The sequence below is a fragment of the Streptomyces hazeniae genome, assembly GCF_031845485.1.
Classification (GTDB): domain Bacteria; phylum Actinomycetota; class Actinomycetes; order Streptomycetales; family Streptomycetaceae; genus Streptomyces; species Streptomyces hazeniae.
In genome coordinates, this window is record NZ_JAVREQ010000004.1 from 113,129 (window position 1) to 170,799 (window position 57,671).

A 57,671-nucleotide genomic window follows, 5' to 3' on the forward strand; every position below is an offset into this window, starting at 1 on the left:
GGCGAGGTCGGTCAGAGCCCGGCCCTTGTCCATCCCGGGCGGGCGCAGTTCCAGCACCATCCGCCCCGGTTCGACGGTCAGTCCGTGCCGTGCGGCGAGCGCCGCCATCGGCTCGCGCAGCCGCGCGAAGGCGACGGCCGGCTCGGCGGCGCGGCGGGTGTGGACGGCGACCGCCCCGCCCTTGTCCTCGACGTGCACGCCGTCGGTCCCGGGGACGGCGGCGAGGGCGCGGGGCAGTTCCTCCCGCACGGCCTCGACTCCGGGGTGCGGGGGCGGCGCCTCGACGGCGCCGGTCGCGGCGTCCCAGCGCTCGGCGCCGTAGGCGCCGAGCACCACCATGCGGTGCAGGTCCGGCACGCCGGCGAGGCCGCCGTACTCGACGGCGGTCGCGGCCGGGCGGCCGGTGACGACGGCGACCGTGGCGAGGTGGGGCGCGAGCCGGGCCAGGGCCGGGACGGCGTCCGGGTGCGCCCGTGCCCGCTCCGGGTCCGGCACGATCGGGGCGAGCACGCCGTCGAAGTCCAGGGCGAGCAGGGCCCGTCCGGGCTGCTCGAAGAGCTTCTCCAGACCACGGCGCCCGGCGGGGGTCAGGGGCGCCGGGCATCGCCGGGTGAAGGACGGGGGGAGAGAACCGAGGTCGCTGCCCATGGGCCCGACCCTACCCACGCGTCGGCCCTGCGCGGGCCGACTTCCGGCCGACACACCGCCCACCCGCATGACGCCATCGCCTCCCGCCGCAGCGGGTACCCCGTAACGGGCGGCCGGACCCGGCGCCGGGCATCCGGTGGCCGGCGGCGAGGGCACCCACACGTCGGTGACCGGCGACCGGGGCGGTCGCCCAGCGGTGCGTCCGGTGTCGCCGAACGCCACGCCGGACCACGGCCCGGGCGGTCGTCGCCCCGGGGCGCGGGGGGACCGGCAGCCCGTTCGCGGGGCGGCGCGCAGCATGCCGCCGTGCCGCCGACCTCGCGGGCTCTCCCGGCTCGCACGCGCCACCGCCGACGCGCGCAGCGCTGCGGAGGGGGCCGTTCGCAGGCCGACGGGCCGGCCGTCGGTGCGACCCGCCGGGGCGGTCAGCGGTGGGCGCGGTGGGCTTCGCGGAGGCGGCGGAGGCGGTTGACGGTCACCGGGTCGTGTTCCAGCGCGCGCGGGTCGTCCAGGAGCGCGTTGAGCAACTGGTAGTACCGGGTCGGGGACATGTCGAGCCGTTCCCGTATGGCGCGTTCCTTCTCGCCCGGACCGGACCAGCCGCGCCGTTCGACGGCGAGCACCGCCCTGTCCCGCTCGGACAGACCGCCCCCGTCATCCGACTCCGCATCCGGATCCCTGTCCGCGTGCGCACTCATGCGACAAACCTACTCGCGCCGGGAACCCCGGACCTCCCTACACGTCGATAAAGATCGCGCAAGTGGACTAGACCTCTCACGGGTCGACGCGGGAGACTGTCCCCGTGAGTCCATACGTCATCGCCCTCGATGTGGGCGGCACCAGGATGAAGGGTGCGCTGCTGGGGCCGGACGCCGGGCGGACGCCGCTGTACGAGGCCCGCCGCGGCACACCGCGCGAGAGCGGCCCGGAGGCGGTCGTCGGCGCCGTTCTCGACTTCGTCGCCGAGTTGCGCGCGGAGGGCGTCGCCCGGCTCGGCGCCGAGCCGCGGGGCGCGGGCGTCGTCGTACCCGGCATCGTCGACGAGACCGGCGGCACGGCGGTCTTCGCGGCGAACCTGGGCTGGCGGGACGTGCCCCTGCGGGACCGGCTGCGTGAACGGCTCGGCACACCGCACGTGGCGCTCGGCCACGACATGCGGGCCGGCGGGCTCGCCGAGGCCCGCATCGGCGCGGGCTCGGGGGTGGACCGGTTCCTGTTCGTCGCGCTCGGCACGGGGATCGCCGGCGCCGTCGGCATCGACGGACGCATCGAACCCGGGGCCCACGGCGGCGCCGGGGAGATCGGCCACGTCGTGCTGCGCCCGGACGGCCCGCCCTGCGGCTGCGGGCGGCGCGGCTGCATGGAGACCCTGGCGTCGGCGTCCGCCGTGGGCCGCGCGTGGGCGGAAGCGAGCGGTGTCGCGACGGCGACGGCGGCGGACGCCGCTGCCGCGGTCGCGGCCGGCGACCCGCGCGCCGCACAGGTGTGGCGGGACGCCGTCGCCGCGCTGGCGGACGGCCTCGTCGTCGCGGTGACGCTGCTCGACCCGCGGACGCTGGTGATCGGCGGCGGACTCGCGGAGGCCGGCGCCACCCTGTTCGACCCGCTGCGGGCCGCGGTCACCGAACGGCTGACCTTCCAGCACGTGCCCTCGATCGTCCCGGCGGCCCTGGGTGACGCCGCCGGCTGCCTGGGCGCGGGACTCCTCGCCTGGGATCTTCTCTCCGCGGAGGTTGTGAGCCGATGACGGCGCAGACACGACGAACGGTCCTGACCGGGGCCCGGGTGGTCCTGCCGGACGGGGTGGCGGACGGCGGCCGGGTGACGGTCCGGGGTCGCACCATCGCCGCCGTCGCCACCCGCCCCGGCGAGGCGGTGCCGCCGGTCACCGCCGCCACCGCGGACGACGAGGTGGACACCCACGAGCTGACCGGCCACTGGCTGGTGCCGGGCTTCGTCGACATGCACGTGCACGGCGGCGGCGGCGCCTCCTTCTCCGCGGGCACGCCCCAGGAGGCGCTGACGGTCGTCGGGACGCACCGCCGGCACGGCACGACCACCATGGTCGCGTCCACCGTGACCGGCGACCTGGACGATCTCGCGCGGCAGGCGGGCGCGCTGAGCGAACTGGTGCAGCAGGGCGACCTGGCGGGCGTGCACTTCGAGGGCCCGTTCATCGCCCGCAACCGGTGCGGCGCGCACCAGCCGGAACTGCTGCGCGACCCGGACCCGGCGGTCGTGCGGAAGCTGCTGGACGCCGCGCACGGCACCGCCCGGATGCTGACCCTCGCCCCGGAACTGCCCGGCGGGCTGGACTCGGTGCGGCTGCTCGTCGAGCACGGCGTCGTGGCCGCCGTCGGGCACACCGACGCGACGTACGACGCCACCCGGGAGGCGATCGACGCCGGTGCCACCGTGGCCACGCACCTCTACAACGCGATGCCCGCGCTGGCACACCGCGCGCCCGGTCCGGTGGCGGCGCTGCTGGAGGACGAACGGGTCACCGTCGAGCTGATCGACGACGGCACGCACCTGCACCCGGCCGCACTCGGCGTGGCGTTCCGCGCGGCCGGGCCGGGCCGGGTGGCGTTCGTGACGGACGCGATGGGCGCGGCCGGGATGGGCGACGGCGTGTACCCGCTGGGCCCGCTGGAGGTCGAGGTGCGCGACGGCGTGGCCCGGCTGGTGGAGGGCGGCTCCATCGCGGGCTCGACGCTGACCATGGATCAGGCGTTCCGCCGCGCGGTCACGGTGGACGGGCTTCCCGTGGCCGATGTGGTGCGGGCGCTGAGCGCCAACCCGGCGCGCCTGCTGGGCGTGTTCGACCGGGTCGGCTCGCTGGAGGCCGGGAAGGACGCGGATCTGGTGGTGCTGGACGCGGACTTCGCGCTGACCGCCGTGATGCGGAAGGGCGAGTGGCTGGTTCCGCCGCCGGCAGGGTGACCGCGGGTAAGGCGACGGGTCCGGGGTCTGTGCTCGGCCGCCACGCGATGGCATGATCACCCCCGCACATCAGGTTTTCGTACTACGACGAGGGAACGGCGCACGTGTACTCAGGGGGTGGATCCACGTGATCCTGACGGTAACGCTCAACACCGCCCTGGACGTCGGCTACCGGGTTCCCCGCCTCGAACGGCACGGCACGCACCGCGTGAGCGAGGTGCGGGTCAGACCCGGCGGGAAGGGGCTGAACGTCGCCCGCGTGCTCGCCGCGCTCGGCCACGACGTGGTGGTCACCGGCTTCGCCGGCGGCCGTACCGGCGAGGAGGTGCGGACCCTGCTCGCCCGCCGGGCGGAGAACGCCTCGGCCGCACCGGACGCCGGCTCGCTCACGGACGCCCTGGTCGCCGTCGGCGGCGAGACCCGCCGCACGGTCGCCGTGATCGACGACGCCACCGGCGACACCACCCAGCTCAACGAGCCCGGCCCGCACGTCGCCCCGGAGGAGTGGACGGCGTTCCTGACCGCGTACCGGGACCTGCTCGCGGCCGGCGGCGGCCGGTGCCGGGCCGTCGCGCTGTGCGGCAGCCTGCCGCCGGGCGTACCGGTCGGCGCCTACGGGACGCTGGTGCGGGAGGCGAGGACCGCGGGCGTGCCGGTGCTGCTGGACACCAGCGGCGAGCCGCTGCGGCGCGGGCTGGCCGCCCGTCCGGACGTCGTCAAGCCCAACGTCGCGGAACTGGCGGGCATCACCGGCACCAACGAGCCGCTGCGGGCGGCGCGCGAGGCGCGTCGCCGGGGCGCGCGGGAGGTCGCGGCGTCGCTCGGCCCGGACGGGATGCTGGCCCTCACCGAGGACGGCGTCTGGCGGGCCGCCCCGGCGCGCCGGCTGGCCGGGAACCCGGCGGGCGCCGGGGACTCGGCGGTCGCCGGACTGCTGTCCGGTCTGGTCGAGGGCCTCTCCTGGCCGGACCGGCTGGTGCGCGCGGTGGCCCTGTCGGCGGCCACCGTCGCGGCCCCGGCCGCCGGGGAGTTCGACGCCCCGGTCTACGCCGAGATGCTGCCCCGGGTCGAGGTCACCGAGCGGACGGCGGCGGCGTGACGGCCCAGGGGGCGTGTGGACCGGGGGCATGTGGACCGGGGGCGTGTGAACGTGGCGGGGCTCGGCCCGGTCAGCCCTTCCAGCCGGGCTTCAGCCAGATCTGGTCGAGGGCGAACGCGCACGTGTTGCCCTGCTCGCAGGACACCGTGATGTCGTTCCTCCCCTCCTTGAGGACCACGTAGGAGTAGCTCGTGGTCCAGCCCTTCTCCCAGTCGCCCTTCTTGGCGTTGGCGAAGTTCTTCATGCTCAGCGGCCTGTCGTGCGGGTCGCCGTTGACCACGAGGGTGGAGTCCGCGTCCCGGCCGGGGACGGAGTAGCGGACCATCACGGTGTACTTGCCCGCCTTCGGCACCTCGGGGCTCCAGGTCGCGCTGTCGCCGGCGTTGGGCATCGTCACGTACGACCCGTTGCGGCTCTGGGCGCCGGGGACCGTGTTCGCCGCGGTGGCCTTGCCGTCCAGCGTCAGCGCGGCGGCGTCCTCGGTGGGAAGGTCGAGCGGCTTGTCCTTCTGCCCCTCGTCCTTGCCGCCGGTGTCCTGCTCCTCGCCGCCGGCGCCCGCGGTCGGGGTGGTGCCGGCCTGCGGGTTGCCGGTGCCGCCGCTGTCGTCGCTGTTGAAGAGCATGGCGGTACCGATGCCGATGACCACGGCGGCGACCACGGCCACGGCCACGATCAGCAGTCCGTTGCGGTTGCCGCCGGATCCGCGGCCGCCACGGCCCCGGCCGGACGGGCCGCCCTTGGAACCGTCCCCCTGCCGGCGGACCGCGGCGCGGCCGCCGGGCATCGTCTCCGGCGCGGCATAGTGGGCGCTGGGGCTGCCGGTGCCGTGCTGCTGGAACGCGGTGGCCTGACCGCCCTGCCGGCCGCCGTAGGTCTGCTGCCCGCCGTAGGTCTGCTGCCCGCCGTAGGTCTGCTGCCCGCCGTAGGTCTGCTGTCCGCCGTACTGGCGTTCGCCGACCGCGCGGACCTGGTTGTACGAACGCCGGGGGACACCGGGCTGCGGTGCCGTCGCCGCACGCCCCTCCGCGCCGCCGCCTTCCTGGCGGTACAGATAGGCGAACGGATCGTCGCCCTCCGGCGCACCCGTGCCCTGGTTCTCGGCGGTCATCCCCTGTCACTCCCTCTGCGTCAGGTATCCGGCCGAGCCTACATCCCGGGGGTGGGCCCGACGCCAACGCGGAAGTGATCACCCGTCGGACATCGGGCGAAGTCCCAGCTCACCGCGCGTCCTGTGCCCCCCGGCCGTCGGGGCACGTCTCAACCCTCGGGACACGGACGACGACACGCGGTGCGGACGCCGCCGGTCGTCGCGCGGCGACCCGTCAGCCCGCGCGGCGGCGGCCGCCGCCGGACCGGGAGCGCTTCTCCACGTACATGCGCTGATCCGCGGACTGGAGGACCTCCTCGGCCGTCATGCCGCAGGCCGCCCAGCCGATGCCGAAGCTCGCCCCGACCCGGACCGCGCGGCCGTCGACGCGGATGGGCGGGATGATGGCGTTGCGCAGCCGCACCGCCAGGTCCTGGGCCTCGGCGGGGCCGACGCCGTCCGCCAGCACCACGAACTCGTCGCCGCCCAGGCGGGCCACGGTGTCGTTGTCGCGGACGCCCGCGGAGAGCCGGCGGGCGACCTCGATCAGCACCGCGTCGCCGCAGTGGTGGCCGAACCGGTCGTTGATCGACTTGAACCCGTCGAGGTCGCAGAAGAGGACGGCGAGTCCCTTCTCCCCGTCGTGGTGCGGCGGCACCGCGTGGTCGTGGTGCGCGGCGTAGCCGTCGAAGGCGGGGATTCCGGAGGCCGGGGTGTCGTACGGCCCTTCGAAGGCCTCCAGCGCCCCCAGGCCCGCCGCGGTCGCCGCGGCGGGGTCGGTCAGCGGCGCGACGGTCGGGTCGGCCGCCGGGCGGGGCGCCTGGGTGAGCACCGGCCCGATGCCGCCTTCGGCACCGCCGGGTGCACCGGCCGTGCCGGCGCACAGCCGTGCGCCGAGCCGTGCGCGCAGTTCGGCGCTGTTGGGCAGGCCGGTGAGGGAGTCGTGGCTGGCGCGGTGGGCGAGCTGGATCTCGTGCCGCTTGCGCTCCTCGATGTCCTCGACGTGCGTCAGCAGGAATCGGGGCCCGTCGGCCGCGTCGGCGACGACGGAGTTGCGCAGCGAGACCCAGACGTAGCTGCCGTCCCGCCGGGCCAGGCGCAGCTCGGCGCGGCCGCCCTCGGCGGAGGTGCGCAGCAGCGTGCCGATGTCCTCGGGGTGGACGAGGTCGGAGAAGGAGTAGCGGCGCATGGCGGCGGCCGGGCGGCCCAGCAGCCGACACAGCGCGTCGTTGGCGCGCATCAGGCGGCCGTGCTGGTCGCCGCCCATCTCGGCGACGGCCATGCCGCTCGGCGCGTACTCGAACGCCTGGCGGAAGCTCTCCTCGCTGGCCCGGAGTGCCTGCTGCTCGCGTTCGAGGCGGACCAGGGCGCGCTGCATGTTGGCGCGCAGCCGGGCGTTGGAGAGGGCGATGGCGGCCTGGGTGGTGTAGAGCTGGAGGGCTTCCAGGGTCCAGGTGCCGGGGCGGCGGCCGTTGCGCGGCTTGTCCAGGGACATCACGCCGAGCAGTTCGCTGCCGGAGGTGTGGAGCGGGGCGAAGAGGCGGTCGCTGGGCTGCCAGCGGTCGGTGTCGTCGCTGACCGGCGCGGGCGTGTGCCATTGGGGGACGTCGTCGTTGTCGAGTATCCAGCCCTCGTGGCAGGGGATGAAGCGCAGCGACCCGGACGGCTCGCCCATCGCGAGGCGCCGTTCCCAGGAGGCGCGGGAGCCCACCCGGCCGGCCATGGCCGTCTCGGCGGCCTCGCTGCCGGCCACGGCGGCGACCACCAGGTCGCCGTCGGGGCGGACGAAGTTGACGGCACAGAGTTCGAAGCCCAGTCCCTCGACGACGCCGTCGGCGATGGTCTGGAGGGTGTCGGCCATGCTGCGTGCGGTGTTGAGCTTCGCCACCGCCTGGTGCAGGGCCCGCAGACTGGCGAGGCGGACGTAGGGCTCCGACTCTGTCTCCATCGCCTCCCCCTGAGCTTCGGCGTGAACGTCGGCTCCGCGAGCGTTCCGCGCGCCTCCCGGCGCGCGTTCCCGTGCACGTGCACGTGCAGGTGACCACTGAATCACAGTCAGCACCACAGCCGGTACACAGGGTCAACATTAAATCGCTTCTGTGACTCAAGTCACTGGGCGGGGCGCGAAAGGGGCGCACAACCCGCGCGAAAACGGCGCGGACAGGACACCGAACCGGCACGGACCGGACGTCGGTCGTCCGTTTCCCGCCGTCACCAGGACCGGAGGCCCGGCGTCGGGGACGTCGGGCCGGACCTAGGTCCTGCCTGGTTCCCAAGTCCGATGCGGGGGCGGCGCGACGCCGGATACCGTCTTCTGACGTGTCCCGAGCATTCCAGCAGCAGACGACGAAGACGCCCGTACCCCATCCTGAAGGGGTGAGCGAGGAGGAGTTCAAGGCCGTCATGGCCCGGCTGGCGGCCGGCGTGGTCCTGGTGTCGGCCCACGACCCGGACGACGGGCCCCGCGGCGAGGACGTCGGCATGACCGCGACCGCCTTCCTGTCCGTCTCGCTGGAACCCCCGCTCGTCATGGTCAGCGTGCGGGACGGTTCACGCATGGACGAGGTGCTGGAGCGGCAGCCGCGCTGGGCGGCGTGCCTGCTCACCGAGGGGCAGCGGCACATCGCCGGCCGGTTCGCGATGAAGGGGCGCCTCAGCGACCGGCTGCTCTTCCAGGAGCTGCCGCACGACCGCGGCGAAGCCAGCGGCGCACCCCTGCTGCGCGAGGCGCTGGCCGTCGTGGAGTGCCACACCGAGCAGCGGGTGCGGGCGGGCGACCACAACCTGGTCATCGCCCGCGTCCTCACCTCGTCCGTCCGGCACGGCGAGAGCACCGGCCCGCTCACCTACTTCCGCGGCCGGTACCGCACGCTCTCCTGACTCTTTCCTTCTCGTCCGCCCTCGTCCGGCCTCAGTCCAGGACACGCACCCCCAGCTGGGCCGCGAACGCCGGAGCCAGGTCCATCAGCTGCCCGGTGCCGATCACGGCGCCGGAGAGCCGGTCGACGCCGCCCGCGAAGCCGAGTTCGGCGGCGTCCCGCAGGTCCACGTCGCGCAGCCGGGCGGCGGACAGGTCCGCACCGCGCAGGGCGCAGTCGCGGAAGGACACCCGCTCCAGACGCGCCCCGCCGAAGTCCGGCTCGACCAGGACGCAGCCCTCGAAGGTCACGTCCACGAGCGTGGCCTGCCGCAGGTTGAGGACGTCGAGCTTGCCGCCGCGGACGTGCACCCGGGTCAGCCGGGCGCCGTGCAGCTGGGCGCCGCCGAGCCGGGCGCCGGTCAGCTCGACGTCCCGCAGCTCCGCGTCCGCGAGGTCGGTGCCGACGCCGGTGACGCCCTCCAGGGCGGAGTCGATCAAGCGGGCACGCTTCAGCCGGGTCCCGGTCAGGTCGCACTGCCGCAGCGCGCAGTCCAGGAAGGTGCTGCCGCCGCCGTCCGCGTGCGACAGGTCGAGGCCGGTGAGGGACTCGGTGTCGTGGTCGCCGTCCGGCTCCAGGCCCGGCCCCTCGTACGGGGTGAGGTCGGGCAGCGAGAGCTGCGGAAGCTGCGGCCGGGGTACGGAAGGTCGCGTGCTCGCCATCCCGCCATCGTGCACCGGGCCTCTGACAACGCCACCGCCCGTGGCGTACGGCGCGTGCGACACGGACCGGCTCCGGCGGCTCCGGCGGCGCGTCCGCTACGGCTCCTCGGTGCCGTCGGGCAGCCGCTGGCCGGTCCAGATGGTCTTGCCGCACGGCGTGTAGCGGCTGCCCCAGCGCTCGGTGAGCTGGTGGATCAGGAACAGGCCTCGGCCGCCCTCGTCGGTGGGGCGGGCGCGGCGCAGATGCGGATGGGTCTGCGTCGGGTCGGAGACCTCACAGATCAGCGTCTCGTCCTTGATCAGCCGCAGTGTCACCGGCCCGCCGGCGTACCGGATGGCGTTGGTGACCAGCTCGCTGGCGATGAGCTCGGTGGTGAAGACCAGGTCGTCCAGCCCCCAGGAGGCGAGCTGGGCGGCGACGACCTCGCGCGCCTGTCCGACGATCGCCGGGTCGGCGGGGAAGCGCCATTCGGCGGTGTGGTCGGCGGGCAGTCGCCGCGGCCAGGCGACGAGCAGGGTGGTGTCCGCGTCGGGCGCCTTCGGGACCAGGCTGCTGAGCGTCTCGCGAACGACGTCGGCGGGCGAGGAGTGCGTCCGTGCGGCCTCCCCGAGGGCGTCGCACAGACGCGGCGCGGGCGAGTGGTCCTCCCGTGCGGGCGGCAGGTTGCCGGAGTAGAAGGCGAGCCGGCTGCCGGGTTCGAGGGCCAGCTCGAACGGTTCGTACGGTTCGCCGCCCTCCCCCAGCGGCGGTCCCGGTTCGCACGTCGCCAGCGCGCAGTCCCCGTCCGGGGAGATCACGGCGGGCGGCGGGTGCCCCGCGGACGCCATCGTGCAGTGCCCGGTGACCGGGTCGTAGACCGCGTAGAGGCAGGTGGAGCCCTTGATGCGGCCGGCCGGACCGCAGGTCGAGGCGACGTCCGCGGAGAGGCGTTCGACCAGGTCGTCCAGGTGGGCGAGGAGTTCGTCGGGCGGAAGGTCGAGGTCGGACAGCGTCTGCACGGCCGTACGCAGCCGCCCGGTGGCCGCCGTGGCCTCCAGGCCGTGGCCGACCGAGTCGCCCACGACGAAGGCGACGCGCGCGGAGGACAGCGGGATGACGTCGAACCAGGTGCCGCCGACGCCCGCCGTGGTGGCCGCGGGAAGGCAGCTGCCGGCGGCCTCGGCGGCGCTCACCTCGACCAGCGAGGGCGGCAGCAGGCTGCGGCGCAGCGCCTCGGCGGTACGCCGTTCCTGGGTGTAGCGGCGGGCGTTGTCCACGGCGAGCGCGGCCCGGCTGACGACCTCCTCGGCGAGGTCGGCGTCGCGCCGGTCGAAAGGGGCGGAGCCCTTCCGGCGCCACAGGTGCGCCGAGCCCAGCACCAGGCCGCGGGCGTGCAGCGGCACCCACATGTAGGACGCGGCGCCCTCGGCGAGGAAGAGCCGCCGCCGGTGGTCGTCGTCCGACCAGGCGTCCCGTATCTCGTCCAGGTCGGGCACCTGCACGGCACGCTCCCGCAGGTACTCGGTCTCCAGCGTGCGGGTGAGGGCCGTCTCGCCCGGCTGGTACAGCTCGGGGGGCCACTCCCCCTCGGCGGTCGCCACGCCCACCCGCGTGAACGGCGCGCCGCGCGCGATGTCGCCCGGCTCCTCGCCGACCAGCACCACCTCGGTGAAGTCGACGGCGGCGAGGTCGGCGAACTCCGGCACGAGGAAGTCGGCGAGTTCCTCGGCGCAGCGGGTCAGGTCCAGGGAGGTGCCGATGCGCTTGGCGGCCTCGCTGACCATGGCCAGCCGCTCCCGGTCGCGGTGCGCGTCGGTGATGTCGATGACCGAGGTGAGCACGCCTCGGCCGGCGCCGTCGAGGTCGAGCAGCGGGAGCGCGGAGAGCGACACGACGCGGTCGTCGTCCGGCCGGCCCAGGCAGCGCGCGCGGTGCGGCACGCCCATGACGGGCTCGCCGGTCTCGGCGACCCGGCTGAGTGTGGCGACCACCCGGGCCGCGTCCTCCGCCTCCAGGAACGACTCGGGGTGCCGGGGCTCCGGCCGGGCGTCCCGCCCGCTTCCGTCGGGGTCCCCGCGGCCGACGGCGACGGGGCGGAAGCAGTCGTGGCCGAGGTTGGTGCGGGTGACGCGCAGCAGGGCGTCGTGGACGGCCAGGCCGACGCGTGACTGCGAGAACAGGGCGCGCACCAGCGCGTCCTCCTCGAGGAGACGTTCCTGCCGGTTCCGTTCGGCGGCCCGCCGGTCCGCGACGCGCCTCGGACCCCGCCCCCGGTCGCCGTCGTCGTCCACGCCGGGCCGTTCCTCGCCGCCTCGCGGGCGCCGGTCGTCCCCGGAGGCCGGGGCGGGCACGGGATGGCCGCCCGGTTCGTCGTCGGAGTCGCGTGACATGCCGCCGTCACGCCCGTCGGCGGAACGCGCCACGCCGAGGATCTCCGCGGCGTGCTCGAGGGACGGGGACCGCGGTTCGGGGGGATTCATACGGCATGTCCTGTCTGTGGCGACACCACCGGGCGGGAGGTGCTGCGACGACACCTGGCCGGCGCCACGATAAGACTCATAGGGGGAAATGTCTCACCTCCACCGTAGCTCCGCACCACCCCGAACGGAACCGGCGAGTAACAAACCCCGGGCACGCCCACGCAGCGTCGCCGGCCGCCTACAGACGGGGAAAGCGCGCCCGCAGGCTCCACACCTCGGGGTTCGCATCCAGCCCCTCGTGCATGTCGACGAGGTCGGCCAGCAGGTCGTGCAGGAAGTCGCGGGCCTCGCGCCGCAGCTCCGTGTACCCGAGGACGAGCGGCGGCTCGTGCGGAGCGGACCAGTCCGCGATGACCTCCACCGTGCCGAAACGGCGCTCGAAACGCAGCCGGTCGACGCTCTCGGTGAAGTCGATCTCGGCCCGCTGCGGGCCGGGCGAGCGTCCGCCGAGGGGGTCGCGGTCCAGCCGCTCGGCGATGTCGCAGAGCGCCCAGGCGAAGTCCAGCACCGGCAGCCATCCCCAGGCCGTGCACACCTCGCGGTCCGTGTCGACGTCCGCGAGGTACACGTCGCCGCAGAAGAGGTCGTGCCGCAGCGCGGTCCGGTCGGCGGTGCGGTAGTCGGTCTGCGGCGGATCGGGGAAGCGGGAGGAGAGGGCGTAGCCGATGTCGAGCACGCCCCGATGCTGTCACGGGCCCGTTGCGCGGCCGTCGGGCGGTGGCGCGGGCGCGCGACGGCGGTCGACGCGTCGCTCGCCGGGCGCGCTCCCGCCGGTGCGCGCTGCGGCTCAGGCGCCGCGCGGGTCAGGCGCCGCGCGGGTCAGGCTCCGTGCGGGTCAGGCTCCGTGCGCAGTGCGATCAGCGCGATGTCGTCGCTGGTGCCGGGGTTGTGGCGGTCGACCAGCTCGTCGCAGAAGTCCTCCAACGGTGCCGTCACCAGCGTCTCGGCGCGCTCCCGCAGGCGTTCCAGGCTGGTGTCGATGTCCTCTCCGGGCCGCTCGACCAGGCCGTCGGTGTAGAGCAGCAGGGTGCAGTCGGGGCCCAGCCGCTCCAGGGCGTTGCCGCGGGGGATCTCCGGGGAGATGCCGCCGAGCAGCGGGCCGTGCGACGCCTCCAGGAAACGTGAGCTGCCGTCGGCCTCGACGACCAGTGGCGGCGGATGGCCGGCGACGGCGTAGTTGAGCCGCCAGTGGCCGTCGCCCATCGGCTCGACGCGGCAGAACACGCAGGTCGCGGTGGTCTCTTCGGGGCCGAGGCACTGCGCGGCCAGGTCGAGCCGGCGCACGATGTCGCCGGGCGGCTCGGTGCGGTCGACCGCCAGCCCGCGCAGCATGTTGCGCATCCGGCTCATGGTGACGGCGGCGGCCAGGTCGTGGCCGGCGACGTCGCCGATCACCAGGCTGGCCACGCCGTCCGGCAGCAGGAAGGAGTCGTACCAGTCGCCGCCCACCTCGGCGGTGGTGGCGCTGGCGCGGTAGCGCGCGCTGATCTGGAGTCCGGGCACGTGCGGCGGCGCGGTCAGCAGACTGTGCTGCAGCGCGTTGGCGACCCGTCGGGTGCGGTGCAGTTCCAGGGCGTTGCGCAGCGGTCCGTGGGCGTGCTCCAGGATGTCGCGGATCAGCTCGGTGTCCTGGTCGGAGATGGCCTCCCGCGCGCCGCAGACGAACGCCGAGACCACCGCGGCGACCGTGCCGTCCACCAGCACGGGCACCAGGACGCCGCTGTGCGCCTGGGCCTTGACGATCCACGGCGCGAGCGCGGGCGGGGCGAACCCGGGCGGCGCCTGGCCGGGCGGAAACGTCGCCCGGGCGGGCACCCGGGCCAGCGCGGCGTGGGTGAAGGCACTGTGGACGTGCGGGTCGACGTGCTCGTCGCGCAACGGCGGCAGCCGCGCCTCCAAGCCACGCCGGGCGGTGGCGGCCACCCGCTGTACGGTCAGGGTCTCGGCCTTCGAGCCTTCGCCCGGCCAGTCGGGCAGCAGGTAGATGCCGCACTGGTCGGCGAGCGCGGGCACCACGACGTGGCTGAGCGCGGCGAAGGACTCCTCCGCGCTCGCGGCGTCGCCGACCACGGCGGCGGCCCGGGCGAGCAGCGCGGCACGGCGCTCCTCCAGCCACTCCTCCTCGATGTCGGAGCACCCGGCCACCCACTCCACGAGCGTCCCGTCGTCCCGCAACGGCACGGCACCGATGCGGCAGTGCCGGTAGGAGCCGTCCCGGTACCGCAGCCGGTAGACGTGCTCGAAGCGTTCGGGAACGTCGCGTACGGCGTCGCGCCACGCCTTCTCCAGGGCGGGCCGGTCCTCCGGGTGCGCGGTGTCCAGCCAGCCGTCGCCGATCAGCTCGGCCCGCGTACGGCCGGTCACGTGCTCCCAGCCGGACAGCTCCAGCGCCCGGCCGGCCGGGTCGGCCACCAGGGTCTTCTGCTCGCTGGCCCCGACCAGCCGCTGGAACCGGTGGAGGATGCGCCGCTGCGCCTCGATCTGGCCGGTGACCTCGGTGGAGACCACCAGCACGCCGCGCAGGCCGTCCGGTGCGACCGCTGGGGAGAGGCTGCAGGTGAACAGCTTCTCGGTGGACCCCTCTCCGGGAACGTGCAGCACCACCGGGAGGGCGGTGAAGACGTACGGCTCGCCGGTGCGCTGGACGGTGTCCATGCGGCTCAGGAACTCGTCGCCGGCCAGGTCGGGGCAGGCCCGGGCGAAGGGGGTGCCGAGCGGTGCGTCGCCGAACAGCCCGCGGTGGCGGGGGTTGGCGTAGGCGAGGCGGTGGTCGGCGTCCCAGGTCGCGGCGACCGTGAACGGCGCGGCGTCGAACGCCTGCGCGGGCAGCCCCGGGGGAGGCGCGGTACGCCTGCCGCGCGGCCCGGCGGAGGAGGTCACGAGGTGTCACCCCCTACCGGTGCGGCGAATGCCTCGGGCTGTCAGGTCTCACCTGGCCATTGTCGCTCCGCCGCCCGCCCCGGTCCACGCGGCGGCGGCACCCGGACGAGCCGGTCCGGCGGACGGGGGTGCGTGAGGTTGCCCCGCACGACGCCGGCCCGGTCTCCCTGCGGGGAGGCCGGGCCGGCGGGGCGGTGCCGTCGGGCCGCCGGGGCCCCGAGGGCGGTGCGCGCGATCAGACGTTGACGCCGAAGTCCTGCGCGATGCCGACGAGACCGGAGGCGTAGCCCTGGCCCACGGCGCGGAACTTCCACTCGGCGCCGTTGCGGTACAGCTCGCCGAAGACCATCGCGGTCTCGGTCGCCGCGTCCTCGCTGAGGTCGTAGCGCGCGATCTCGGTGCCGCCGGCCTGGTTGACGACACGGATGAACGCGTTGCGCACCTGGCCGAAGTTCTGGCTGCGGGACTCCGCGTCGTAGATCGAGACCGGGAAGACGATCTTGTCGATCTCGCCGGGCAGCGCGGCCAGGTTGACGTTGATCTGCTCGTCGTCCCCCTCGCCCTGACCGGTGACGTTGTCGCCCGAGTGCACGATCGACTGGTCCGGGGTGGCGCGGTTGTTGAAGAAGACGAAGTGCTGGTCGGAGTGGACCCGTCCGGCCCCGTTCACCGCGATGGCGCTGGCGTCGAGGTCGAAGTCCGTGCCCGTGGTGGTACGGACGTCCCAGCCGAGGCCGACCGTGACGGCGGTGAGGCCGGGCGCCTCCTTGGTGAGTGAGACGTTGCCGCCCTTGGACAGGCTTACAGCCATGGGGTTGCCCTTTCGTTGCGAATCTCTCGGGTCCGTACCCTTCACCACCCACAACGCCACCGGGCCGGGCCCGGGTTCCCACGGCGGTGCGAAAACGCCGTGACGGCGGACGGCAGGACGCGCGACGATGGGACGCATGTCCGGTCCCCATGTCATCCGCGGCTCCGTCCCGCTCCCGGAGTCCGAGCTCCGCTGGCGTTTCAGCAGGTCCTCGGGGCCGGGCGGGCAGCACGTCAACACCAGTGACAGCAGCGTCGAACTGCGTTTCGACCTCGCCGCCACCGAGGCGCTGCCCCAGGTGTGGAAGACGCGCGCCCTGGAGCAGCTGGCGGGCCGCCTGGTGGCCGGTGTCCTGGTCGTACGCGCGAGCGAGCACCGCTCGCAGTGGCGGAACCGCGAGACGGCCGCCGTACGGATGGCCGCGCTGCTCGCCGAGGCCACCGCGCCGCCGCCCCGGCCGCGGCGGAAGAAGCGGATACCGCGCGGCGTCAACGAGCGGCGGCTGCGGCAGAAGAAGCAGCGCGGCGACCTGAAGCGCGGGCGCTCCGGGCGCGACTGGGGGTAGCCCCGGTGACGACCGCGCTGCCCCCGGGACCCACCGCACCCGCGCGGTGACGGGAGCTCAGCGCAGGGCGTGCCGGCCGCGGCGGCGCGGCCGGTCGGCCCGCCGGGCGGCCCTGCGTCCGGCGTCGGGGCGCTGCCCGGAGCCGTCGCCGTTCCCGCTGCCGTTCCGGTCACCGTCTCCCGGGCCGCGGCCCTTCCCGGAGGAGCGCCGGGCCCGCAGGTACTCGATCACGATCGGCAGCACCGACAGCAGCACGATGCCGATCAGGATCGCCTCGATGTGCTGGTGCACGAAGTCGACCTGGCCCAGCGCGGCACCGAGCAGTGTGACGCCAGCGCCCCACAGGACGCCGCCGAGGACGTTGAAGGTGACGAACGAGCGGTAGTTCATCCGGCTCACGCCCGCCACGATCGGCGTGAACGTCCGCACGATCGGCACGAAGCGGGCCAGCACCAGCGACTTGGGGCCGTACTTCTCGAAGAAGTCGTGCGCCTTCTCGACGTTCTCCTGTTTGAAGAACCGCGAGTCCGGGCGTTTGAAGAGCGCCGGACCGACCTTGCGGCCGAAGAGGTAGCCGACCTGGTCGCCGAGGACCGCGGCGATCACGACCAGGCTGCACACCAGCCACAGCGGGTAGTGCAGGTACTGGCCCGTCGCCACCAGCAGACCGGTGGTGAACAGCAGCGAGTCGCCCGGCAGGAAGAAGCCGAAGAAGAGCCCCGACTCGGCGAAGACGATGACGAGGATGCCGATCAGCCCGAAGGTCTGGATCAGGTAGTCCGGATCCAGCCAGCTCGGCCCGAGCGCGAGATTCGTCACGGAAGCGGCTCCTCGTCATGCGGAAGACGGGCGGAAGGCGGACGACGCGACGTCAAGAAGGACCAGGCCCGCACGCCGGGCTCTGGTCCTGCACGAAGCCCTGCCGACGCGGCGCCGGGCTCGGGGTGTACGTCTGCCGCCTCAGTCTACCGCCTGGGCCGACACCTGCGGCCTGGGCCGACACCCCCTCAGGCGCCGACATGCAGGCGCCTGCGGCCGGTCCTAGCATCGGAAGAGGTTCACGATCCAAGGGGGCGGTTTCCTTGATCGGGACACCGCGGACGGGCGCCCTGATGGCCGGGCTCGTGCTGCTGGCCGTCCCGCTCACGGTCGCCTACCTGCTCTTCCCCGCCCGCCACACCAGCCTGTGGGCCGCCATCGGGTTGCTCGGGGTCGCCGCGATGCTGGTCGGCGTCCGCCGCAACCGGCCCGCCCCCGCCTGGCCGTGGGCGGTCCTGGCGGCCGCCTCGCTCGCCTTCACCGCGGGCGACACCACCTACAACGTGCTGGAGAACCTCTACAACCAGCCCAACCCGTTCCCCTCCCCCGCCGACGCCTTCTACCTGCTCACCTACCCCCTGTACGCCGTCGGGCTGTACGCGTTCATCCGGTACCGCGGGCCGGGGCGGGACCTGGCCAACCTCCTCGACGCGCTGATCCTCACGCTCGCCCTCGCGCTCTTCTCCTGGCGCTTCCTCATCGACCCTCTCGCCAGCGCCGAGGACACGCCCCTCCTCGACAAACTGATCTCCATCGCCTACCCGCTCGGCGACGTGCTGGTCCTCGCGCTGCTGTTGCGGCTGCTCGTGCCCGGCGGCGCCCGGTCCCGGGCGGTGCAACTGCTGGTGCTGGGCTCACTGGGCCTGCTGGTCTCCGACGTGCTGTACGGCTACCTGCAGCTCCAGGGCACCTGGCAGGTCGGCTCGCCCAAGGACCTGGGCTGGGTGGTCTTCTTCCTCGCCTGGGGCCTGGCCGCACTGCACCCGTCCATGGTCGAACTGACCGAACCCATGCCGCCCCCCACCCCCGGCATCCCCCACCGCCGCCTCGCGCTGCTGGGCGCCGCCTGCCTGGTCGCCCCGGGCATGCTGGCGTACGAGGCCAGTGCCGGCCGCCCCGGGGATGCCGCGGTGCTCGCCGCGTTCGCCGGCGTGATGTTCCTGCTGGTGCTGGCGCGGCTGGGCGGCGTCATGGCCGACCACCGGCGCGCCGTCGGCCGGGAACGCGGCCTGCGCGTCGCGGCCGGCTCGCTGGTCTCGGCGATCAGCCCGCGGGAGGTCGCGGCCTGCGTGGACGTGGCCGCCACCGCCCTCTTCGGCCGCGGAGTCCGGCACGCCACGCTGCTGCTGGTGTCCGACCCGGACGGCGATCTCCAGGCCATGCCCACCACGGGGCGCCCCTGGGTCCGGCAGGTCGAGGAACACCCCGAGGAGCCGGAGGGCCGTCTCTCCGCACTCGCCTCCGGCAAGCGCCTCGTCTCCGTCGAGGCGCTGGGGCCCGCCCTCGCCGCCGACCTGGGAGAGTCGGAGAAGGTGCTGCTCTGCCCGCTCACCGCCGAGGGGCCGCGCGGCCGCCCGTTGCTGGGCATGCTCCTCGTCGCCGCCTCCGAGCGCAGGCTCCTCGGCCTGTGGGGCGCCCTGGAGAGCCTGTCCTCGCAGGTCGCGCTCGCCCTCGAACGGGTGGGCCTGAGCCGGGAGATCAGCCGCCGCAACAGCGAGGCGTACTTCCGCACCCTGGTGCACAACACCTCGGACGTGATCCTCATCGTCAACGACGACGACACCGTGCGCTACGCCAGCCCTTCCGCGGACGGCATGTTCGGCACCACCCACCTCCCGGGAACGCCCCTCGACCGGCTCCTCCACCCCGACGACCGGGCGGCCGTGCTGGAACGCCTGGCCCGCATCCGGGCGGGCGGCAGCGGCGACACCCGCGGCGACTGGCGCGTGGTGCGGGAGGACGGGGATCCTCTCGACGTCGAGGTGCGCTGCTCCAACCTGCGCCACGAGAACACGGTGAACGCCCTGGTCCTGACCCTGCGCGACGTCACCGAGCAGCGGAAGCTCGAACGGGAGCTGACCCACCGCGCGTTCCACGACCCGCTGACCGGGCTGCCCAACCGCGTCCTGCTGCTGGAACGCATCGAGCGTGCGCTGCTGCGCGGGCGCCGGGACGCCACCCTCACCGGCGTGCTCTTCATCGACCTGGACGACTTCAAGGTCGTCAACGACACCATGGGCCACTCGCTGGGCGACGAGCTGCTGACGGCCGTGGCCCGCCGGCTCACCTCCACGGTGCGCCGCAGCGACACCGCGGCCCGGCTGGGCGGTGACGAGTTCGCCGTGCTCATCGAGGGTTCCAAGCGGCCCGAGGACACGGAGCGGCTGGCCGGGCAGGTCGTGCAGGCCCTGTCCCAACCGTTCCGGCTCACCAGCGGGACGGTCAACGCGTCCGCGTCCGTGGGCATCGCCACGTCCGAGGACAGCGCGGACAGTGAGGAGTTGCTCGGCCACGCCGACCTGGCCCTGTACGCGGCGAAGACCACGGGCAAGCGGCAGTGGCGGCACTACCGCCGCGAGCTGCACTCGGGGCTGCGGGAGCGGCACGAACTCCAGGCCGGGCTCGACAGCGCCATCGCCCGGGAGGCGTTCGCGCTGCGCTACCAGCCCATCGTGCAGATCTCCTCCGGCGACCTGGTCGGCTTCGAGGCTCTCGTCCGGTGGCCGCACGAGCGGCGCGGCCTGGTGGCGCCGGACGAGTTCATCACCCTGGCGGAGGAGACCGGCCACATCATGCCGCTGGGCGCCTGGGTGCTGGCGCGGGCGGCCTCGGACGTGGCCCGCTGGCAGCAGGTACGCCCCCTCGCCGAGCCGCTGTACGTCAACGTCAACGTCTCCGCACGGCAGTTCCGCGACGAGGCGTTCCTCGGGCAGGTGCGCCAGGTGCTGGACACCTCGGGGCTGGCGCCGCGTTCGCTGATCCTGGAGCTGACCGAGAGCGCCTTCATGCGCCGCGACGACCAGGTCCGCACCACGATGTCGACGCTCAAGGACCTCGGCGTGTCCATCGCCATCGACGACTTCGGCACCGGCTTCTCCTCGCTGAGCTACCTGCGGGACTTCCCCATCGACATGCTCAAGGTCGACAAGTCCTTCATCGACCACCTCACCACCGACGCCCAGCAGGTCGCGCTCGTCGAGGGCATCGTGCGGATCGCGGACGTGCTCGGCCTCCAGGTCGTCGCCGAGGGCATCGAGGAGCGCGGCCAGCGCGACCTGCTGGCCGCGATGGGCTGCCACTTCGGCCAGGGCTACCTGTACGCCCACCCGATGACCTCGCAGGAGGGCGAACGGCTGCTCCTCGACGGCGCGCAGCAGCACCGCCCGCAGGCCCCGAGCACCACCGCCCGGCACACCCAGCAGCGGCCCGAGGGGTGGGCGATCCGCCGCGACCCGCGCTGGGGCGACCTGTCGAAGCTGTGGCACTCCAGCCGCATGGTCGACGCGGTGATCGACGAGGTGGACGGACGCCGCATCCGCTGCGGGAACCACTGGCTGACCGACTTCGCGTCCTGCAACTACCTCGGCTTCGACCTCGACCCCGAGATCATCGAGGCCATCGGGCCGCAGGTGAGGCGCTGGGGCACCCACCCGAGCTGGTCCCGGCTGATCGGCAACCCGAACCTCTACCCGCGCATCGAGGAGCGGCTGGCCGGCCTGCTCGGCGCCCCGGACGCCCTGGTGCTGCCGACCATCAGCCTGATCCACCAGTCGGTGATCCCCGTCCTCGCGGGCGAGGGCCATGTGTTCGTGGAGGCCAAGGCGCACCGCACGGTCTACGACGGGTGCGTGGTGGCGCGCGGCCACGGAGCGAGCGTGCAGCGCTTCCACGCCGACCGGCCCGACCAGCTCGACGCCCTGCTGCACGCCGTGCCCGCCGGCTCGTCCCGGCTGGTCTGCCTGGACGGCGTCAACAGCATGACGGGCAACTGCCCCGACCTGGGCGCCCTCGCCCGCGTCTGCCGGGAGCACGGCGCGCTGCTGTACGTCGACGACGCGCACGGCTTCGGCGTGATCGGTGAGCGCCGGCCGGACGAGACCTCGCCGTACGGGTGCCGGGGCAACAGCATCATCCGGCACATCGGGGAGAGCTACGAGGGGATCGTGCTGGTCGGCGGGTTCTCCAAGGCGTACTCGTCGCTACTGGCGTTCCTCGCCCTGCCGACCTGGCTCAAGGAGCACCTGAAGGTGGCCGCCGCGCCCTACCTGTACTCCGGCCCGTCGCCGACCGCCTCACTGGCGACCGTACTGGCCGGGATGGACGTCAACGACCGCCGGGGCGACGCGCTGCGCGGCGACCTGTACCGGCGGACGGCGGCGGTCCTGCACCACCTGAGGGAGCTGGACGTCGGCACGCCGAACACCGACGGACTGCCCATCATCGAGATCCCGCTCGGGGACGCGGCCGACCTGGACGAGGTGAGCGGCTTCCTGTGGGACCGCGGCGTCTACGTGACGCTCGCCGCGTACCCGTTGGTGCCGCGGGACCAGGTGGGTTTCCGAGTGCAGATCACCGCGAGCAACACCGAGGAGCAGATCGAGGAACTCAACGCGACGCTGACCGATCTCGCCCGCCGCTTCCCGCTGCGTCCCGCGGACGACGCGGGCGGGGCGGGCACCGGGCCCCGTGCGGCGGCCGGCGGTACGGGGAGGCGACGGTGACCACCCACCCGGCACACGGCCCGGCACACGGCCCGGCGCGCGACCGCCGCCCGGCCGGAGTCGCGCCGGCCGGGGTGCCGCCGCCGTGGCGCAACGCCGAGGCGGACTGGGACCGTTGGCCGGTCGGCGACTACCTGGCGGAGAACTACCGCGAGATCCACGACGCCGACGCGGCCGTCCTCCGCCACCACGCGGCCGTGTACCGCCGCATCCCGCCGGGCAGCGTCGCGCTCTCCCTGGAGCTGGGCTGCGGACCGAACCTGTATCCGCTGATGCAGGCCGCCGCGGTCAGCCGGCGCATCGACGCGCTGGAACCCGGCGCGGCCGCGCGCGCCTACCTGGCCCGGCAGCTGGCGGGCCTGCAGGACTCCAGCTGGCAGGAGTTCTACGCGCTGTGCCGCAGCCTCGATCCCGCCCTGCCCGGCACGCTGACCGAGGCGCTGTCCCGGGTGCGGCTGGTGCCGGGCGGCGCCGCCGCCGTACGCGCCGGCGCGTACGGTCTGGCGTCGATGCACTTCGTCGCGGAGAGCGTCACCGAGGACGGCGACGAGTTCGCCGCGCTGTGCCGCGCCTTCGTCCACGCGGTGTGCCCGGGCGGGCAGTTGCTGGCGGCGTTCATGGAGAACATGCCGACCTACCGGATCGGCGTCGACTCGCGCTGGCCGGCGTTCCCGGCCGACGCGGACACCGTGCGCGCGGTGTTCGCGCCGCTCACCGAGGACCTGCGGCTGACCCGCGTCGCCAAGGACGCCGGCCTTCCCGACTACGGCGACACCGGCATGCTGCTGCTGCACGCCCGGCGCGCCCGCTGAGGGCACCGGACCGGCACGCACGGTCCCTCAACGCCCCCCGCCGAGCCGGGCCCGCACGGCGCGGACCGCGTCGGCGTGCTTCGCGCGCAGCCCGGCGAACCGCGTGCCGCGTTCCACCCGGCCCTCCCCCAGCAGCACGTCCGCCGACTTCACCTGCTCCTCGTGTCCCTCGCCGCAGCCCCGGCCGAGCTCGATGCGGTCGATGCCGCGACCCGCCGCCCCCTCGGCGAGCATCAGGTACATCAGCAGCCCCGGCGCGTACCGGGCGAACGCCGCGTCGTAGGCGGGGAAACGGTTCACCAGCACCCGCCGGGACCGCAGCCCGAAGGTGCACGCGATCAACCGCCCGTTCGCGTACAGGGCCGACACCAGACCGGAGCAGCCCTCGGCCCGGGTGTCGTGGAGGTCGGACACCAGCGCGCGGACCGCCGGCCGGGCGAAGGGGTCGGGCCTGCTGACGGTCCGGCACCGTGCGGAATGCCAGCGCATCAGCGTGTCCAGCACGTCGGGCGCGCGTTCGTCGAACACGAAACGCAGGTCGCCCGCCTCGCGCGCCAACCGGCTCTCGCAGGCCCGCAGTTCGCGCAGCTCGCCGGGCGCACGCCGCCACAACAGGTCGGTGTAGGCGGCGTAGCCGTCGTCGACGCGGATCATCGGACTGGGCACCCGCCGCACCGTGCCCGTCGCGAACGGCCCCTGGCCGTCCGTCAGATGGTCGTACTCCCACGCCTGGAGGCGGCAGGCGCGCAGCAGCGTCCCGGGGTCGAGGACCAGGCCGGAGGCGTGAACGAGCCCCTGGCAGCGGGAGACGCCCGCCCCGATCGGCCGCCCCAGCCCGGCGGTCCGGCGTTCGAAGGGGAAGAACGCCACCGGCCCCCGGCGCCCGTCGGTGAGCACCGCCACCCGTGCCGACCGGCGCACCCGGCCCACCGCGACGGCGAACTCCGGTGCCAGATAGGGGTTGGCGAGCTGCGGTTCGCTGCGCTGCATGGTCTGCCACGACGCCTGCGCGGCGGAGCCGAGCTCTGCGGGCCTGACCACTTCGATGTTCACGCCGCACCGCCCCGCAGCGCTCGAGCCGGGCCACGACGGGCGCGGGCGTTGAGATCGTCCACCGCGTCCGATCGGTCGGACCCGTCCGCCCCGTCCGTACGCCTGCCGCGTCCGCGGGCCGTGCCCGGCGCACGGCGGCCACGGCGACGGCGGGCTCGCGAGGAGGCCGACCGGACGGCGGCGGGACGAGCGGGAGGGCGCCGTACGAACCGGTCCGACGCCCGGCGGGCGGGGTGTGTGCGCGCACAGGGCGGGCTCGGACCCCCCGCGTCGGGTGGCGAACGTCGCCCCGCGGCAGGCCAGTCGGTGGCGCGTCGCAGCGGGTGCGGCGCGCAGGTCTCGCGCATGGACTGCGCCGACGAGGACGGCACGGAATCTCCCGAGCGTTGCTGAATTGCTGATTGCTGAGGCGAACGCTCCCCGTACTTCCAGGTGTACTGCCGGCCACGGGCGCCGTCAACTCGCCGCCGAAGATCACGCGCGTAGAATGACAGGTGTGCCCGGATTGATCGAGGACTACGCCCTCGTCGGAGATCTGGAGACCGCGGCCCTCGTCGGCAGGGACGGGTCGGTGGACTGGCTGTGCGCCCCGCGTTTCGACTCCCCGGCCTGCTTCGCCGCCCTGGTGGGCGGACAGGAGAACGGACACTGGCGGCTCGCCCCGGCAGGCGCCGGGCGCTGCAACCGCAGGTCCTACCGCGGTGACACGCTGGTACTGGAATCGGTGTGGGAGACCGTGTCCGGCACCGTCCGGCTGACCGACTTCATGCCGCCGCGGATGCGAAGCCCCTACCTGGTGCGGGTGGTGGAGGGCGTTTCCGGGCGGGTCGCGATGCACGGCGAGCTGCGGCCGCGCTTCCACTACGGGCGCATCGTGCCGTGGATGCTGCCCGGCAACGGTACGGGCCGGCAGGCGCGGGCGGCCTCCGCGGTGGCGACGGCCCCCGGGATGACCGCGTTCGCCGGCCCGGACGCGCTGCGGCTGACGGGTGAGCCGCCGCCCGAGGTGGACGTGGCGGCGGGCTGCGCGCGGATGGATTTCACGGTCTCCGCGGGCGAGCGGCGCGCCGTCGTCCTCAGCTGGAGCCCGTCCTACGACCCGGTGCCCGCGGATCTCGACACCCGCGCCGCGCTGGCCGCCACTCTGGGCTTCTGGGAGACCTGGTCGCGGCAGTGCTGCTACCGGGGGCCCTGGCGGGAGGCCGTCGTCCGTTCCGTGATCACGCTCAAGGCGCTCACGTACGCGCCGACCGGCGGCATGCTGGCCGCCGCGACCACCTCGCTCCCGGAGGACGTCGGCGGGGAGCGCAACTGGGACCACCGGTACTGCTGGCTGCGCGACTCCACGTCCACGATGTCCTGCCTGCTGCGCAGCGGCTTCCGGGACGAGGCCGTCGCCTGGAAGGACTGGCTGGTCCGCGCGGTGGCCGGCGACCCGGCCGACCTGCAGTCGCTCTACGGCGTCGCGGGCCAGCGCAAGATCGGGGAGGGCCCGGCGGACTGGCTGGGCGGCTACGAGGGCTCGGCACCGGTGCGCATCGGCAACCACGCGGTCCAGCAGCTTCAGTTGGACGTCTACGGCGAGGTGCTGAACACCTTCTACTCGGCGCTGCGGGCGGGCGTGCCGATCGAGCGCCACGCCTGGAGCCTGCTCGCGTCCTTCATGGACTACCTGCAGAAGCACTGGCGGGACGCGGACGAGGGACCGTGGGAGGTCCGGGGGCCGCGGCGGCACTTCGTCCATTCCAAGGTGATGTCCTGGGTGGCCGCGGACCGGGCGCTGCGGATGGCGCGGGCCGCCGGACTGCGGCCGATGGCCTCCCGGTGGCGGGCGATGCGGCAGGAGATCCACGACGAGGTGTGCCGGCTCGGCTGGGACCCGGGGCAGCACACGTTCGTGCAGTACTACGGCGCACCCTCGGTGGACGCGACGGCGCTGCTCATCCCCCGTCTCGGTTTCCTCCCCGCGCGGGACCGGCGGGTGCTGGCCACCCTCGACGCGATCCGCGACCGTCTGGGCCATCACGGCTTCCTGCACCGGTACGCGCCGGTCTCCGGCTCCGCGCGGCACCCGGTGGACGGCCTGCACGGCGGCGAGGGAGCCTTCCTCGCCTGTGGGCTCTGGTACGCGGACGCCCTCGCGGCCGCGGGCCGGCGTGCGGAGGCCCGGGCGGTGTTCGAGGACGTCCTGTCCGTCCGCAGCGACCTCGGTCTGCTGTCGGAGCAGTGGGACCCGGTCGACGGACGCCAACTCGGCAACGCGCCGCAGGCCTTCAGCCATGTGGCGCTGGTCAACACCGCGTTCACCCTGTACGGCACCCGGTCCGGCCCGCGCCGCTGAACCCGTCCCGCAGGGCGTGCAACCCTCGTGCCCCGCCACGCGTCACTTCTTCGCAAGGCCCCCGCCCCCTCTCCTCCGGAGTGCCCGTGAACCCCGAGCCGGCCACGAAGTCGAGCACGCCGCAGCGGATCGGCGTGGGCCTCTGCTCCGTCCTGGTACTCGTGGGCGCCGCCGCCGTGGCGCACGACGCCCGCACCGTTCCGGCACCCGCGCCCTCGGGCAAGCCCTCGCACAGGGCCTCCGTGCCGGAGTCGAAGCCCGGAGAGTCGAAGCCCGGACCGCCCGTCGTCCGCGCGGGCGACGGCCGCCCGCAGCCGTCCCCCTCGCTCACCGAGACGGCGGTGCTTCCGGGCCTCGTCGGCCAGAACCTCGACGGGGCACGGGAGGCCGCACGGGCGGCCGGCTTCTCGACGCCGACCTCGTACGACGCCTCGGGGGAGGGCCGGCGGCAGATCTCCGGCCGGCACTGGAAGGTCTGCGCCCAGACGCCCCTCCCGGGCACGCACCCGACGCACATCGCGGTCGACCTCGCCACGGCCAGGGTCTCCGAGCCCTGCCCCGGCTGACCGCGCCACCGGGCCCCGCCGGGGCCACCGGATTCGCGGCGCCTCGGATCAACGGCGCGGCCGTGGGGGCACCAGCCTGTCCAGCAGGGCGTCGAGCCCGGCGGCCAGCCCCTCCACGCCCCCCTGCTCGGCGAGCACGGGCGCGCTGTCCCGCAGCCGCGGCAGTTCGTTGACCGGCATCCGGTGCAGGCCCAGCCGGAACGCCGGGTCGGTCTCCTCCGGGTTGTCCACCATGGCGCGGAGCTCGACGAAGAGGTAGCCGAGCACCCACCCGTTGTAGGCCCGGAACACCGCGGCGGCGGCCTCCTCGTCGAGACCGCCCCGGTCCAGCAGCACCAGCACCCGCTCCTGCTGTTTGAGGACGGGAAGGGGCCGGCGTGCCAGCGGCACGGCCAGCATGCGGGTCGCCAGCAGCGGGACGACGTGCGGGTGGGCGAGTGCCACCTCGTACGTCGCCCGCGACACGCGGTGCAGCTCCGTGCGCCATCCCGCCGCCTCGGTCCCGGCGTCCAGCCGCTCCTGGAGCTCGGTGTACAGCGCTTCCACCAGGCCGTCCAGGAGCGCGTCCTTGCCCTCCGCGTACCGGTAGACGGCCATGGCCTCGACGTCCAGCTCCGCCCCCAGCCTTCGCATGCTCAACGCGGAGAGCCCTTCCCGGTCGACGAGTTCCAGTCCGACGGCCAGCACCCGTTCCCGGCTCAGGCGCCCGGTCCGGTTGCGTGGCCGGGCCCGGCGCTCCGGACCGTTGCGTCCCCGGCCACCGCCGTCGGCCTGCGTCGGCATCGTCGCTCCCTCGAAGGGCTTGACTTGAATGTCTGATTTACCCTAGAAAGTACATATACGGTGTAAACATACACGATCTGGGACGGGAACACCATGAACGCCACCCCGCACACGACGGCCGGAACACCGCCGGCGCACGCGGCGCCGCCCGCGCACCCCGCACGTCGCGCCACCGACAACACCCCGCACCCGATGCGGCGGGCGGAGGACGTCCCTCCCGCCCGGCCGACCGTCAGCGTGGTCGTTCCTGCCCGCAACGAGGCACGCAACATCCCGTGGGTCTTCGAGCAGATCCCCGACTGCGTCGACGAGGTCATCCTGGTCGACGGCGACTCCAGCGACGCCACCGTGCTCATGGCGACACAGTGCCTCCCCGCGGTCCGCTTCATCCCCCAGTGCGGGCCCGGCAAGGGCAACGCGCTGCGGACCGGCTTCCTCGCGGCCACCGGCGACCACGTCGTGATGATCGACGCCGACGGCAGCATGTCCCCCGCCGAGATACCCCACTTCCTGCACTTCCTCGAGAACGGCTACGACTTCGTCAAGGGATCCCGCTTCATGGCGGGAGGCGGCTCCCTCGACATCACCCGCTTCCGCCGGCTCGGCAACCAGGTGCTCCTCGGGGCCGTCAACCATCTCTACGGCACCAAGCTGACCGACCTCTGCTACGGGTTCTGCGCCTTCCGCCGCAGCTTCCTCGAACAACTGGACCTGCACGCGGCGGGGTTCGAGATCGAAGCCGAGATGATCGTGCACGCGCTGCGTTCCGGGCTGCGCATCGCCGAGGTGCCCAGCCTGGAACTGCCCCGCCGCAGCGGGCGGTCGAACCTGCACGCCGTCTCCGACGGACGCCGCGTGCTCCACACGCTGCTCGCGGAACGCCCCGGCGCCCGCCCCCGGACCGCCCCCGCCGACGACTGACACCGCGATGACCGACGCGCCCCGGGAGCCTCCCCGTCAGGCGGTGAGCGCCACCCTGCGACGGGCGGCGGCTCACCTCACCGGGGGCACGGCGGTCCTCACGGCGACGGCGACGGCCGTGCTCCTGGCGGGCTGCAGCACGCCGTCGGACTCCGGTTCGCGCGAGGCGGGCTGGGAGAGGGGCGGCGCTCCTCCCGCGACGGACACGGGCCTGGGGTGGGGCTTCACCCACACCCAGCGCAGCGCCGACGGCAACGACCCCGAGGAGCGGAAGGCGATCGTCGACGAGCTGTCCGTGCAGCCGCTCCCGCAGGTGCAGGCGATCATGGGCTGGGGCGCGGGCAACCCGGAACCGTCTCCGGGAGACTACGACTTCGAAAGCCTCGACAGCCGCATCTCCCTGATCCGCAGGACCGGCGGCACACCGGTCATCACCCTGTGCTGCGCACCGGACTGGATGAAGGGCGGCAAGGCGGGAAGGACCGACTGGTCGCGGATCGAGGAGGCGCCGTCCCCCGAGCACTACGACGACTTCGCCGCACTGTCCGCCAGGATCGCCGAACGGTACCCGGACGTCCGGCACTTCGTCGTCTGGAACGAGCTCAAGGGCTTCTGGAACCGGGACGAGGGCCGCTGGGACTACGAGGGCTACACGCGCCTGTACAACGCCGTCCACAAGGCCGTGAAGAAGGCCGACCGGCGGAACCTGGTGGGCGGCCCCTACCTGGGCATGGACAGCGTGCCGCCGGGGCAGTCGCACCACGCGTCCGCCGTGCGGGGCCCCTGGGGCTCGCTCGACCAGCGCGTGGTGGACGCGCTGGACTACTGGCTCGCCCACCGTACGGGCGCCGACTTCCTGGCCGTCGACGGCTCCAGCGCGGCCCGGGACGACTCGCTGAGCCCCGACCGATTCGCGGCCACCGAGAAGTTCTCCGACGTCGGCCGCTGGCTGCACGAGCGCAGCTCCCTGCCCCTGTGGTGGTCCGAGTGGTACGTCACGCCGTCGGACGCCGGCTGGCGGGAGGACGAGCACACCGCCGTCCAGGCCACCGCGATGATGGAGATCGCCCGGGGCGATCCCGCCGCCGCGTTCTACTGGAACCCCCAGCAGGCCGGAGGCCGCTGCACCGGCTGCCTGTGGCGGAACGGCCCGGCGCCCGGCGACGAGGTCGCCCGGCCGATGCTGGAGCTGCTGCGCGGCTTCGCCGCCGCGTTCCCGCCGGGTACCGAGTTCGCCACGCTCTGGGCCGACGACGCGCGGGTGCGGGTCCTCGGCGACGCCGACACCGTGCTCGCCGTCAACACCTCGGGCCGTGCCCTGCGGGCCGAGGTGGACGGGGAGCCCGTCGACTTCGGCCCGTACGAGGTGACCTGGCTGCAGCGGTGAGCGTCGGCCCGCCCTCGGCCCGCCCCGCGGACGGGGTCAACTCAGCGTGAGGAAGCGGTTGACGATCGCGACCACCAGGAGACCCACGAGCGGCAGCGCCGCCAGCAGGGACACCCGCATCGCACGCAGCCGTCGCCGGTCCGGCACCAGCACCCGTACGAACTCCCGGGTCGTCAGCAGGACCAGCAGCAGCGCGGCCACCACCCCGCCGAGGACCGACCAGGCCGTCCAGGTCACGTTCAGGCCGGTGTTGCCGACCTGCGGCTGCTCCGCCGGCTCGGTGTAGGGATCGGCCAGCCGGTACACGGACGCGTCCGGTCGGTCGAGGACCTCGGTGACGTCCGCGCGCCGGTCGAGCGCGGCGGTCGCCCGGTCGTACCAGTTCTCCGGGTAACCCGCCGTGAGCTCCAGGTACTTCGCAGAGCCGCGGGTGAGCACCAGGTAGGAGTTCGGCCCCGCGTCCTCCAGCCCCTGCACCAGCGGACCCGCCTTCTCCGGGACGCGCGGCGAGACGACCGGCTTGTAGACGGTCTTCTCCATGCCCCGGGTCACCCGCCAGGGGAGGTTGGGCGACAGGACGGAGGGCGGGTCGGTGTCGAGCCACAGCGCACGGGCGGTCGGGGAGTCGTGGCGGGTCAGGTGGTCCATCGCCGCCACCTCGCTGGGGCGGACCCGTTCGTAGGACTCGTTGCCCCAGCGGGCGACGAGGAAGCCGCCCATGAGGACCAGGCCGGCCATCAGCGCGGCGAGCGGACCCAGCCACGGCCGCCTGCGGTACGAGAGGCGCGGGAAGAACGCCAGACCCGCCAGGACGGCGGCGGCGGGCAGCATGAACATGAAGACGCGCAGGGCGATCTCGCCGCCGTAGGACTGCAGCCAGACGCCCATGAACGGCATCACGAAGAGGATGACGAGCGCCCGGTCGCTGATCCCGCGCCTGCGCCGGCGCAGCCAGCCGTACGCGGCCAGCGCCATCACGCTCGCGGCCAGGAGCACCCGGCAGTAGAGCACCATCGAGTGCAGGCTGCTGCCGCCTTCGATGCGGCCCGAGGTGCTGGAGGTGATGTTCCCGCCGAGCGAGCCGAAGCTGCTGAACAGCGGGTGCCCCGACCAGTACGGCTCGACGAAGAACCCGGTCCACGTGGCCACGATCACCAGGCACAGCAGCGGAAGCCCGCGGAGCCGCGAGCGCTTCCACAGCACCAGTCCGGTCACCGCGGCGAGCATGATGAACGGGGTGAGCGGGTGGCTGACCGTGGTGAAGGCGAACAGCCCGATGAGGAGCGCCAGCAGCAACGCCGCACGGGTGCCCCGGGCACGCCGCGGCCGCGCCTCGCCGGGGACCCGCGCGCCCGCCTTCCGGGCGTCCGGCGGCGAGGAGCGGAACCAGAGCAGCAGCACCGCCACGAACACCAGGTACGCGAGGAAGCCCACCGACTGCGGCGAGAAGTAGTCCTGCCCGACCCAGCCGCACAGCACGAACACCCAGGCCGCGCACCACTTGGCCCGCCAGGTCGCGCGCACGGCGCGGAGCAGCAGGAACACCGGGACGAGGTAGAGCAGGTTGATCGCGACCGGCCACCACTGCATCAGCGGGGTGAGGTCGGAGATGCCGCCTGCCCTGGTGAGCAGGGCGACGCCGACGAAGAAGCCGGGCCAGGTGAAGCGGCCGTCCATCTCGGGGGCCACGCTGCCGGTCCGCTCGATGTACTCCACGAACCCGGCGTGCTCCCAGGCGGTGGAGAAGCGGGGGAAGGATTCGATCACCGCCGGCACCGCGTGCAGCGACACCACCGTCGCGAGCAGCACGCCCAGGAGGAGACCGCGGTGCTGCGTGCGCAGCCACAGCCCCCAGCAGAAGGTGACCACCAGCAGGAACGCGCCGAGCAGTGTGGTGCGCGGCAGGACGGACACCAGGCCGAGGCCGTTCATCGCGTCCAGCGAGGCGTCGGTCATCCCGCGCAGCGGCAGCCAGTACAGGGCCAGCGCCGCACCCAGCAGCGCCCAGCCGACGGCCACCGGCCACGGCCACCGACGGCGGCGCACGCGACGGGTGGCGGCCCGTGGCGCGCCGGGGGGCGTGCCCGGCGGGCGCGCGGTCTCGGGCGGCGACACGGGTGCGGGCCGCGACACGGGGGCGGGCCGCGACACGGGCGCGACCGGCGACGCGGGAGCAGCGGCAGCCGCCGGGGCGTCCGGGGACCCGGCCGGCGGTGCTGCCGCCTTGGTCAGGGACACCCGCCCGGACCCGGGCCCCGCCGGAGGCACGGACGTCGGACGGGGGCGCAGCAGCCGTGCCAGGCCGACGCAGGCGACGGCGGCGACGAGGGTCTGGCTGGCCAGCTGCGCGTAGCCCGCTCCCGTGATGCCGAAGGGCCCCAGCAGGGCCACCGTCGAGCCGAGCAGCAGCACGCAGAGCGAGCCCTGCAGCAGCGCCACCCGCGAGGTCCGGTTCTGCACGCGGAGCACCGCGAAGTACACCTCGAACAGGACCCGGGTCAGGGTGGCCACCGCCATGAGCCGGAGCAGCATCGTGGCGTGGTCGGCGTACTCGGCGCCGAAGACCCGCAGGATCTGCGGCGCGAAGAGCACCGTGAGCACACTGATCGGCACCATGATCAGGGCCATCTTGCGGAGCGAGGCCCGGCAGAGCGCCGCGAGCCGGGACGGGGCGTGCGCCCCCTCCACGGTCAGGGAGGCGCCCATGTTGATCGCGAGGAGGTCGATCGAGGAGCCGATGACCGCGGCGAGGTAGAAGTAGGCGTTCAGTTCGGAGCTGATCTGCGTGGCCACGACGACGGGCAGCAGGTAGATCACGGCCAGGGAGAACAGGGACCCGGTGCAGTCGCCGGCCAGGAAGCGCCCGATCTGCCGGGGCGCGGGGAGCACGGCCTTCCTGGTGGCGCTGACGTGACGGGGTATGAGCCGCCGGAAGACCAGCCAGGTCAGCGGAACGACCGACAGGGCGATCGCGGCGGCCCAGGAGACGAAGACCCCGGCGATGGGGAACACCGAGGCGAGTGCCACGACGAGCACCATCTTCGCGACGAGGAAGACGGTGTTGCCGACGGGCACCCACACCGCACTGCGCAGCCCGGTCAGCACGCCGTCCTGGAGTGTCAGCAGTGCCCAGAGGATCACCGAGGCCAGGAAGGCGAGGGCGGGCAGCCCTCCATCCACCAGGCGATAGGTCGGCCCCCAGAGGCCGAGGGTGATGACGAAGATCGTGGCCGCGGCCGCGACGATCAGCGCGCTGACCAGATACGTACCGAGGACCAGCCTTGGGGTGCGGTGGCCCGCGACCGGGATGAAGCGCTGCAGTGCGCCGGGGAGGGTCAGCGCGGTGAGTCCGGCGAGGAACTTCATCGCCGCGATCAGCGCCGACCCCTGCCCCACCGCACTGTCCGAGTAGTAGCGGGCGGCGAGCACCCAGAAGGCGATCCCCAGCACCCCGGAGAGGGCGGTGTTGAGCATCAGCGCGTAGGCGTTGCGGAACAGCGGAGTGCCGGTGCCGCCGCCCGCCTTCCCGGACCTTCCGCCGGCGGGCGGCGGCGCGGGAGGTGGCGGGGGAGCCGACGGGGGCTCGGAGGGCCCGCCCGTCTCGGAGGGGGCGGCCGCCTCGGGAGGTACGGGAGGTTCGGGAGCTGGGGGCGGTTCGAGTGCTGCGGGAGCTGCGGGACCTGCGATCGGAGCCGGCATCGAGGCCGGGGCCGGGGCCGGGGCCGGGGCCGGATCCGGGGCCGGGGCCGGAGCGCGCGTCCGGGGGGCGCCGCCGACCGCCGGGGGTGCTGTGGCCCACCACGAGATCACGTTCCCCGGCCCGGGCTGGCACAGCCTGCGGGCTGCGCGCTGGGACACCCGGCCGATCGCGAAGCCGTGCGTCAGCAGCCTGTCGAGGACGAAGTTCGGGCCGACCAACCGGTCTTCGACGAGGGCCTCGAACTCCTCGATGCAGGTGGAGCGGCGCACCGTCAGGCGGCGCAGCGCGTACGGGCACTGGGTGGGCCGGGCCATCGCGTTCCCCACCGAGAGCCCGACGGCGTACCCGGCCTCCCCCACCGCACGCCGGACCCGGGCGCTGGAGTAGCCGTAGGGGTACGCGAAGGAGACGGGGCGGCGGCCCAGTCGCTCTTCGAGGAGATGCCGGCTGTGGAGCAGTTCGAACCACAACCGGTCGTCGGGAAGCTGGTCCAGCTGGGGGTGGCGGTGGGTGTGGGCGCCGATCTCCACGCCCGCGTCGGAGAGTTCGTGCACCTGCTGCCAGTCGAGCATGCCGCACGGTGCGCTGCCCGCGGCCTCACCCCCGCGCAGCCAGCCCGTGGTCACGAAGACCGTGGCGGGGAAGCCGTGCCGGCTCAGCACGGGGAGCGCGTGCCGGTGCACGCCCTCGTAGCCGTCGTCGAAGGTGATCAGTACCGGCCGGGCCGGCAGGGAGCCCGTGTCCCGCCACGCGGCCGACAGCTGCCGGGTGGTGAGAGGGGAGAACCCCTGGCCGGTCAGCAGCTCCATCTGCTCGGCGAAGGCCGCCGGAGACACCGACAGGCGGTAGGCGGACCGGTCCGGGCGGTCGGCTATCGCGTGGTACATCAGGATCGGCACGGCCGGGCGGGCCGTCGGAGTCGCGGTCATGGCGGCCCGCACCCCAGACCGGCCGGTACGGCGAACACGGTGTCGCTCCGGCGTGCCCGCAGGGCGCCGAGGACGTATCCGGCGGCGGCGGTGACGGCGCCGGCGACGATCGCCCCGGCGCGTCCCGCGGCGCCCCGGCGTCCGCGCAGCGCGTCCCGCACCCCCGCCAGCACCCCGGCGGGCAGTACGCGGGTGACGTAGCGGCGTTCCGTCTCCAGCCCCGCCGTCGCTCCCACGCTTCGGCTGACCAGCGCCTTCGACAGTCCCTCCGCGTGACAGCGGGAGGCGAAGTAGCGGAAGCGCTCCCGGTCGGCCGGGACCTTGTGATGGATCACGGCGCGGTCGTCGAGCAGGACCAGCGCGTCGGGGAGCGTGTGCTGCAGCCGGATGCACAGTTCGGTCTCCTCGCACCCCAGCGGCCGGCTGCCGTGGTCGCGTCCGATGCCGACGGCGAAGCCGCCGACCTGGTCGAAGACCGCCCGGCGGAAGGCGGCGTTGCCGCCGAGGACGTTGCGCACCGCGGCGCGGCCCTCGGGCTGCCCCCGGTAGGAGCCCCCCACCACCCAGTCGAACTCGTACGGGAACCAGGCGGGCCGCCGACCGGACGCCCAGGCGGGAACGGTCCGGCCGCCGACCGCCCGCACGCGGGGGTCGTCGAACGCGGCGGCGAAGTGCCGGAGCCAGTCGCGTTCGGCCACCGCGTCGTCGTCGAGAAAGGCGACGAGTGTGCCGGTGGCCGCCGCGAGCCCCGTGTTGCGGCCCGCGGACAGGCCCTGGGGCCCGGCGTTGGCGAGCACGGAGACCGTGCCGGCCGGCGCAGGAGCGTAGTGGGCGGCGAGCCGCCGGAGCAGTGCCGGATTGTGGTCGACGACGAGCAGCGTCTGATGGGCCGGAAGGGTCTGTGCGTGGACCGAGGCAACGGCGGCGAGGATGTCCGACCAGCGCTTCTCGGTGTAGACGCAGATGACCACGGAGATCGTCTCAGGACTCAAGGGGTCCTCCCTGAAACTGGGGCCGCAGCCGGGCTGCGCGCGGAGAACGTCGTACGTTTACAACGTATGCCCGGATTGCGCGGAATGTCCAGAGCGACCGGAAAGGCACCCTCAGCGGTCGGCGGCGGCCGATGGCGACGGAACCTGCAAGGACGGGCGACGGGGCGGAAGGATCACGCGTCGCTGCCGGAGCGCAGCCGCCCCAGCCGCCTGAGCAGCCTGTCCGCGGGGCGGCGCAGCTCGGGACGGCCGAGCACGGTCCGCCGCAGCGCGCGCAGGGGACCGCGCCGCGCCTGGTGGGCGAACGCCACGGGGTGCGGCCGCCGCACCCAGCCCTCGCCGACCCGCAGCTCACGGGTCTTGAGCGCGTCCTTGTACCACATCTCGCCCCGGCCCAGGTCGAGATACGCCTGCCCGGAGGCCGCCGCGTGTTCCGCCATCTTCAGGTGCAGCAGCATGCCCGGCGAGAGGTTCGAGTAGTCCGTGTCGTACGCCGGGAACCAGCAGCTGATCACCTGCTGCGACCGCAGCCCGAAGTGCGCGGCGATCGGCCGCTCGCCCGCGTACAGCACGGACAGCAGCCCTGCGCACTCCGGCTCGTGCGCGCCGAAGAGCTGCTCCACGAGCCCCAGCAGCTCCGGCTGCGCGAAGCGGTCACCGCGGCCGGTCCTGCGGTACTGCGCCGACTTCCACCGCATCAGCGTGCGGAGCAGGTCCGGGTCGCGCTCGTCGTGCACGTAGCGCAGCTCCCCCACCTCGCGCTCCAGCTTGCGCTCACGCCGGCGCAGATCGCGTACGAGCTTCGGCGAACGGCTCCGCAGCCCTTCGAGATACCGCTCGTAACCGTCCCCGACGTCGATCACGGGCGACGCGTACCACCGGGTGGCCGCCGCCCCGAACGGCCGCTGCTCCTCGGCGAGATGGTCGAACTCCCAGATGGCCAGCCCGCAGGCGCGCAGCAGTTCGTGCGGGTCGGCCCGGAAGTCCCCGTCGTGCACCATGCCCTGGCAGTCGGACACCCCGAGACCGACGGCCGTCCCCACGCCCAGCGGGCTGCGGTGGAACGGGAAGAACGCGGCGGCCGTACCGCCGTCCGCCGCACCGGCCCCCTCACGCCGGTCACGCACCACGGCCACCTGCACGCCGCCGAAGCAGTCGCCCGCCGCGGCCGTGAAACCGTAGGAGAGGAAGGGGTTCGCGAGCGCGTCGTTGCCCGACTCCCAGGCCCGCGCCTGCAACCCGGCCCAGGCCGCCCGGTCCGCCGCGCTCAGCTCGCCGGGGGCGTGCACGGTGACATCCACGTGGTCCCCACCTTCCCGCGGTGCGGCCTGCAGGGGGATCGACCGTGGGGGTGACCCCTTTTGTCACCGTAATGCCGAATCCCCCGCCCCGCAGACCGAAGCAGGCCCCGGAACGCCTGCACTGCTCCTGCGGCACTGCGGATCCACGGCGTCTCCGCGCGCCCGTGCCGGACTCAGGGCGTCCATTCCGGAGGCGATCGCCGCTGATACCCCCTCCGGATTCCCTCCCCCGCCCTCGGCAGCGACTACTTCCGACAACCGCGTCCTCACGACCCGATTCCCCCACCGCCCTCCTCAGACTCCGCACCCATCGGTCCCTCGCTTCCTTCTCGCTCGCAGCATTTCTCCCAATCCGTCACTTCTCCACACGCCGCCCAGTAGGGTGATCATGTGACCGCAGTCATTGCCGCGATGATCACCGCAGTGGTCGGAGTCCTCGGCACACTCCTGGCACCGCTCGTCCACCAGCGCGTCGCCACAAGCCAGCGCACCGAGGATCGGCACGAGGCAGACAGGCTCCGGGAGTTCGAGGACCGCCGAACGGCATACACGGCGCTGAATCGCGCATCCCAGCAGTTCAGTGCGCTCCTCAAGGACGCGTTGTACCGACTTCGCGACGGCGTCTACACCGACGTCGAACGGGAGGCTGTCGAGGCCGCGCGCATCGACTATCGCGACCACTACGCCGCAGCACAGATGATCGTCCCGAATCACATCCTGGATTTTTCTCGAGCCCACAACCGCGTACTCGCCGACGTCGAAGGTGCAGTCAAGCGCCTCGACCGCGGCACCGCTCGGGACGGCGAGGATGCCGAGTCCGTTCTCCGGCTGCTCACCGCCCGAGGCGATGCCCGGCTCGGCGCCATGCGCCACGCGATGCGCGTCGACCTCGGCATCGAGGATCGATGAACCGGGGACGGTCAAGGTTGCTGTACACACGCGAAAGGCCCGTTCCGGATGACCGGAGCGGGCCTCGTGAGCTGGAGCCGCCTGTCGGATTCGAACCGACGACCTTCTGTTTACAAGACAGATGCTCTAACCAGCTGAGCTAAGGCGGCGTGCCGGGTGGCGTCCGGGTGCAGTGTACCTGCCCGCATCGGGGTGACGACGTGGAGTTTCGACCAGCCGGGACTACTGACAAGCAGGTGGGCGACGGGTTAACGTCTCGGAAACCTCCCTGCCGGGAGGACAATCCCCCTTTACTACGGATCGTCCGGCACGTACCTGCCGGTGAAGGAGTACACAGGCATGGCCACGGTCACCTATGACAGCGCCACCCGGATCTACCCCGGTGGCGACAAGCCCGCCGTCGACAAGCTCGACATCGACATCGAGGACGGCGAGTTCCTCGTCCTCGTCGGCCCCTCCGGCTGCGGCAAGTCCACCTCGCTCCGGATGCTCGCCGGGCTCGAGGACGTCAACGAGGGCGCCATCCGCATCGGTGACCGTGACGTCACCCACCTGCCGCCGAAGGACCGGGACATCGCGATGGTGTTCCAGAACTACGCGCTCTACCCGCACATGACCGTCGCCGACAACATGGGCTTCGCCCTGAAGATCGCCGGCGTGCCGAAGTCGGAGATCCGGCAGAAGGTCGAGGACGCGGCGAAGATCCTGGACCTCACGGAGTACCTGGGCCGCAAGCCGAAGGCGCTCTCCGGCGGTCAGCGGCAGCGTGTCGCGATGGGGCGCGCCATCGTGCGTGAGCCGCAGGTGTTCCTCATGGACGAGCCGCTGTCGAACCTCGACGCCAAGCTCCGCGTCCAGACCCGTACGCAGATCGCCAGCCTGCAGCGTCGCCTGGGCATCACCACCGTGTACGTCACCCACGACCAGGTCGAGGCCATGACGATGGGCGACCGGGTGGCCGTGCTGAAGGACGGTCTGCTGCAGCAGGTCGACTCGCCGCGCCACATGTACGACAAGCCGGCCAACCTGTTCGTCGCGGGCTTCATCGGCTCGCCGGCGATGAACCTGGTCGAGGTGCCGATCACCGACGGCGGTGTGAAGTTCGGCAACAGCGTGGTGTCCGTGGAGCGCGAGGCCCTGTCCTCGGCCACCGCCAAGGGCGACACCACGGTGACGGTCGGCTGCCGCCCCGAGCACTTCGACCTGGTGAACGGCGACGGCGGCGGCCTGAAGAAGGACGAGCACGCCGGCCTGGCCGTGTCCGTGGACGTCGTCGAGGAACTCGGCGCGGACGGCTACGTGTACGGCAACGCCGAGATCGGCGGCGTGGAGAAGGAGCTGGTGATCCGCGTCTCCGGCCGTGAGGTCCCGGAGAAGGGCTCCACCATCCACGTCGTGCCGCGCGCGGGCGAGACCCACGTGTTCTCGACCTCGACCGGCGAGCGCCTCAGCGACTGACGGCGCCGAGGGCGCGGGACGGCGACACGCCGTACGCACCCTGTCGGACGACGGGCCGTGCCTCCGGAACTCCCGGGGGCACGGCCCTTTTTCACCGGTTTCGGGCGGTGCGCGTCAACACGATGACACGACTTCGAAGTTTTTCTTCCCTCGACAGAGTGACGGAATGTCGCTTCATCATCACTCCTCGCTACGATCGCCCCGTGACACACCACGCAGCGAACAAAGCAGCCCGCAGGATCGGCCGCTCCCTCGCACTCGTGCTGCCCGTCGTCCTGGTCATGTCCGGGACGCTCGCGGTGGCCCGCGTGCCCTGGGCGGCCGGCCCCTCCGAATCCCAGCTCCTCACGGCCTCGGCGGAGAAGTCGTCGACCCGCCAGGGTGCTCCGGCGGCGCCGGAGGACGTGCTTCAGGAGCGCCTGATCACCGAACTCCAGGCCAAGGACCCGGGAGTCGCGCTCACCAGCCTCCAGCGGGAGATGCAGCGCCGCCCGTCCCTCGCCGAGCACTGCACCTCCATCGCGAAGGCGCTCGGCCGGGCCGCGGTGAAGAAGTACGGCGCCGTGCACCGTGCGCAGGGCTTCTCCCGCCCGGTCTGCGACACCTCGTTCGCGACCGGCGTCGCGCAGATGCGCTAGCGCGACCACGCGGAAGCGCCCGAAGGCGCTCCGGCGCGGCTGCGCGGTGGCTTGCGGAGGGTGCGCGTCCGAGGACGTGCGCCCTCCGCAAGCGCGTGCGCGCCCGCGCACCCGGCGCCGCCCCCACCCGCGGCGGGTGACGGCCGGCCCCTGCGTCCGGCCCGGCGCCTCCGCGTCCCGCCCGGCCCGCCCATAGGGTGCCGTCATGACCAGTGACCGGACCGACGAGACCGACGTCCCGCACGCCTCGCACCGCCCCAGCCAGGCGGTCGTCCTGGCCGGCGGCCAGGGCACGCGGCTGCGCCCGTACACGGACGACCGCCCGAAACCGATGGTGGAGATCCCCGGCACGGGCACGCCGATCATCGGACACCAGCTGGCCTGGCTCGCCGCCGAGGGCGTGACGGACGCCGTGGTCTCCTGCGGCCACCTCGCCGAGGTGCTGGAGGGCTGGCTGGAGGCGACCGAACTCCCGCTGCGGGTCAGCGTGGTGGTGGAGCACGAGCCGCTCGGCCGCGGCGGCGGCCTGCGCTACGCGGCCGCCTCCCTCCCCCGCCCCGACGAGCCCTGGTATGCCACCAACGGCGACATCTGGACCCGTTTCTCGCTGCGCGAGATGGCCGACTTCCACGCCGAACGGGACGCCACGGCCACGCTCGCGCTGGCCCGGCCGCGCATCCCCTGGGGCGCCGTGGAGACCAACGAGTTCGGGCAGGTGCTGGACTTCATCGAGGCCCCGCCGTCGCCGTACCTGATCAACGCCGGCGTGTACGTGTTCTCCGCCGCGTTCACCGCCATGCTGCCCACGCGGGGCGACCACGAGCGGGCCACCTTCCCCCGCCTCGCCCGGGAACGTGCCCTGGCCGGCTACCCGCTGCCGCACGGCGCCTACTGGCGGGCCATCGACACGGCGAAGGACCTCACCGAAGCGGCACGGGAACTCGCCGGGGAGGCATGAGAACGCCCCGGCCGGACAGCCGTCGGGTAGCGGCCGAGACGCCCACGGGCACGGCGCGCCCCGGACGCTCTCCGTATGCGATCCGTACGGCGTCCGGCGATGCTTGGCCGTGGACGACGGCAGAGGAGTGTGGATCCAGATGTCCATGATGAACAAGATCAAGAGCATGCTGAAGGGCCACGAGAGCAAGGCCGCGAAGGGCATCGACGTGGCGGGCGACCTGATCGACCGCAAGACGCACGGCAAGTACCGGCGCCACGTGGACAAGGCCCAGAGCAGGCTCAAGCAGGAGCTCGGACGGCCCGGCACGCACGGGGGAACGCAGGGCGGACCGCACGGAGGGACGCAGAGCGACCCCCGCGGCGGACACGACCGTCCCGGCGGGCCCGGCGGGGACCCGTACGGCGACCAGGGCCGGCCGCCCGGGCGCTGACGCCGCCCGTCCCCGGGGGTGGACGGCGAACGGCCCGGCGGGACATCCCGCCGGGCCGTTCGTACGTCGCGGCGCCGCCGCCCGGGATCGGGCGGCGGCGCCGGTGGCTCAGCCGAGCAGACCGCCCAGCGCGCCGCCCCGCTCGGGCCCGCCGCCGCCCGTCGTGCCGCCGCCCGTCGATCCGCCGGTGGCCGTGCCGCCGCCTGCGGAGCTGTCGTCGCCGGACGGGCCGGAACTGCCGGTCCCCGTGGTGGAGGGGGCGGCCGGCTGCTCCGGCGCCTGCGGCGCGGCGGGCTGGGCCGGTGCCTGCACGGTCTCCTGCTGGCTCGGGGCGCTCGGCGCCCCGCTGCGCCCGCTCGGCGTGCCCGCGCTGGAGGCGGACGGCCCCGGGGTGCGGTCGGTGCCCGGCGTGCGGACGCCGGTGCCGCCGTCCGGCCCGGTCTTCTGCTTCGGCTCCTGCGGCAGGGGCGAGCCGGGCAGGTGGTTGACCGGGGGCTGGCCGGGCTCGGAGACCCGGGGTGCGTCCGAGGCGCGGACCGCGCCGCCGAGGACCGCGCCGACCAGCAGCGCCAGACCGCAGACGAGCGTGGCGAGGACCGCGCCGCGGCGCAGCACGCGCCGCCGCAGGTCCCAGATGTCCGCGCGCGGCCCGAGGGTGCGCCACGCCTCTCCCGCCAGCCGGCCGTCGAGTGAGTAGACCGGGGCTCCCGCGATGAGCAGTGGGCTCCAGGCGGCGAGGTAGATGATGTCCGGGGTGTCGTAGACGGGCACCGAACTCCAGCTCACGGTGACCAGCAGGGCGAGGGACAGCGCGGCGCCGATGCCGGCGGCGAAGCGCTGCCAGAGCCCGAAGATGGTCAGCACGCCCACCACGACCTGGAGGAACGCGACGGTGAGCCCCGCGCCGACCGGGTGCGACACCGCGAAGTCGTGCAGCGGGGTGGCGATGGCCCACGGCTCGAGCGAGCGCAGCCAGGTCACCATCGAGCCGCGGGCGCCGCCGTTGAAGTAGACGGGGTCGCAGAGCTTGCCCATGCCGGCGTAGACCGAGATGAAGCCGAGGAAGATCCGCAGCGGGAGCAGGACCATCCCGAGGTTCATCCGGCGGCCGGGGTAGTACGCGTGCCGCACCGGGTCGTTGCGGCGCGGACGGCGCACCCCCTCGGCGTACGCCTCGCCGTCGTCGGCCGGGCCGTCCAGGTGGCCCGTGCCGTCAGGGCCGCCGGGCAGGTCGTCGTACGCGCCGCGCGCGGGCCGTACGCCGGCCGGCAGCGGCTGGGTGTGCTCCGAGGGGCCCGGCCCACGCGGGCCGACGACGGTCGGGGGCGCGTCGTCGAGGCGCGGGAGCGTCCGGGTGGCGGCGTTCGCCGCCCCGGGCGCCGCGGACGGGCTCGGGAGCAGGCCGGTCGGGGGCACCCGTACGGCCTGGAGCAGCCGGGTGGCGCCGGTGTCCTCGGGGCTGGCGTGGCCGCTCCACACGAGAGGGGCCCGGCGTCGTCCGGCTCTGGGGGCGGCGGCACCGACGGAGGCGCCCGCCGCCGCGCCGAAGCCCACTCCGGCGCCCGCCGCACGGGCGGCGCGCAGCCGTGGGGCCTCGAGGGCCGCGCTGCGGGGTGCGGGGCCGGCGAGCAGCACCCGGAAGCTCACGTGGTTGACGATGACCTGCCCGGGGTCGGACGGGACCTTGACCGTGCTCAGCACGGGCTCGTCGTCGGTGAATCCGCGCGTTCCCCCGGTAGGTGTGCGGGGTGTTCTCGTGTCCACACTCATCTAACCGAGTGACGGACGGAGAAGACACTGCCTTGACCGCGCCGATCTGTCCGCGACCCGTCAAGCGACCAGATCACCACACGAAGCGATCGCTTCCGGGCGCAGGTGCGCCCGCCGGTGCGACCGGCGGGCGCGGGTCCTCAGGTCACGCGCGGCGGCGGGCCGCCTCGTACAGCACCACGCCCGCGGCGACGCCGGCGTTCAGCGACTCGGCTCCGCCCGGCATCGGAATGCGCACCCGCACGTCGCAGGTCTCGCCGACCAGACGTGACAGGCCCTTGCCCTCCGAGCCGACGACGACCACGACCGGACCGTCGAGCACGTCCAGCTCGGTCAGCTCGGTGTCCCCGTCCGCGGCGAGACCGACGACCGTGAGACCGGCCTTCTGGTACGTCTCCAGTGCACGGGTGAGGTTCGTCGCGCGGGCGACGGGTGTCCGGGCGGCGGTTCCGGCGCTCGTCTTCCACGCGCCCGCCGTCATCCCGGCGGCGCGGCGCTCGGGCACGACGACGCCGTGACCGCCGAAGGCGGAGACGGAGCGCACCACCGCGCCGAGGTTGCGCGGGTCGGTGACCCCGTCCAGGGCGACGATGAGCGGGTCCTCGCCGTCGTCGAAGGCGGCGGCGGTCAGGTCCTCCGGGTGCGCGTAGTCGTAGGGCGGCACCTGGAGCACGACGCCCTGGTGGTTGAGGTGGTTGGTCATCCGGTCGAGTTCCGGACGCGGCGCCTCCATCAGGTGGATGCCGCCGCGCTCGCCCGCGAGGCGCACGCACTCCCGGACGCGGTCGTCGTTGTCGATGAACTGCTGCACGTAGAGGGTGGTCGCCGGGACGCCCTCGCGCAGCGCCTCGACCACGGAGTTGCGGCCGACGACCAGCTCGGCGCTGCCCCTGCCCTTGCCGGCCCCGCGGCGGGGGCCGCTCTGCCGGCCCTGCGCACGGCGCGCCTTGGACTGGGCGGCACGCTGCTTGGCGTGGCCCTTGCGCATCTCGGCGGGCGGGGTCGGGCCCTTGCCCTCCAGGCCGCGACGGCGCTGGCCGCCGCTGCCGACCTGCGCGCCCTTCTTGTTGGACGTGCGGCGGTTGCGGCGTGCGCTGTTGCCGGCCATGGGGTACCTCTGTGCTTCCTGCGGTTCCTGCGGTGGAAATGTCGCGGCGTGGTCGTTGGCGTGGTCTGACGGTGGTCGTGCGTACGGTGCGATTATCCCCGACCGTACCGGGGGCCGGGGCGGCGGCGCCCCTCCCCGCACCGGCCCGTCCGCCGCCGGACGCTCCGCCCCGGTTCCCTCCCACCCGTGACGGGCGGGAGGGGGGCGCGGAGCCGGACGGGGCGTGCGTCAGGAGGCGGACGAGGAGCCGATCTCCCACCGGGGGCCGGAGGGGGTGTCCTCGATGGTGAGGCCTGCGCGGGCGAGTTCGTCGCGGATCGCGTCGGCGGTCGCGTAGTCCTTGCGTCCGCGCGCGGCCTGCCGCTGCTCCAGGATGAGCGCGACCAGCGAGTCGACCACGCCGTGCAGTTCGTCCGCCGCCTTGGCGGCGCCACCGCCGGACCACTGCTCCGCCATCGGGTCCAGGCCGAGCACTCCGAGCATGGCCCGCAGGTCGGCGAGGTGGCGGGTGGCCGCCTCCTTGTCGTCGGCGGACAGGGCCTGGTTGCCGTGCCGGACGGTGGTGTGCACCAGGGCCAGGGCCTGCGGGACGCCGAGGTCGTCGTCCATGGCCTCTGCGAAGGCGTCCGGCACCTCGTCCGCCGGGGCGACCTCGCCGGTCATCTCGGCGACGCGGTGCATGAAGCCCTCGATGCGGCCGAACGCGGCCTCCGCCTCGCGCAGCGACTCCTCGCTGTACTCGATGGTGGAGCGGTAGTGCGGGGTGCCCAGGTAGTAGCGCAGCACGATGGGCCGCCAGCGCTTCACCATCTCACTGACCAGCACCGAGTTGCCGAGCGACTTGCTCATCTTCTCGCCGCTCATGGTCACCCACGCGTTGTGCACCCAGTAGCGGGCGAACACGTCGCCGAACGCCTCGGACTGCGCGATCTCGTTCTCGTGGTGCGGGAACACGAGGTCGACGCCGCCGCCGTGGATGTCGAACTCCCGGCCCAGGTACTTGTGCGCCATGGCGGAGCACTCCAGGTGCCAGCCCGGACGGCCGGTGCCCCAGGGGGTCTCCCAGCTGGGCTCGCCCGGCTTGGCCGCCTTCCACATCGCGAAGTCGCGCGGGTCGCGCTTGCCGGTCTCGTTGTCCCCGGACGGCTGACGGAGGTTGTCCAGCTCCTGGTTGGACAGCTTGAGGTAGCCCTCGTGGGAGCGCACGGAGAAGTAGACGTTGCCGTCGGCGGCGTACGCGTGACCGGAGTCGATCAGCGTCCGCATCATGTCGATCATCTCCGGAACGTGTCCGGTGGCCCGCGGTTCGCAGGTGGGCGGCAGGCAGCCGAGCGCGGCGTACCCGTCGTTGAACGCGCGCTCGTTCTCGTAGCCGATCGCCCACCAGGGACGGCCCTGGTCGGCGGACTTGGCGATGATCTTGTCGTCGATGTCGGTCACGTTGCGGACGAACGTCACGTCGAGGCCGCGGTGTTCGAACCAGCGGCGCATGATGTCGAAGTTCAGGCCGGAACGGATGTGCCCGATGTGCGGCGCCGCCTGGACGGTGGCGCCACACAGGTAGATCGAGACGCAGCCCGGCCGGAGCGGGACGAAGTCACGGATCTGCCGGGCGCTGGTGTCGTACAGGCGAAGAGTCACGCGGCCAAGAGTAGTCGGCCGCGGGCGGGGTGTGCGCGCACCTCGGCAGGGCCCGGCCCCAGGGGATCTCCCAGGAGCCGCGCCGGTACGGACCCCGGGGCGGCGCCGCGTCTCAGAGCCGGCCGACGACCTTCCGCGGGGTGATGCGCACGACGACGCGCTCGCCGTCCTTGTGCGACTCCGGGTTGAACTCGGCGTAGGTCTTTCCGGTGTACTTCCTGGCCAGCTCGTCGATCAGCTCCTGCCCGCCCTCGGTGGTGAGCGTCACGGAGCCGCGGATCTCGGCGTACGTGTAGGGGGCTTCGGCGGGCTGCACCACCACGGTCACCCGCGGGTCGCGTTCGAGGTTCCGGGCCTTGCGGCGGCCCAGGGTGGTGGAGATCAGCAGTTCCTCGCCGTCCCGCTTGACCCACACCGGCGACACCTGCGGACTGCCGTCCGGCTGGATCGTGGCGATGTGGACGAAGACGTTGCCGTCGAGGACCTTCTTGAGCTCGTCGGAGAACACGGTGGAGGTGCTCCTTCCTGCGGACGGATGCGGTGGGCGTCGGCTCCGGTGGAGGGCGCGGCGCCCGGGCTCACGCCGCCGGCTGTGCCGTCCCTCACACCAGGTGCAACCCCGGCCGGCCCGTCGCCATTCCCCCTTCCGCCGGGCCCCGGCCGCCGCACGGACGCGTCAGGTCGCGGGGACGGGGAGGACCAGCGCGGTGGCGACGGCCGCCAGACCCTCCGCACGTCCGGTGAGGCCGAGTCCGTCGGTGGTGGTGCCGGACACGGACACCGGGGCGCCGCAGGCGGCGGACAGCGCCTGCTCGGCCTCCGCGCGCCGCTTGCCGATCTTCGGCCGCACGCCGATGACCTGGATGCTCACGTTGCCCACCGCGTAGCCCCCGGCGGTGACGATGCGTGCGGCCTCCGCGAGCAGGGTGACGCCGGAGGCTCCGGACCACTCGGGGCGCGAGGTGCCGAAGTGGGCGCCGAGGTCGCCCAGGCCGGAGGCGGAGAACAGCGCGTCGCAGGCGGCGTGCGCGGCGACGTCGCCGTCGGAGTGGCCCGCGAGCCCGTACTCCTCGCCCTCCCAGAGCAGGCCGGCGCACCAGAGCGCGCGGCCCTTCTCGAAGGCGTGCACGTCGGTGCCGACACCGATCCGCGGAACGGGGAACGGAAGCCCCCGCCGAGGGTCCCGCTGAAGCTCGCGCCGAGGATCAGAAGCCATCGGTGGCCCTCCTCCGGGCGAGGACGGCCTCGGCGAGCACCAGGTCCAGCGGGCGGGTGACCTTGAACGCCTCCGCGTGTCCGGGGACGACCACCACCTCGACGCCCAGCCGCTCGACCATGCCCGCGTCGTCCGTGACGCCGTCCCCTTCACGGGCCACCCGGGCGTGCGCGTCGGCGAGCGTCAGGCGGTCGAAGCCCTGCGGCGTCTGCACGGCCCGCAGCAGGGACCGTTCCGGGGTGCCGACGACCGGCTCGGGGTCGCCCGGCCGCTCCGGCGGCCGGATCTCCTTGACGGTGTCGGGCACCGGCAGCGCCGGTACGACGGCGGGTGCGCCGTCCCGTACCGCCGCGGCGACGGCGTCCACGGTGTCCACGGGGACCAGCGGGCGCGCCGCGTCGTGCACCAGCACGGCGGTGACGTCCTCGGGCAGCGCGGCCAGGCCGAGCCGTACGGAGTCCTGACGGGTCTCGCCGCCGGGGACGACCAGCACCTCCGGCAGCGAGTGCTCGTCCAGCAGGTGGCGCACGCCGTCGACGCCGTCGGCCGGAGCGACCACCACCACCAGGGACACCGCCCGGGCGCGCGCCACGGCCCGTACGGCGTGCACCAGCATCGGCGTCCCGCCGAGGGCGCGCAGCGCCTTGGGGGCGCCGGGGCCGAGACGCACACCGCGCCCGGCGGCCGGGATCACCGCGGCGGTACGGGCGGCGGGCCGGGCGGCGGAGGCTCCCGCCGGGCCGGGGACGGCGGCGGAAGCGGAGGGGGAAGCGGAAGCGGAAGCGTGTGACATCGGTTGCGCGTTCAGGTTTGTGTCCTCAGCCGGGTTGGGTATGGCATGGGCGTAACCCCGGCCGGTGGCTGGGGGAGTGCCGGGTGCGACACCTCGATCGGACCCTTCCGTGACAGCCGGTCGAGCGTGCTGCCGGGCCCGGCACAGCGGTGCGAGGGGCCACACGACGGGCGGCTGCCGATCGTGACACCCAGCGTACTGAACGCGATACAGCGATGCCGCAGCGCCCGGGACGAACCGGCCGGTCGTGGACCGCACGGTTTCCGGGCACCGCGGCATGGCGGTGGCGACGCCTCCCGTTGCAGGACTCGCCGGATGACGCTCGACGACTCACACGGGGCGGCCGGGGGTCGGTCAGGAGGCGAGGACCTCGTCGAGAAGCGCCTCGGCCTTGTCCTCGTTGGTCTTCTCCGCCAGCGCCAGCTCGCTGACGAGGATCTGACGCGCCTTGGCGAGCATCCGCTTCTCGCCGGCCGACAGACCGCGCTCGCGCTCGCGACGCCACAGGTCGCGGACGACCTCGGCAACCTTGATCACGTCGCCGGAGGCGAGCTTCTCGAGGTTCGCCTTGTAGCGGCGCGACCAGTTGGTGGGTTCTTCGGCGTACGGGGCGCGCAGCACCTCGAAGACCTTGTCCAGGCCCTCGGAACCGACCACGTCACGCACACCCACGAACTCCGCATTGTCCGCCGGCACACGAACAGTCAAGTCGCCCTGCGCGACCTTCAGAACCAGATAGGTCTTGTCCACGCCTTTGATCTGGCGAGTTTCGATGGCCTCGATCAGCGCGGCCCCGTGATGGGGATAGACCACGGTGTCGCCAACCTTGAACGTCATGTGTCAGGTACCCCTTCCGTGGCTATCCAGTCTAACACGTGAACGAGCCGTTCTGAATGACGTTTCCGCAGGTCAGGCCGCATCTCGGGGCTTGACAAGCGACCCGTTGTCATGCTGCGGACCCTAAGCGGAACGAAGAATTCGCAGGTCGGGACGCGTCTTCGCGGGTACCGAAACGACCCCCGGAAGGGCCCGGCGAGAAGGGGAACCGTAGGCCGAATGCCCGTTATGTCCGGTTCACCGGGGAACCCGTTCGCCCGTTCTCCGGAATTGATCAGCGAACAGTTCCGGACGGCGAACACGGCCGCGTTCCGCCGGTCGGCCGCACCGACAGTGATCAATTCCGGCCGACGTTCTCACATTCTTTCCCGAGAATCCCACCGACCCGTCAGGACGGGGAATCCACCACATCGCGGCCCCCGGCTCCGGCACGGCACTCACCCACTCCGCGCAGCGCCGGAGGGGCGGCTGCGGCCCTCGCGCGCGGGGTCGGTAGCCTGTGAGCCCACAACCGACCACCGTCCGCGACCGGGCACGCCGTTCGGCCGCCAGAGCTCGTCCTAGGAGTTGCCGCCGCCGTGAGCAGCAGCCTTCGACGCGGCACCCTCGCCGCCACCGCCCTCGCCTCCTGCGTCCTCACGCTCACCGCGTGCGGCGCGGGGGACAACGCCGCGACCCTGCAGGTCGAGCCGGACAGCGCCAGCAAGCAGGCCGGCCCGATCAAGGTCGAGGCCGTCAACATCATCACCACCGAGGACGGAGAGGGCCCCGTCGGCGTGTCGGCCCGCATCTTCAACGACAGCCGGAAGCCGGAGACCCTCGAGGCCATCCGCATCAAGGGCGTCGACGGCCGCGTCAGGCTGAGCCCGCCCACGGGGAAGAACGCCCTCACGGTGCCCGCCGAGGGCCACCTGGCGCTGGGCGGCAAGGGCCACGCCTCCGCGTTCGTACCGGACCCGGGCACGGTCAGCCCCGGCGAGATGCAGGCCATCACCTTCGTCTTCAGCCGCACCGGCAAGGTGGAGCTGCGCGCCGCGGTCGTGCCTTCGGACCACGACGGTTACGAGCGCTTCGCCCCCAGCGCGCGGCCGACCCCCTCCGGCGCGCCCACCGGCAACCCGTCGCCGCGCCCCGGCGAGCCGACCGGCGAGCCCACGGGGTCGCCCACGGGCTCCCCGACCGGCTCTCCCGCACCCGGCGAGGAGAACACCGACCCCGCGGCGGACGAGAGCCCGGCCGCTTCCGTACGGCCCCGCGGCGCGCCGACGTGCGGCACCCCGGAGGCGGTCCGGTCAGGGCTCGAACTTGTATCCCAGGCCGCGCACCGTGACCAGATAGCGGGGCGCGCCCGGGTCGGGCTCGATCTTCGCCCGCAGCCGCTTGACGTGCACGTCCAGCGTCTTGGTGTCGCCGACGTAGTCCGCGCCCCACACCCGGTCGATGAGCTGCATGCGGGTCAGCACGCGGCCGGCGTTACGCAGCAGCATCTCCAGCAGGTCGAACTCCTTCAGCGGCAGGTCCACCTTGCCGCCGCCGACCGTCACCACGTGCCGGTCGACGTCCATGCGCACCGGTCCGGCCTCCAGCGCCGCCGGCTCGACCTCCTCCGGCTCGCCGCGGCGCCGCAGCACCGCGCGCACCCGGGCGACCAGCTCCCGGGAGGAGAAGGGCTTCGTCACGTAGTCGTCGGCTCCTATCTCCAGCCCCACGACCTTGTCGATCTCGCTGTCCTTGGCGGTCACCATGATCACTGGAACGTTGGAGCGGCCGCGGAGCTGGCGGCACACCTCCGTGCCGGGCAGGCCCGGCAGCATCAGGTCGAGCAGCACCAGGTCGGCGCCGTTCCGCTCGAACTCGTCAAGCCCTTCCGGCCCCGTGGACGCCACCGCGACCTCGAAGCCTTCCTTGCGCAGCATGTACGACAGTGCGTCGCTGAACGATTCCTCGTCCTCGACGACGAGCACTCGGGTCACGGGAGGACCTCCGGGGCGTCAGATGTACGTGGTCGTGATGGGGATGTGGTGGGGTCGTGCACCCCGTCGTCCTCGTCGTCGAAGTCGGACGGTTCCTGCAGCGCACCGCTGAGGCGGTGCTCGCGGCGGCCGGACCGGCCTTCGCGGCCGGACTCCGCCTTCTCCCGGGCGTTGCCGGCTTCCGGCAGCCGCAGGGTGAAGGTGGAGCCCTGGCCCTCCGCGCTCCACACGGTGACCTCTCCGCCGTGCGAGGCGGCCACGTGCTTGACGATGGCGAGGCCGAGGCCGGTGCCACCGGTGTCGCGGGAGCGGGCCGGGTCGACGCGGTAGAACCGCTCGAAGATCCGCTCCTTGTCCGCCGCCGAGATGCCGATGCCCTGGTCGGTCACCGCGATCTCGACGAGGTCGCCGCCCGGCGCGGCGATGCGCCGCCCGGCGATGCCGACCCGGGTACGGGCCGGCGAGTAGTTGACCGCGTTCTCGACGAGGTTGCCGAGCGCGGCGGCGAGCTGCCCGCGGTTCCCCCACACGTGGAGGTTCTCGGTGCCTCCGGACGCGAGGGTGATCTGCTTGTTCGACGCCGACTGCCGGCAGCGGTCCAGCGCCTCCCCGACCAGTTCGGTGACCTGCACCGGCTCCGAGTCCTCCAGCGGGTCGTCGTTCTGCACCCGGGAGAGGTCGATCAGCTCCTGCACCAGGCTGGTCAGCCGGGTCGCCTCGTTCTGCATCCGGCCGGCGAAGCGTTCCACGGCCTCGGGGTCGTCCGAGGCGTCCATCACGGCCTCGGAGAGCAGCGACAGCGCGCCGACCGGCGTCTTCAACTCGTGGCTGACGTTGGCCACGAAGTCGCGGCGCACCGCCTCGATCCGGCGGGCCTCCGTCAGATCCTCGACCAGCAGCAGCACCAGGCGGGACCCGAGCGGCGCCACGCGCGCCGACACGGCGAGGGCGTCGCCGCCCCGGCCCGAGCCGCGGCGCGGCAGGTCCAGCTCGATCTGGCGTATCTCTCCGTCGCGGCGCGTGTCGCGCGCCATCCGCAGCATCTCGTCCACGGTCAGCCGCCCGCCCCGCACCAGCCCCAGGGCGTACGCGGCGGAGCTGGCCTTCACCACGGCGTCGGCCTCGTCCAGCACGACGGCCGACGAGCGGAGCACGGACAGGACGGTGTCCACGCCCGGCGGCAGCGTCGCCGGGTCGGTGTGCAGCGCGGTACGGGTGGGGCGCGCCTGCTCGCGCTCGCTCCACCGGAACGCCAACATGGCGATCACGCCGGTGCAGACACCGGCGATCGCGGCCACTGCGGCGACTGCCGCGTTCACGTCCATGGCTCCCAGGTTATGCGGCGGAAACCGCACGCCCCCAGCCCTTCCGGGGCGGTCCCGAACACTCGTCCCCCAGAGTTCACCTCGGTGTCGGAGCTGATTCACTTGTGCGGCCGGAAGAGGACGCATTCCACCCCGAACGTGGCAGCGTGGGGGGCGAACCACCCGGTCGGAGCAACAGCCCGTCCGCCCCCGGACACGCCACGCGAGGAAGGACAAGCATGCGGGACGCGTACCACGAGGAGCTGGACTCGATCAGCGACAGCCTGGTCGAGATGGCACGGCTCGCCGGCTCCGCGATCGGCCGCGCCACCACGGCGATGCTCGACGCGGACCTCAAGCTCGCCGAGAGCGTGATCGCGGCGGACGAGAAGGTCGACGACCTCCAGCGCGACCTGGAGACCAAGGCCATCCAGCTGCTCGCCCGGCAGCAGCCCGTCGCCACGGACCTGCGGATCGTCGTCACGTCGCTGCGGATGAGCGCGGACCTGGAGCGTTCGGGCGACCTCGCCCAGCACGTGGCGAAGGTCGCACGGCTGCGCTTCCCCGACTCCCCGGTGCCGCGGGACCTCCAGGCCACGCTGCTGGAGATGGGGCAGCTCGCGCAGCGCCTGATGGCCAAGGCCGCCGAGGTGATCATCACCAAGGACGTCGACACCGCGCTCCAGCTGGAGCACGACGACGACAAGATGGACGACCTGCACCGCACGCTCTTCCAGCACCTGATGGACGACCGCTGGAAGCACGGCATCGAGACAGCCGTCGACGTCACCCTCCTCGGCCGGTACTACGAACGGTTCGCCGACCACGCCGTGTCGGTGGCCCGGCGCGTGGTCTACCTCGTCACCGGCGACTACGTCGACGAGCTGACCGAGGGCGGCGCACCGGCGGGTGCCGCCCCCGCCGCCTCCCCTTCCGGCACGGACTCGACGGAGCCCGCCGAGGGCGCGTGACGCCCTCGGGGCGGGAACCGGCGCACGCTGCACGCCCCGTCGCGCTCCCGCACGCCGGGGCCGCGCGCGGCTAGGACGTGTCCGGGCGGGCAGGGATGCGAGCGCATGACAGTCCCGCCCAAGAGGAGGAACCATGCCCCACCCGCCCCTCTCCCCCACGGCCCGCGACAGCCCGCCCCCGCCGGTGCTCGGCGCCTGCGGCTGCGGCTCCGGCTGTGGCTGCGGCTGCCAGTCCGGCGGCTCCTGCCAGTGCGGCGGCAGCTGCTGCGGCGACTGACACCACCCGTCGTCACGAGGGCCGGGCGGGCACACGGTGCCCGCCCGGCCCTCCGCACTCCGCCGCGCCGTCGGACGGGGTTCCTGGGGTGGGCCTTCGCCGTCGCCGTCCATCGCGACCGCCGACGTGCCGGTCTCACGAGGGCCCCTGACCCGCACCGCGTGCGCAGGTCAGGGACCCGATCGGGCTTGCTACTTCTTCTTGCACTGGGTCTGAGGGGCCCGTTCTTCGCCCCTGGTCAACAGGCGCCGCACCCCGCCTGACCTGGAGTCGAACCGTCGTTGATAGCCGTCGTTGGTCGTTGTCGGTCGATGCTGGAGGGCCCAGAGGGGGCCCAGAAGGACGCCTTCGGCGACATCTTCTTGGACGCCCACTGCTGACCCCTCGGAGGGGCTGATTCGGCGGGTGCGGCCGAATCATCATCAGGTGAAGCGGAGGGAGTCAGCCGGTATAGAGGGAGTTCTCCCTACCGGCCTCCCTGGCGCGTGAGACCTGGTTCTACCTGCGAAAATACCCCTGGTAGGGAGCCAGGGACTCGCCTCCGTCGGGTCCCTGCCCCCGCCTCTAGGCGGCGCTCACCCCCGCCGACTGTGTGTCCCTCCCTGGCCGGCGCACGCTACAAGCAAGAGGAGCACGCGGGCCGTGCTCCTCTTGTCTTGAGCCGCCACCCCTCTCCCAGCGAATACGCGCAGCGCAAGGGCAAGGGCCCGACTCTGACACCCCACCGCGAACGGCGTCCGAATCAACCGAAGGGCGTAGACGCCTCTCTGAGCGCGTGACGCCCTTCCGCGAGGGTCGAAGACCCCCAACGCTGCGTCAGGCCGCGACGACCCCCTTCACGGCGCCGCAAGGAGGTGCTTTGCGCCCTCGCGCGCACGTGCGCGCGTAGGCCCCCTCCCCCGCAACCTGGGTCAACCTGCAACTTCGCAGGTCAGCGATGGTTGCAGGCGGTTGACCACCCACCGAAGTGCAACCGGCTGTCCGAAGTACCGGTTGCAGGGTGGGTAACACCCCTGCTCCAACTTGTCGCTTGTCGCTTGTCGGCCACCACAACGAGGTCGTCCACTGGGCTGGTACGCCCTGAAAGCGGCTCTGACCTGGTAGGCGACAAGCGACAAGACAAGCGGCAAGCGACAAGTCCGAGCAGGCGCCTGCGCTCGCACCCCACCACGGCGATGTAGCGAACGGAAAGGTTCGACCGCCCCGTGAGCATCACGCTCTTGGCTTCAACTAGAGAGTTGGGGGAAAGCAGTGTCCGCAGCGTCCGACAGGGCCAGCGCACCCCATGTGACCTGCACCGAGGCATCGGACGCTATGCACCGTACCCAGCGTCCGACAGTGTCCGCAGCGTCCGGCGCCCCCCTCACCTAAGAGCGCTTTTGTGCAGGTCAGAACGGCTCTTAGGAGGGGAGGGGCCGGACGCTGCGGACACTGACACCGCGGTGGCCCCGACCACACTGCCGAGCTCGCCAATGCGGAGGTAGCGACGACAGCCGTGGGCGGCGCGAAATGCGTCGCCGAAGGCGTCCTTCTTATCCTGCTTCTAGCGCTTTCAGTACCGTGCGCGGGTCACCGTCGTACACCATGTGTGGCTCATCCACCCCCGGAGGTACGAAACGATTTCGGTAGCGGAGCAGGTCACTTTCAGCGAAGTAGATGGAGTTCGGGTCGGTGGCATGCTCCGCATTCCGCTTGCTCACGCGCGACCAGAGCTCTTCGTGACTCGCCTCTAGGTAGACCAGTCTCACGATCGCACCGGCATCCGTCGCGATTGAGTGCCACCGAGCACGGTCATCCGGCGTCCAGAAGCCGTGGTCAACCACCACGTCATGACCCGCCCGGAGTTGCTCGCGGAGTTCCACGGCGGCCTCTTCAAGGACTGGGCGCTCAAGCACCGGAAACGTGCCCCGTGGAAAGTCGACTCCGTAGACGCCATGCCGGTGATACATCTCTTCGTCAGGACACAGCCTGACGAACCCACGAGCCGTGAGCGCTCGGGACAACGTCGTCTTGCCCGAGCCGGGCAGGCCGGCCATCAGCACACAGAATGGCCGGCGCCTGTCGTCGGGCGTCGTCACGAGGTGACTTCCGATTCCGTTCGCCAAGTGCGGCCGGGGCTCCCAAGGTCGATGCCGTACTCCACGACGTTGTCTTCGCTGTCCACGAACCTCGCGGTCATCACGACCACCGGCTCACTTGACCGCTTTGCAGGGTCCAATTCCAGGAGCTCTGCATCCTCAGAGGTCAACAGACGCGCCGACGCAGTGTCGATCCGGTGCGTGATAGGGCGGCCGGTCGCCTGAGCAATGAGCTGTAGAGACGTTCCCCCAGTCAGGCGCTCGCTCTTCGTCAGTTGCGGGATGAGGTCGGCGTACCCGGCGGGGATCCACGACGTCGAGTGAGCAACGATGCCGTGCCGGTCGCGGTAGACACGGCGGCGCCTGATCACCTCCGAACCCGACTGGATGTCCAGCGCCTGAGCTACATCAGCAGGTGCCGGCACCACTGAGGCGGTGTGGGAGTCGGATCGCTCGCCGGACCCCCAACTGGAGCCGGTACGGCTCCCTCGGTCCTGGCGCTGCGACCCGGAAGACATCGGGGCAGGAAGGTCCAGCACCTCCGTCCCGATGCCATGAATGCCCCTGACGAGTCCGTCGTTGCGCAACCTCCGCAACGCCTTCTCGGCGGTCGCCGTGCTGACGCTCCACTGCTGCGCAAGGTTCTTGATGCTCGGCAGAAGCGTGCCCGGCCGTAGCTCGCCGGACGTGATCAGTTCCGCGTAATGGGCGGCAATCTGCGCATACGGCGCTCGATTGTCGGCCTGGTCCGCCATCTCGCCATCAGCTCCTTCGCATCTCTGTGGTCGGTTCCCTACTGTACCGCTTGACACCCTAGGGTGCCCTAGGGAACCCTAGGCATGTACCCACCGGGCGGATCGACTGGCCGGAGGGGTGCAAAAAGCCCTGGTCAAAAGCTGGTCAGGACAAGCAAGGAGCGGCCCTCCACCGCCAAGCAGATAGCCGCTCCTCGACCCTCGAAGGGGTGTCTCCATCATGCCTGGAATCACTGCTGAACGTGCCGTCGGGACAACCGCCCGGCGGGGGAATGGCCCGGGTGGCCGGAAGCTTCGGCACGGGGAGGACGTGCCGCTGACGCCCGAGCAGTCGGAACGACTCGCGGTGCTGTACGAGAAGTTCGGCACTCGGCTGGTGGGCTACGCGCGCCGGAAGCTCACTGGCTACGGGTGGGGCTTCGCTGCGGCTGAGTCGCTGGCTGAGGACATCGCGCAGGAGGCGTGGATCGAGGTGTCCCGGACGGGGGCCAAAGACCTGCTTCGTCCCGATGTGCTGAGCGACAACGAGACCCGGGGAATGCTCTTCGCCCGGGTGAAGACGCAGATCGGTCGGCACTTCGGGCGTTCGCGTTCACACGAGCGGCCGGTCGACTGGAGCGACCCGGTGACGTGCAACGTGCTGTGCCCTTTGATGTCCGAGCCTTGCCCCCTCACGGCGCCGTCTGCGTCGCTGCTACGTCTGGTCGATGCGCTGCCAGAACGGGAGCGTGCCGCCCTGCTCCTGCGGCTGGACGGCTGTCCGATGAAGGTGCTGGGTGAGCATCTGGAGTGCGATGCCACCACTGGGCGCCGCCTGGTCGATACTGCGCTGTTGCGCCTTCAGCTGTGCCATGCGGAGGCGGCACGGGAGCCTGTAGCGCTGGCGACTCTCCCGGCGTGGCAGCGCGAAGGGCTGGCCAAGCTTCCCGACGCTCAGCGTGAGGCTCTGCTGCGAGTCGACGACCTGCCGCGTCAGGTTCTTCTCCTGCACCTGGGCGAGGGGCTGCACGGTAACGAGATCGCCGCGCGGCTCGGGGTCCCGCGCGACGCGATCAAGTCCAGCTACATCTGCGCCGTGGCGCTGAAGAATCCTGGTGCGGCGCCGTCCACGACCGCGCGGAAGAAGGGTGAGGCAGCACGCGCCCTTGCCGAGGTGCTGCGCGGCGAGGTGGCGGAGCTGGCGCCGGGTGAGCGTGTGCCGGCGGAGCGGGTGTTGATGGCGCGCCTGCGCTGTTCCAGCAAGACGGTCCGGACCGCCATGAAGACGCTGCGCGATGAGGGCCTGGTCACCTCGCGCGGAAGCCAGGGGATGTACCGCAGCACGACCGGCGGTGACTTGGCGGTCGCGGCGTGAGGGGCGGCATGTGTTCAGGGCTGTTCATGGGTGTTCACGGAGGTTCACCGCGCCGTGCCGGCGGTCGTCCGTCCCAGGCGTGCGGCCTCTGGATGTTCCCGGCGTGGGTGACCACGTCAGGCGTTGTCGAACGGCCCTGCCTGGTGGTAACCGAGGCGGGCGCCCGTACCCCGGATGACCTGCGGAATAGGACCCGGAAGACGGGTGCCGAGGTGGTCATCTCGGGACTGGTCGCGGTCACGTGCTACCTACCGGCGCCTTCCGTGCTCGGAACGGTTCGGCCCGTCGCCGGAACGTGTCCGGAAGCCGTCGGAATGACCACTCGCGCGCCCGGCATGGGGGCGCGTGCCCTCGGAACGGACGCTGCGTGCGAAGGAGGTATTGCGTGAGTGCCCGAACGAGCGTGAACGGCCGTGAACGCCCGGCGCCTGCCGGGGGCCGTTCGGCAGGGGCGCCGTCGGAGGGTGGTAAGAAGCCGTCGCCCGCGACGGAGCTGGTTGCTCTGGCCCGTGAACGGTACGCGCTGGTCACCTCCGAGGACGGACGGCCCTACGCGGTCGCCAAGGACGGCCCGAACATCGCGCTCCCGCTACGCGGCAAGGCAGGACTGCGCCAGCAGCTCGCCCGGCTGTACACCGACACCCACGACGGCGCGGTGCCCACCCAATCCGCGCTCGCGGACGCCATGACCGTGCTGGAAGGCGTGGCCGCCGCCGACCCGGTAGCGGTGCACCTTCGGGTCGCACCCAACCCCGACGGCGGGATCGTCATCGACCTGGGCACCGCCGACGGCCGGTGCG

46 protein-coding genes and 1 tRNA gene (2 of these 47 running past the window's edge) are annotated in these 57,671 nt (G+C 73.1%); 20 read left to right on the forward strand and 27 right to left on the reverse strand.

Annotation, left to right across the window (positions count from 1 at the left end; genetic code table 11):
* Both otsB and RM572_RS06910 read right to left on the reverse strand, forming a co-directional pair.
* Positions 1–648: the 5' portion of a trehalose-phosphatase gene (gene otsB, locus RM572_RS06905; RefSeq protein ID WP_311672386.1), read on the reverse strand. 243 nt of this gene lie to the left of the window's left edge; 648 of the gene's 891 nt are visible here — the first part of the coding sequence; the start codon lies at positions 646–648; the stop codon falls past the left edge of the window.
* A 425-nt stretch (positions 649–1,073) separates the two neighbouring features.
* Positions 1,074–1,346: a DUF3263 domain-containing protein gene (locus RM572_RS06910; RefSeq protein ID WP_311672387.1), complete on the reverse strand. Its 273-nt coding sequence runs from the start codon at positions 1,344–1,346 to the stop codon at positions 1,074–1,076.
* Positions 1,347–1,492: 146 nt separating this feature from the next.
* Here RM572_RS06910 and RM572_RS06915 point away from each other — a divergent pair, with 146 nt between their 5' ends.
* The 3 genes from RM572_RS06915 to RM572_RS06925 all read left to right on the forward strand — a co-directional run bounded on the left by RM572_RS06915 (position 1,493) and on the right by RM572_RS06925 (position 4,690).
* Entirely contained in the window at positions 1,493–2,395 is a 903-nt protein-coding gene (locus RM572_RS06915; protein ID WP_394813542.1) for an ROK family protein, read from the forward strand.
* Entirely contained in the window at positions 2,392–3,591 is a 1,200-nt protein-coding gene (gene nagA, locus RM572_RS06920) for an N-acetylglucosamine-6-phosphate deacetylase (protein WP_311672389.1), read from the forward strand. The genes RM572_RS06915 and nagA overlap by 4 nt, the downstream gene beginning before the upstream one ends.
* A gap of 127 nt (positions 3,592–3,718) precedes the next feature.
* Positions 3,719–4,690, forward strand: a complete 972-nt coding sequence (locus tag RM572_RS06925; RefSeq protein ID WP_311672390.1) for a 1-phosphofructokinase family hexose kinase — start codon at positions 3,719–3,721, stop codon at positions 4,688–4,690.
* 70 nt (positions 4,691–4,760) lie between these two features.
* Here RM572_RS06925 and RM572_RS06930 read toward each other — a convergent pair whose 3' ends face one another.
* Positions 4,761–5,798 carry a CBM35 domain-containing protein gene (locus RM572_RS06930; RefSeq protein WP_311672391.1) on the reverse strand — a complete coding sequence of 346 codons (1,038 nt, stop codon included), beginning with the start codon at positions 5,796–5,798 and terminating at the stop codon, positions 4,761–4,763.
* A gap of 214 nt (positions 5,799–6,012) precedes the next feature.
* On the reverse strand, positions 6,013–7,725 hold the full coding sequence (cdgB, locus tag RM572_RS06935) for a diguanylate cyclase CdgB (RefSeq protein WP_311672392.1): 1,713 nt from the start codon (positions 7,723–7,725) through the stop codon (positions 6,013–6,015).
* 371 nt (positions 7,726–8,096) lie between these two features.
* On the opposite strand from cdgB, the gene RM572_RS06940 reads away from it, so the two are divergent.
* Complete coding sequence (locus tag RM572_RS06940) at positions 8,097–8,657, forward strand: flavin reductase family protein (protein WP_311672393.1); 561 nt, start codon at positions 8,097–8,099, stop codon at positions 8,655–8,657.
* A gap of 31 nt (positions 8,658–8,688) precedes the next feature.
* Here the strand turns inward: RM572_RS06940 and RM572_RS06945 are convergent, their stop codons facing one another.
* The 5 genes from RM572_RS06945 to RM572_RS06965 all read right to left on the reverse strand — a co-directional run bounded on the left by RM572_RS06945 (position 8,689) and on the right by RM572_RS06965 (position 15,508).
* On the reverse strand, positions 8,689–9,357 hold the full coding sequence (locus RM572_RS06945; protein WP_311672394.1) for a pentapeptide repeat-containing protein: 669 nt from the start codon (positions 9,355–9,357) through the stop codon (positions 8,689–8,691).
* A 96-nt stretch (positions 9,358–9,453) separates the two neighbouring features.
* The gene (locus tag RM572_RS06950) at positions 9,454–11,817 is read right to left on the reverse strand and encodes a SpoIIE family protein phosphatase (protein ID WP_311672395.1); all 2,364 of its coding nucleotides are present in this window, start codon (positions 11,815–11,817) and stop codon (positions 9,454–9,456) included.
* 178 nt (positions 11,818–11,995) lie between these two features.
* Complete coding sequence (locus RM572_RS06955; protein ID WP_311672396.1) at positions 11,996–12,493, reverse strand: hypothetical protein; 498 nt, start codon at positions 12,491–12,493, stop codon at positions 11,996–11,998.
* Positions 12,494–12,636: 143 nt separating this feature from the next.
* Complete coding sequence (locus RM572_RS06960) at positions 12,637–14,697, reverse strand: SpoIIE family protein phosphatase (RefSeq protein ID WP_311672397.1); 2,061 nt, start codon at positions 14,695–14,697, stop codon at positions 12,637–12,639.
* 235 nt (positions 14,698–14,932) lie between these two features.
* On the reverse strand, positions 14,933–15,508 hold the full coding sequence (locus RM572_RS06965) for a TerD family protein (RefSeq protein WP_027765698.1): 576 nt from the start codon (positions 15,506–15,508) through the stop codon (positions 14,933–14,935).
* Between the two features lie 136 nt (positions 15,509–15,644).
* Here RM572_RS06965 and arfB point away from each other — a divergent pair, with 136 nt between their 5' ends.
* Positions 15,645–16,073: an alternative ribosome rescue aminoacyl-tRNA hydrolase ArfB gene (gene arfB / locus RM572_RS06970; protein ID WP_027765697.1), complete on the forward strand. Its 429-nt coding sequence runs from the start codon at positions 15,645–15,647 to the stop codon at positions 16,071–16,073.
* A 57-nt stretch (positions 16,074–16,130) separates the two neighbouring features.
* Here the strand turns inward: arfB and RM572_RS06975 are convergent, their stop codons facing one another.
* Positions 16,131–16,892 carry a DedA family protein gene (locus RM572_RS06975; protein ID WP_311672398.1) on the reverse strand — a complete coding sequence of 254 codons (762 nt, stop codon included), beginning with the start codon at positions 16,890–16,892 and terminating at the stop codon, positions 16,131–16,133.
* Between the two features lie 263 nt (positions 16,893–17,155).
* Between RM572_RS06975 and RM572_RS06980 the strand changes: the two genes are divergently transcribed.
* Both RM572_RS06980 and RM572_RS06985 read left to right on the forward strand, forming a co-directional pair.
* Complete coding sequence (locus tag RM572_RS06980) at positions 17,156–21,613, forward strand: aminotransferase class I/II-fold pyridoxal phosphate-dependent enzyme (protein ID WP_311672399.1); 4,458 nt, start codon at positions 17,156–17,158, stop codon at positions 21,611–21,613.
* The gene (locus tag RM572_RS06985; protein WP_311672400.1) at positions 21,610–22,425 is read left to right on the forward strand and encodes a class I SAM-dependent methyltransferase; all 816 of its coding nucleotides are present in this window, start codon (positions 21,610–21,612) and stop codon (positions 22,423–22,425) included. Before RM572_RS06980 ends, RM572_RS06985 begins: the two co-directional genes overlap by 4 nt.
* 27 nt (positions 22,426–22,452) lie before the next feature.
* On the opposite strand, the gene RM572_RS06990 is transcribed toward RM572_RS06985, so the two are convergent.
* Entirely contained in the window at positions 22,453–23,478 is a 1,026-nt protein-coding gene (locus RM572_RS06990) for a GNAT family N-acetyltransferase (RefSeq protein WP_311672401.1), read from the reverse strand.
* A gap of 487 nt (positions 23,479–23,965) precedes the next feature.
* Here RM572_RS06990 and RM572_RS06995 point away from each other — a divergent pair, with 487 nt between their 5' ends.
* Positions 23,966–25,819, forward strand: coding sequence for a glycoside hydrolase family 15 protein (locus RM572_RS06995; protein ID WP_394813538.1), 1,854 nt, complete (start codon positions 23,966–23,968; stop codon positions 25,817–25,819).
* Positions 25,820–25,905: 86 nt separating this feature from the next.
* Positions 25,906–26,385: a hypothetical protein gene (locus RM572_RS07000; RefSeq protein ID WP_311672403.1), complete on the forward strand. Its 480-nt coding sequence runs from the start codon at positions 25,906–25,908 to the stop codon at positions 26,383–26,385.
* A gap of 48 nt (positions 26,386–26,433) precedes the next feature.
* Here RM572_RS07000 and RM572_RS07005 read toward each other — a convergent pair whose 3' ends face one another.
* Positions 26,434–27,168, reverse strand: coding sequence for a TetR/AcrR family transcriptional regulator (locus RM572_RS07005; RefSeq protein ID WP_311672404.1), 735 nt, complete (start codon positions 27,166–27,168; stop codon positions 26,434–26,436).
* A 93-nt stretch (positions 27,169–27,261) separates the two neighbouring features.
* Between RM572_RS07005 and RM572_RS07010 the strand changes: the two genes are divergently transcribed.
* Both RM572_RS07010 and RM572_RS07015 read left to right on the forward strand, forming a co-directional pair.
* Positions 27,262–28,089, forward strand: a complete 828-nt coding sequence (locus tag RM572_RS07010; protein WP_311672405.1) for a glycosyltransferase family 2 protein — start codon at positions 27,262–27,264, stop codon at positions 28,087–28,089.
* Positions 28,090–28,096: 7 nt separating this feature from the next.
* Positions 28,097–29,476, forward strand: coding sequence for a GH39 family glycosyl hydrolase (locus RM572_RS07015; protein WP_311672406.1), 1,380 nt, complete (start codon positions 28,097–28,099; stop codon positions 29,474–29,476).
* Between the two features lie 36 nt (positions 29,477–29,512).
* Here the strand turns inward: RM572_RS07015 and RM572_RS07020 are convergent, their stop codons facing one another.
* The 3 genes from RM572_RS07020 to RM572_RS07030 all read right to left on the reverse strand — a co-directional run bounded on the left by RM572_RS07020 (position 29,513) and on the right by RM572_RS07030 (position 36,398).
* Positions 29,513–34,105, reverse strand: coding sequence for a polysaccharide deacetylase family protein (locus RM572_RS07020; RefSeq protein WP_311672407.1), 4,593 nt, complete (start codon positions 34,103–34,105; stop codon positions 29,513–29,515).
* Positions 34,102–35,097, reverse strand: a complete 996-nt coding sequence (locus tag RM572_RS07025) for a glycosyltransferase family 2 protein (RefSeq protein ID WP_311672408.1) — start codon at positions 35,095–35,097, stop codon at positions 34,102–34,104. The genes RM572_RS07020 and RM572_RS07025 overlap by 4 nt, the downstream gene beginning before the upstream one ends.
* A 173-nt stretch (positions 35,098–35,270) precedes the next feature.
* On the reverse strand, positions 35,271–36,398 hold the full coding sequence (locus tag RM572_RS07030) for a GNAT family N-acetyltransferase (RefSeq protein ID WP_311672409.1): 1,128 nt from the start codon (positions 36,396–36,398) through the stop codon (positions 35,271–35,273).
* Positions 36,399–36,788: 390 nt separating this feature from the next.
* On the opposite strand from RM572_RS07030, the gene RM572_RS07035 reads away from it, so the two are divergent.
* The gene (locus RM572_RS07035) at positions 36,789–37,307 is read left to right on the forward strand and encodes a hypothetical protein (protein ID WP_311672410.1); all 519 of its coding nucleotides are present in this window, start codon (positions 36,789–36,791) and stop codon (positions 37,305–37,307) included.
* Between the two features lie 72 nt (positions 37,308–37,379).
* Here RM572_RS07035 and RM572_RS07040 read toward each other — a convergent pair.
* A tRNA-Thr gene (locus RM572_RS07040) sits at positions 37,380–37,456 on the reverse strand.
* Positions 37,457–37,646: 190 nt separating this feature from the next.
* Between RM572_RS07040 and RM572_RS07045 the strand changes: the two genes are divergently transcribed.
* From RM572_RS07045 to RM572_RS29735, 4 genes are all read left to right on the forward strand, one after another.
* Positions 37,647–38,765 (forward strand): ABC transporter ATP-binding protein, encoded by a 1,119-nt coding sequence (locus RM572_RS07045; protein ID WP_311672411.1) that lies wholly within the window; start codon positions 37,647–37,649, stop codon positions 38,763–38,765.
* Positions 38,766–38,923: 158 nt separating this feature from the next.
* Positions 38,924–39,403 carry a hypothetical protein gene (locus tag RM572_RS07050; RefSeq protein WP_311672412.1) on the forward strand — a complete coding sequence of 160 codons (480 nt, stop codon included), beginning with the start codon at positions 38,924–38,926 and terminating at the stop codon, positions 39,401–39,403.
* Between the two features lie 205 nt (positions 39,404–39,608).
* Complete coding sequence (locus RM572_RS07055; protein WP_311672413.1) at positions 39,609–40,361, forward strand: nucleotidyltransferase family protein; 753 nt, start codon at positions 39,609–39,611, stop codon at positions 40,359–40,361.
* Between the two features lie 139 nt (positions 40,362–40,500).
* The gene (locus RM572_RS29735; protein ID WP_394813539.1) at positions 40,501–40,794 is read left to right on the forward strand and encodes an antitoxin; all 294 of its coding nucleotides are present in this window, start codon (positions 40,501–40,503) and stop codon (positions 40,792–40,794) included.
* A 108-nt stretch (positions 40,795–40,902) separates the two neighbouring features.
* Here RM572_RS29735 and RM572_RS07065 read toward each other — a convergent pair whose 3' ends face one another.
* From RM572_RS07065 to RM572_RS07105, 9 genes are all read right to left on the reverse strand, one after another.
* Complete coding sequence (locus RM572_RS07065) at positions 40,903–42,564, reverse strand: DoxX family protein (protein WP_311672414.1); 1,662 nt, start codon at positions 42,562–42,564, stop codon at positions 40,903–40,905.
* Between the two features lie 145 nt (positions 42,565–42,709).
* Entirely contained in the window at positions 42,710–43,672 is a 963-nt protein-coding gene (rlmB, locus tag RM572_RS07070) for a 23S rRNA (guanosine(2251)-2'-O)-methyltransferase RlmB (RefSeq protein WP_311672415.1), read from the reverse strand.
* Positions 43,673–43,900: 228 nt separating this feature from the next.
* Positions 43,901–45,313, reverse strand: coding sequence for a cysteine--tRNA ligase (gene cysS / locus RM572_RS07075; RefSeq protein ID WP_311672416.1), 1,413 nt, complete (start codon positions 45,311–45,313; stop codon positions 43,901–43,903).
* A 112-nt stretch (positions 45,314–45,425) separates the two neighbouring features.
* Complete coding sequence (locus RM572_RS07080) at positions 45,426–45,821, reverse strand: PPOX class F420-dependent oxidoreductase (RefSeq protein ID WP_027765685.1); 396 nt, start codon at positions 45,819–45,821, stop codon at positions 45,426–45,428.
* Between the two features lie 168 nt (positions 45,822–45,989).
* Complete coding sequence (ispF, locus tag RM572_RS07085; protein WP_311672417.1) at positions 45,990–46,529, reverse strand: 2-C-methyl-D-erythritol 2,4-cyclodiphosphate synthase; 540 nt, start codon at positions 46,527–46,529, stop codon at positions 45,990–45,992.
* The gene (gene ispD / locus RM572_RS07090; RefSeq protein ID WP_311672418.1) at positions 46,519–47,322 is read right to left on the reverse strand and encodes a 2-C-methyl-D-erythritol 4-phosphate cytidylyltransferase; all 804 of its coding nucleotides are present in this window, start codon (positions 47,320–47,322) and stop codon (positions 46,519–46,521) included. Before ispD ends, ispF begins: the two co-directional genes overlap by 11 nt.
* A 354-nt stretch (positions 47,323–47,676) precedes the next feature.
* Positions 47,677–48,159, reverse strand: coding sequence for a CarD family transcriptional regulator (locus RM572_RS07095; RefSeq protein ID WP_027765682.1), 483 nt, complete (start codon positions 48,157–48,159; stop codon positions 47,677–47,679).
* A 1,292-nt stretch (positions 48,160–49,451) separates the two neighbouring features.
* A complete protein-coding gene (locus RM572_RS07100) occupies positions 49,452–50,132 on the reverse strand; it encodes a response regulator transcription factor (protein ID WP_023527581.1) in 681 nt (226 codons plus the stop codon).
* Complete coding sequence (locus tag RM572_RS07105) at positions 50,129–51,457, reverse strand: sensor histidine kinase (protein WP_311672419.1); 1,329 nt, start codon at positions 51,455–51,457, stop codon at positions 50,129–50,131. The genes RM572_RS07100 and RM572_RS07105 overlap by 4 nt, the downstream gene beginning before the upstream one ends.
* Positions 51,458–51,675: 218 nt before the next feature.
* On the opposite strand from RM572_RS07105, the gene phoU reads away from it, so the two are divergent.
* Complete coding sequence (gene phoU / locus RM572_RS07110) at positions 51,676–52,407, forward strand: phosphate signaling complex protein PhoU (protein ID WP_051308745.1); 732 nt, start codon at positions 51,676–51,678, stop codon at positions 52,405–52,407.
* A 133-nt stretch (positions 52,408–52,540) separates the two neighbouring features.
* Positions 52,541–52,684 carry a hypothetical protein gene (locus RM572_RS07115; protein WP_168711438.1) on the forward strand — a complete coding sequence of 48 codons (144 nt, stop codon included), beginning with the start codon at positions 52,541–52,543 and terminating at the stop codon, positions 52,682–52,684.
* A gap of 1,532 nt (positions 52,685–54,216) precedes the next feature.
* Here RM572_RS07115 and RM572_RS07120 read toward each other — a convergent pair.
* Together RM572_RS07120 and RM572_RS07125 are read right to left on the reverse strand one after the other, a co-directional pair.
* Positions 54,217–54,762 (reverse strand): AAA family ATPase, encoded by a 546-nt coding sequence (locus RM572_RS07120; RefSeq protein ID WP_311672420.1) that lies wholly within the window; start codon positions 54,760–54,762, stop codon positions 54,217–54,219.
* Positions 54,759–55,517: a GntR family transcriptional regulator gene (locus tag RM572_RS07125; protein ID WP_311672421.1), complete on the reverse strand. Its 759-nt coding sequence runs from the start codon at positions 55,515–55,517 to the stop codon at positions 54,759–54,761. Before RM572_RS07125 ends, RM572_RS07120 begins: the two co-directional genes overlap by 4 nt.
* Positions 55,518–55,827: 310 nt before the next feature.
* Between RM572_RS07125 and RM572_RS07130 the strand changes: the two genes are divergently transcribed.
* Together RM572_RS07130 and RM572_RS07135 are read left to right on the forward strand one after the other, a co-directional pair.
* On the forward strand, positions 55,828–56,871 hold the full coding sequence (locus RM572_RS07130) for a GntR family transcriptional regulator (RefSeq protein ID WP_311672422.1): 1,044 nt from the start codon (positions 55,828–55,830) through the stop codon (positions 56,869–56,871).
* A 385-nt stretch (positions 56,872–57,256) separates the two neighbouring features.
* Positions 57,257–57,671, forward strand: partial view of an ATP-binding protein gene (locus tag RM572_RS07135; protein ID WP_311672423.1) — the 5' end (the start) only. It continues 1,175 nt past the right edge of the window; 415 of the gene's 1,590 nt are visible here — the first part of the coding sequence; it begins with the start codon at positions 57,257–57,259; the stop codon falls past the right edge of the window.

What these genes read in the sequence shown, in the direction of transcription:
- RM572_RS06910 (WP_311672387.1), bottom strand. Translation starts at nt 1,346, where the DNA reads ATGAGTGCGCACGCGGACAGGGATCCGGATGCGGAGTCGGATGACGGG.
- RM572_RS06915 (WP_394813542.1), top strand. Translation starts at nt 1,493, where the DNA reads ATGAAGGGTGCGCTGCTGGGGCCGGACGCCGGGCGGACGCCGCTGTAC.
- nagA (WP_311672389.1), top strand. Translation starts at nt 2,392, where the DNA reads ATGACGGCGCAGACACGACGAACGGTCCTGACCGGGGCCCGGGTGGTC.
- RM572_RS06930 (WP_311672391.1), bottom strand. Translation starts at nt 5,798, where the DNA reads ATGACCGCCGAGAACCAGGGCACGGGTGCGCCGGAGGGCGACGATCCG.
- cdgB (WP_311672392.1), bottom strand. Translation starts at nt 7,725, where the DNA reads ATGGAGACAGAGTCGGAGCCCTACGTCCGCCTCGCCAGTCTGCGGGCC.
- RM572_RS06945 (WP_311672394.1), bottom strand. Translation starts at nt 9,357, where the DNA reads ATGGCGAGCACGCGACCTTCCGTACCCCGGCCGCAGCTTCCGCAGCTC.
- RM572_RS06950 (WP_311672395.1), bottom strand. Translation starts at nt 11,817, where the DNA reads ATGAATCCCCCCGAACCGCGGTCCCCGTCCCTCGAGCACGCCGCGGAG.
- RM572_RS06965 (WP_027765698.1), bottom strand. Translation starts at nt 15,508, where the DNA reads ATGGCTGTAAGCCTGTCCAAGGGCGGCAACGTCTCACTCACCAAGGAG.
- arfB (WP_027765697.1), top strand. Translation starts at nt 15,645, where the DNA reads ATGTCCGGTCCCCATGTCATCCGCGGCTCCGTCCCGCTCCCGGAGTCC.
- RM572_RS06995 (WP_394813538.1), top strand. Translation starts at nt 23,966, where the DNA reads ATGACAGGTGTGCCCGGATTGATCGAGGACTACGCCCTCGTCGGAGAT.
- RM572_RS07005 (WP_311672404.1), bottom strand. Translation starts at nt 27,168, where the DNA reads ATGCCGACGCAGGCCGACGGCGGTGGCCGGGGACGCAACGGTCCGGAG.
- RM572_RS07010 (WP_311672405.1), top strand. Translation starts at nt 27,262, where the DNA reads ATGAACGCCACCCCGCACACGACGGCCGGAACACCGCCGGCGCACGCG.
- RM572_RS07015 (WP_311672406.1), top strand. Translation starts at nt 28,097, where the DNA reads ATGACCGACGCGCCCCGGGAGCCTCCCCGTCAGGCGGTGAGCGCCACC.
- RM572_RS07020 (WP_311672407.1), bottom strand. Translation starts at nt 34,105, where the DNA reads ATGACCGCGACTCCGACGGCCCGCCCGGCCGTGCCGATCCTGATGTAC.
- RM572_RS07045 (WP_311672411.1), top strand. Translation starts at nt 37,647, where the DNA reads ATGGCCACGGTCACCTATGACAGCGCCACCCGGATCTACCCCGGTGGC.
- RM572_RS07055 (WP_311672413.1), top strand. Translation starts at nt 39,609, where the DNA reads ATGACCAGTGACCGGACCGACGAGACCGACGTCCCGCACGCCTCGCAC.
- RM572_RS29735 (WP_394813539.1), top strand. Translation starts at nt 40,501, where the DNA reads ATGTCCATGATGAACAAGATCAAGAGCATGCTGAAGGGCCACGAGAGC.
- RM572_RS07065 (WP_311672414.1), bottom strand. Translation starts at nt 42,564, where the DNA reads ATGAGTGTGGACACGAGAACACCCCGCACACCTACCGGGGGAACGCGC.
- rlmB (WP_311672415.1), bottom strand. Translation starts at nt 43,672, where the DNA reads ATGGCCGGCAACAGCGCACGCCGCAACCGCCGCACGTCCAACAAGAAG.
- ispF (WP_311672417.1), bottom strand. Translation starts at nt 46,529, where the DNA reads ATGGCTTCTGATCCTCGGCGCGAGCTTCAGCGGGACCCTCGGCGGGGG.
- ispD (WP_311672418.1), bottom strand. Translation starts at nt 47,322, where the DNA reads ATGTCACACGCTTCCGCTTCCGCTTCCCCCTCCGCTTCCGCCGCCGTC.
- RM572_RS07095 (WP_027765682.1), bottom strand. Translation starts at nt 48,159, where the DNA reads ATGACGTTCAAGGTTGGCGACACCGTGGTCTATCCCCATCACGGGGCC.
- RM572_RS07105 (WP_311672419.1), bottom strand. Translation starts at nt 51,457, where the DNA reads ATGGACGTGAACGCGGCAGTCGCCGCAGTGGCCGCGATCGCCGGTGTC.
- phoU (WP_051308745.1), top strand. Translation starts at nt 51,676, where the DNA reads ATGCGGGACGCGTACCACGAGGAGCTGGACTCGATCAGCGACAGCCTG.
- RM572_RS07115 (WP_168711438.1), top strand. Translation starts at nt 52,541, where the DNA reads ATGCCCCACCCGCCCCTCTCCCCCACGGCCCGCGACAGCCCGCCCCCG.
- RM572_RS07125 (WP_311672421.1), bottom strand. Translation starts at nt 55,517, where the DNA reads ATGGCGGACCAGGCCGACAATCGAGCGCCGTATGCGCAGATTGCCGCC.